This is a genomic window from Flavobacterium solisilvae (assembly GCF_012911605.1).
Lineage (GTDB): Bacteria > Bacteroidota > Bacteroidia > Flavobacteriales > Flavobacteriaceae > Flavobacterium > Flavobacterium solisilvae.
The window spans coordinates 57,672-115,342 of sequence record NZ_JAAMPT010000203.1 but is presented as its reverse complement, the minus strand read 5'-3'; the positions used below and the strand labels follow the sequence as shown (position 1 = coordinate 115,342).

Annotated in this window: 54 protein-coding genes (2 of these 54 cut by a window edge); 23 read left to right on the top strand and 31 right to left on the bottom strand. The window is 33.6% G+C overall.

The window, feature by feature from the left end:
• The 4 genes from G6042_RS05915 to G6042_RS05900 form a co-directional block, all read left to right on the top strand.
• Positions 1-528 carry the final stretch of an ammonium transporter gene (locus G6042_RS05915; RefSeq protein WP_169523379.1) on the top strand. 807 nt of this gene lie to the left of the window's left edge, so the window shows 528 of its 1,335 coding nt (coding positions 808-1,335); the start codon falls outside the window, past its left edge; it ends in the stop codon at positions 526-528.
• Positions 529-688: 160 nt separating this feature from the next.
• Positions 689-1,198 carry a nuclear transport factor 2 family protein gene (locus tag G6042_RS05910; RefSeq protein WP_169523378.1) on the top strand — a complete coding sequence of 170 codons (510 nt, stop codon included), beginning with the start codon at positions 689-691 and terminating at the stop codon, positions 1,196-1,198.
• A 69-nt stretch (positions 1,199-1,267) separates the two neighbouring features.
• Positions 1,268-1,705, top strand: a complete 438-nt coding sequence (locus G6042_RS05905) for a hypothetical protein (RefSeq protein WP_169523377.1) — start codon at positions 1,268-1,270, stop codon at positions 1,703-1,705.
• A gap of 16 nt (positions 1,706-1,721) precedes the next feature.
• A complete protein-coding gene (locus G6042_RS05900) occupies positions 1,722-2,309 on the top strand; it encodes a globin family protein (protein ID WP_169523376.1) in 588 nt (195 codons plus the stop codon).
• Between the two features lie 66 nt (positions 2,310-2,375).
• On the opposite strand, the gene G6042_RS05895 is transcribed toward G6042_RS05900, so the two are convergent.
• Positions 2,376-3,317, bottom strand: coding sequence for an L-threonine 3-dehydrogenase (locus G6042_RS05895; protein WP_169523375.1), 942 nt, complete (start codon positions 3,315-3,317; stop codon positions 2,376-2,378).
• A 137-nt stretch (positions 3,318-3,454) separates the two neighbouring features.
• On the opposite strand from G6042_RS05895, the gene G6042_RS05890 reads away from it, so the two are divergent.
• Positions 3,455-4,090: a hypothetical protein gene (locus G6042_RS05890; RefSeq protein WP_211161644.1), complete on the top strand. Its 636-nt coding sequence runs from the start codon at positions 3,455-3,457 to the stop codon at positions 4,088-4,090.
• A 1-nt stretch (position 4,091) separates the two neighbouring features.
• Positions 4,092-7,451: a transcription-repair coupling factor gene (mfd, locus tag G6042_RS05885; RefSeq protein WP_169523374.1), complete on the top strand. Its 3,360-nt coding sequence runs from the start codon at positions 4,092-4,094 to the stop codon at positions 7,449-7,451.
• An 80-nt stretch (positions 7,452-7,531) separates the two neighbouring features.
• Here mfd and G6042_RS05880 read toward each other — a convergent pair whose 3' ends face one another.
• From G6042_RS05880 to G6042_RS05870, 3 genes are all read right to left on the bottom strand, one after another.
• A complete protein-coding gene (locus G6042_RS05880) occupies positions 7,532-9,709 on the bottom strand; it encodes a M12 family metallo-peptidase (RefSeq protein ID WP_169523373.1) in 2,178 nt (725 codons plus the stop codon).
• A gap of 77 nt (positions 9,710-9,786) precedes the next feature.
• Positions 9,787-10,146, bottom strand: coding sequence for a YraN family protein (locus G6042_RS05875; protein WP_169523372.1), 360 nt, complete (start codon positions 10,144-10,146; stop codon positions 9,787-9,789).
• A 145-nt stretch (positions 10,147-10,291) separates the two neighbouring features.
• Entirely contained in the window at positions 10,292-11,584 is a 1,293-nt protein-coding gene (locus G6042_RS05870; protein ID WP_169523371.1) for an aminopeptidase P family protein, read from the bottom strand.
• 59 nt (positions 11,585-11,643) lie between these two features.
• Between G6042_RS05870 and G6042_RS05865 the strand changes: the two genes are divergently transcribed.
• The 4 genes from G6042_RS05865 to G6042_RS05850 all read left to right on the top strand — a co-directional run bounded on the left by G6042_RS05865 (position 11,644) and on the right by G6042_RS05850 (position 16,320).
• Complete coding sequence (locus tag G6042_RS05865) at positions 11,644-12,495, top strand: ChaN family lipoprotein (protein ID WP_169523370.1); 852 nt, start codon at positions 11,644-11,646, stop codon at positions 12,493-12,495.
• A 170-nt stretch (positions 12,496-12,665) separates the two neighbouring features.
• On the top strand, positions 12,666-13,523 hold the full coding sequence (locus G6042_RS05860; RefSeq protein WP_169523369.1) for a succinate dehydrogenase cytochrome b subunit: 858 nt from the start codon (positions 12,666-12,668) through the stop codon (positions 13,521-13,523).
• An 18-nt stretch (positions 13,524-13,541) separates the two neighbouring features.
• A complete protein-coding gene (locus G6042_RS05855) occupies positions 13,542-15,551 on the top strand; it encodes a fumarate reductase/succinate dehydrogenase flavoprotein subunit (protein ID WP_169523368.1) in 2,010 nt (669 codons plus the stop codon).
• A 7-nt stretch (positions 15,552-15,558) separates the two neighbouring features.
• A complete protein-coding gene (locus G6042_RS05850) occupies positions 15,559-16,320 on the top strand; it encodes a succinate dehydrogenase/fumarate reductase iron-sulfur subunit (protein ID WP_169523367.1) in 762 nt (253 codons plus the stop codon).
• Positions 16,321-16,391: 71 nt separating this feature from the next.
• On the opposite strand, the gene G6042_RS05845 is transcribed toward G6042_RS05850, so the two are convergent.
• Positions 16,392-17,672: a hypothetical protein gene (locus G6042_RS05845; RefSeq protein WP_169523366.1), complete on the bottom strand. Its 1,281-nt coding sequence runs from the start codon at positions 17,670-17,672 to the stop codon at positions 16,392-16,394.
• 116 nt (positions 17,673-17,788) lie between these two features.
• Between G6042_RS05845 and G6042_RS05840 the strand changes: the two genes are divergently transcribed.
• From G6042_RS05840 to G6042_RS05830, 3 genes are read left to right on the top strand one after another with little or no spacing between them, the layout of a single operon-like run.
• On the top strand, positions 17,789-18,616 hold the full coding sequence (locus tag G6042_RS05840; RefSeq protein ID WP_169523365.1) for an endonuclease/exonuclease/phosphatase family protein: 828 nt from the start codon (positions 17,789-17,791) through the stop codon (positions 18,614-18,616).
• Between the two features lie 34 nt (positions 18,617-18,650).
• A complete protein-coding gene (locus tag G6042_RS05835) occupies positions 18,651-21,455 on the top strand; it encodes a GH92 family glycosyl hydrolase (protein ID WP_169523364.1) in 2,805 nt (934 codons plus the stop codon).
• A 52-nt stretch (positions 21,456-21,507) separates the two neighbouring features.
• The gene (locus G6042_RS05830) at positions 21,508-22,284 is read left to right on the top strand and encodes an amidohydrolase (protein ID WP_169523363.1); all 777 of its coding nucleotides are present in this window, start codon (positions 21,508-21,510) and stop codon (positions 22,282-22,284) included.
• On the opposite strand, the gene G6042_RS05825 is transcribed toward G6042_RS05830, so the two are convergent.
• Both G6042_RS05825 and G6042_RS05820 read right to left on the bottom strand, forming a co-directional pair.
• Positions 22,285-23,889, bottom strand: coding sequence for an Ig-like domain-containing protein (locus tag G6042_RS05825; protein ID WP_317168049.1), 1,605 nt, complete (start codon positions 23,887-23,889; stop codon positions 22,285-22,287).
• A 319-nt stretch (positions 23,890-24,208) separates the two neighbouring features.
• Positions 24,209-24,892 carry a ComF family protein gene (locus G6042_RS05820; RefSeq protein ID WP_169523362.1) on the bottom strand — a complete coding sequence of 228 codons (684 nt, stop codon included), beginning with the start codon at positions 24,890-24,892 and terminating at the stop codon, positions 24,209-24,211.
• A gap of 97 nt (positions 24,893-24,989) precedes the next feature.
• On the opposite strand from G6042_RS05820, the gene G6042_RS05815 reads away from it, so the two are divergent.
• Together G6042_RS05815 and G6042_RS14265 are read left to right on the top strand one after the other, a co-directional pair.
• Positions 24,990-26,531: a glycine--tRNA ligase gene (locus G6042_RS05815; RefSeq protein WP_169523361.1), complete on the top strand. Its 1,542-nt coding sequence runs from the start codon at positions 24,990-24,992 to the stop codon at positions 26,529-26,531.
• A 238-nt stretch (positions 26,532-26,769) separates the two neighbouring features.
• A complete protein-coding gene (locus G6042_RS14265) occupies positions 26,770-27,966 on the top strand; it encodes a LytR/AlgR family response regulator transcription factor (RefSeq protein ID WP_235933209.1) in 1,197 nt (398 codons plus the stop codon).
• An 8-nt stretch (positions 27,967-27,974) separates the two neighbouring features.
• Here G6042_RS14265 and G6042_RS05800 read toward each other — a convergent pair whose 3' ends face one another.
• On the bottom strand, positions 27,975-28,547 hold the full coding sequence (locus G6042_RS05800; protein WP_169523360.1) for a DUF3109 family protein: 573 nt from the start codon (positions 28,545-28,547) through the stop codon (positions 27,975-27,977).
• Positions 28,548-28,648: 101 nt separating this feature from the next.
• Between G6042_RS05800 and G6042_RS05795 the strand changes: the two genes are divergently transcribed.
• The 3 genes from G6042_RS05795 to G6042_RS05785 are packed head-to-tail and all read left to right on the top strand — an operon-like array spanning position 28,649 to position 30,079.
• Entirely contained in the window at positions 28,649-29,224 is a 576-nt protein-coding gene (locus G6042_RS05795; protein ID WP_169523359.1) for a MarC family protein, read from the top strand.
• Positions 29,225-29,263: 39 nt separating this feature from the next.
• Positions 29,264-29,461 (top strand): hypothetical protein, encoded by a 198-nt coding sequence (locus G6042_RS05790; protein WP_169523358.1) that lies wholly within the window; start codon positions 29,264-29,266, stop codon positions 29,459-29,461.
• A gap of 9 nt (positions 29,462-29,470) precedes the next feature.
• The gene (locus G6042_RS05785; protein WP_169523357.1) at positions 29,471-30,079 is read left to right on the top strand and encodes an FAD-dependent oxidoreductase; all 609 of its coding nucleotides are present in this window, start codon (positions 29,471-29,473) and stop codon (positions 30,077-30,079) included.
• Between the two features lie 75 nt (positions 30,080-30,154).
• Here the strand turns inward: G6042_RS05785 and G6042_RS05780 are convergent, their stop codons facing one another.
• The 6 genes from G6042_RS05780 to G6042_RS05755 all read right to left on the bottom strand — a co-directional run bounded on the left by G6042_RS05780 (position 30,155) and on the right by G6042_RS05755 (position 35,399).
• Positions 30,155-30,919: a Bax inhibitor-1/YccA family protein gene (locus tag G6042_RS05780; protein ID WP_169523356.1), complete on the bottom strand. Its 765-nt coding sequence runs from the start codon at positions 30,917-30,919 to the stop codon at positions 30,155-30,157.
• Between the two features lie 35 nt (positions 30,920-30,954).
• Positions 30,955-32,385 (bottom strand): pyruvate kinase, encoded by a 1,431-nt coding sequence (pyk, locus tag G6042_RS05775; RefSeq protein ID WP_169523355.1) that lies wholly within the window; start codon positions 32,383-32,385, stop codon positions 30,955-30,957.
• Between the two features lie 3 nt (positions 32,386-32,388).
• Positions 32,389-32,877: an IPExxxVDY family protein gene (locus G6042_RS05770; protein WP_169523354.1), complete on the bottom strand. Its 489-nt coding sequence runs from the start codon at positions 32,875-32,877 to the stop codon at positions 32,389-32,391.
• A 114-nt stretch (positions 32,878-32,991) separates the two neighbouring features.
• On the bottom strand, positions 32,992-33,735 hold the full coding sequence (gene rnc / locus G6042_RS05765) for a ribonuclease III (protein ID WP_169523353.1): 744 nt from the start codon (positions 33,733-33,735) through the stop codon (positions 32,992-32,994).
• Positions 33,736-33,742: 7 nt separating this feature from the next.
• Entirely contained in the window at positions 33,743-34,996 is a 1,254-nt protein-coding gene (gene fabF / locus G6042_RS05760; protein WP_169523352.1) for a beta-ketoacyl-ACP synthase II, read from the bottom strand.
• A 166-nt stretch (positions 34,997-35,162) separates the two neighbouring features.
• The gene (locus G6042_RS05755) at positions 35,163-35,399 is read right to left on the bottom strand and encodes an acyl carrier protein (RefSeq protein WP_007137004.1); all 237 of its coding nucleotides are present in this window, start codon (positions 35,397-35,399) and stop codon (positions 35,163-35,165) included.
• Between the two features lie 175 nt (positions 35,400-35,574).
• Between G6042_RS05755 and purN the strand changes: the two genes are divergently transcribed.
• Both purN and rnhA read left to right on the top strand, forming a co-directional pair.
• Complete coding sequence (gene purN / locus G6042_RS05750; protein WP_169523351.1) at positions 35,575-36,144, top strand: phosphoribosylglycinamide formyltransferase; 570 nt, start codon at positions 35,575-35,577, stop codon at positions 36,142-36,144.
• A gap of 9 nt (positions 36,145-36,153) precedes the next feature.
• Entirely contained in the window at positions 36,154-36,633 is a 480-nt protein-coding gene (gene rnhA, locus G6042_RS05745) for a ribonuclease HI (RefSeq protein ID WP_169523350.1), read from the top strand.
• A gap of 1 nt (position 36,634) precedes the next feature.
• Here the strand turns inward: rnhA and dinB are convergent, their stop codons facing one another.
• Positions 36,635-37,717: a DNA polymerase IV gene (gene dinB / locus G6042_RS05740; RefSeq protein ID WP_169523349.1), complete on the bottom strand. Its 1,083-nt coding sequence runs from the start codon at positions 37,715-37,717 to the stop codon at positions 36,635-36,637.
• Between the two features lie 2 nt (positions 37,718-37,719).
• The gene (locus G6042_RS05735) at positions 37,720-39,747 is read right to left on the bottom strand and encodes a site-specific recombinase (RefSeq protein WP_169523348.1); all 2,028 of its coding nucleotides are present in this window, start codon (positions 39,745-39,747) and stop codon (positions 37,720-37,722) included.
• Positions 39,748-39,835: 88 nt separating this feature from the next.
• Here G6042_RS05735 and G6042_RS05730 point away from each other — a divergent pair, with 88 nt between their 5' ends.
• Positions 39,836-40,303: a CYTH domain-containing protein gene (locus G6042_RS05730; protein ID WP_169523347.1), complete on the top strand. Its 468-nt coding sequence runs from the start codon at positions 39,836-39,838 to the stop codon at positions 40,301-40,303.
• Here G6042_RS05730 and G6042_RS05725 read toward each other — a convergent pair whose 3' ends face one another.
• From G6042_RS05725 to G6042_RS05660, 14 genes are all read right to left on the bottom strand, one after another.
• Positions 40,304-40,867, bottom strand: coding sequence for a septal ring lytic transglycosylase RlpA family protein (locus G6042_RS05725; protein WP_169523346.1), 564 nt, complete (start codon positions 40,865-40,867; stop codon positions 40,304-40,306).
• Positions 40,868-40,948: 81 nt separating this feature from the next.
• Positions 40,949-41,377, bottom strand: coding sequence for a hypothetical protein (locus G6042_RS05720; RefSeq protein ID WP_169523345.1), 429 nt, complete (start codon positions 41,375-41,377; stop codon positions 40,949-40,951).
• A gap of 75 nt (positions 41,378-41,452) precedes the next feature.
• On the bottom strand, positions 41,453-43,096 hold the full coding sequence (pgi, locus tag G6042_RS05715; RefSeq protein ID WP_169523344.1) for a glucose-6-phosphate isomerase: 1,644 nt from the start codon (positions 43,094-43,096) through the stop codon (positions 41,453-41,455).
• 92 nt (positions 43,097-43,188) lie between these two features.
• The gene (locus G6042_RS05710) at positions 43,189-44,427 is read right to left on the bottom strand and encodes a M23 family metallopeptidase (protein ID WP_169523343.1); all 1,239 of its coding nucleotides are present in this window, start codon (positions 44,425-44,427) and stop codon (positions 43,189-43,191) included.
• 9 nt (positions 44,428-44,436) lie between these two features.
• Entirely contained in the window at positions 44,437-45,372 is a 936-nt protein-coding gene (locus G6042_RS05705; RefSeq protein ID WP_169523342.1) for a tryptophan 2,3-dioxygenase family protein, read from the bottom strand.
• A complete protein-coding gene (locus G6042_RS05700; protein ID WP_169523341.1) occupies positions 45,372-46,151 on the bottom strand; it encodes a DUF3108 domain-containing protein in 780 nt (259 codons plus the stop codon). The genes G6042_RS05705 and G6042_RS05700 overlap by 1 nt, the downstream gene beginning before the upstream one ends.
• A gap of 175 nt (positions 46,152-46,326) precedes the next feature.
• Positions 46,327-47,901, bottom strand: coding sequence for a T9SS type A sorting domain-containing protein (locus G6042_RS05695; RefSeq protein WP_169523340.1), 1,575 nt, complete (start codon positions 47,899-47,901; stop codon positions 46,327-46,329).
• 110 nt (positions 47,902-48,011) lie between these two features.
• Entirely contained in the window at positions 48,012-49,250 is a 1,239-nt protein-coding gene (locus tag G6042_RS05690; RefSeq protein ID WP_169523339.1) for a hypothetical protein, read from the bottom strand.
• 85 nt (positions 49,251-49,335) lie between these two features.
• Positions 49,336-49,815 carry a hypothetical protein gene (locus G6042_RS05685; protein ID WP_169523338.1) on the bottom strand — a complete coding sequence of 160 codons (480 nt, stop codon included), beginning with the start codon at positions 49,813-49,815 and terminating at the stop codon, positions 49,336-49,338.
• 3 nt (positions 49,816-49,818) lie between these two features.
• Complete coding sequence (locus G6042_RS05680; RefSeq protein WP_169523337.1) at positions 49,819-50,307, bottom strand: hypothetical protein; 489 nt, start codon at positions 50,305-50,307, stop codon at positions 49,819-49,821.
• Positions 50,308-50,318: 11 nt separating this feature from the next.
• Entirely contained in the window at positions 50,319-50,708 is a 390-nt protein-coding gene (locus tag G6042_RS05675; protein WP_169523336.1) for a hypothetical protein, read from the bottom strand.
• A gap of 2 nt (positions 50,709-50,710) precedes the next feature.
• Positions 50,711-51,427: a hypothetical protein gene (locus G6042_RS05670; RefSeq protein ID WP_169523335.1), complete on the bottom strand. Its 717-nt coding sequence runs from the start codon at positions 51,425-51,427 to the stop codon at positions 50,711-50,713.
• 10 nt (positions 51,428-51,437) lie between these two features.
• Positions 51,438-52,706: a hypothetical protein gene (locus G6042_RS05665; protein ID WP_169523334.1), complete on the bottom strand. Its 1,269-nt coding sequence runs from the start codon at positions 52,704-52,706 to the stop codon at positions 51,438-51,440.
• Positions 52,707-52,710: 4 nt separating this feature from the next.
• The gene (locus G6042_RS05660; RefSeq protein WP_169523333.1) at positions 52,711-54,009 is read right to left on the bottom strand and encodes an OmpA family protein; all 1,299 of its coding nucleotides are present in this window, start codon (positions 54,007-54,009) and stop codon (positions 52,711-52,713) included.
• A gap of 130 nt (positions 54,010-54,139) precedes the next feature.
• On the opposite strand from G6042_RS05660, the gene G6042_RS05655 reads away from it, so the two are divergent.
• A complete protein-coding gene (locus G6042_RS05655) occupies positions 54,140-54,676 on the top strand; it encodes an RNA polymerase sigma factor (RefSeq protein ID WP_169523332.1) in 537 nt (178 codons plus the stop codon).
• Positions 54,677-54,679: 3 nt separating this feature from the next.
• On the top strand, positions 54,680-55,387 hold the full coding sequence (locus tag G6042_RS05650; protein ID WP_169523331.1) for a tetratricopeptide repeat protein: 708 nt from the start codon (positions 54,680-54,682) through the stop codon (positions 55,385-55,387).
• Here G6042_RS05650 and G6042_RS05645 read toward each other — a convergent pair.
• A protein-coding gene (locus tag G6042_RS05645; RefSeq protein WP_169523330.1) for a CHAT domain-containing protein crosses the window boundary here: on the bottom strand, positions 55,379-57,671 show its 3' portion. The gene runs 767 nt beyond the window's last position; 2,293 of the gene's 3,060 nt are visible here — the last part of the coding sequence; the start codon falls outside the window, past its right edge — the gene reads right to left on this strand; the stop codon is at positions 55,379-55,381. The two genes, G6042_RS05650 and G6042_RS05645, sit on opposite strands and share 9 nt — an antisense overlap.

Here is a 57,671-nt window from a genome sequence, read left to right as displayed (position 1 = left end):
AATGCTACGGCAGCAATGGCGTTTGCCACTACTACTGTCGCTTCGGCATCGGCTATGCTAACGTGGGTTTTCTTCGATAGACTGAACGGCAGAAAGGTTTCGGCACTCGGAGCATGTATTGGTGCTGTAGTTGGACTTGTGGTGATTACTCCATCGGCTGGATTTGTGTCTATTCCGCAGAGTATGTTTTTTGGGTTTATTGGTGCCATTGTTTCTAACAAAATGGTGTATTGGAAAAAGCTAAAACAAATAGACGACACACTAGACGTGTTTGCCTGTCACGGCGTTGGTGGAATTATGGGGATGATACTAACGGCTATCTTTGCGCAAGGGGAAAACGCGAGCTTACTTCATGGTGGGATTTCGGTTTTTGGTCATCACATGATAGCGTTGGTTTTGGTTTCTATCTTCACTTTTGGGGGAAGTTATTTGTTGTTTAAGTTAACGAACCTCATCATTCCTATTAGGGTTTCAGAGGAATCGGAAAATATGGGATTGGATTTGTCTCAGCATGGGGAGAAGTTTTAAAATTGTGAGTTGCGTGTTGCGAGTTGGGAGGTTTTTTTGTTGATGTAATTTTCTGTTTTAAAAACTGGCGTTTTTGAGTTAGAAAATTACTTGAACTGACGTAAACTAGTATGGGAAAACCAATTGCTCTTTTTTATATCTTTATAAAAAATTCATCATCATGAAAAAGCTTCTTCTACTCCTTTTCATAATTACTCTAACTGCTTGTGGTTCTAAAAAAGATAAGCCATTAACGGAAACGGATAAGGTCAATCTCCTACTAAACAATTGGCACAAAGCGGCTGCCGAGGCTAACTTTAACAACTACTTTGAAGCGATGACGGAAGATGCTATCTTCATCGGCACTGACGCTACTGAAAACTGGAATAAAACGGAATTTCAAGCCTATGCCAAACCCTATTTTGACAAAGGAAAAGCGTGGAACTTTAAAGCGCTGGAACGCAATATCTACTTTAGTGATGATAAAAAAATAGTGTGGTTTGACGAACTGCTGGACACGCAAATGAAAATCTGTAGAGGTTCGGGTGTGTTACTAAAAGTAGGCAATCAATGGAAAATAAAACACTATGTTTTATCGATGACTATTCCTAACGACGATGTAAATGCAGTTGTTAAAATCAAATCCCATCTTGAGGATAAACTGATTGAGGAATTGAAGTCTAAAAAATAATTTCAAAAAAAATAAAACCAAGTTGTTTTTGTTCTCGTAAATGAGTGAAGAAACAAAAACATCTTGGTTATGAGAATTCCTAAAAAAATTAAAATTGCAGCGGTAAGCATACTAGGTATAGTAGGTTTGCTCTTTGTGGTATTGGTAGTTCATATTGCCACTGCCAAACCGGTTGTATATGATAATGCAACACTTCAAATTAGTAGAATAGACTTTGAAGAAGCTATTGACTCGGCTAAAGCCAAAGAAATTCACCGTAACTTAAAATCCATTCCTGGCGTAAAAAATGACCGCATCAATCTTGAAAAAGGTGTGGTGGTTTACTTTCATGACAACAAAGTAATCAACTCTGAAGAAGTATTTAATCAACTAATTGCCAAAGGAAACTATAAAGCTAAACGCTACGTCATATCGAATGAACTGGCTCAGAAAAAAGCTTGTCCGGTAATGAATGAAGACAGCTTCAGTTATAAATTTTCGAGAGGCGTTCAACGCATATTTAATTAATCTAAACACGAATACTATGAAAAAATTTGAAAAATTAGCTTTAGGTCTGTTTGTAGCCGTAGCGCTATTTGGACTTGCATCCTGCAGTGATGACGACAATGATTCTCCTGCACAGATGAGTTTGTATCAAAAACTGGGTGGAACTACAAAAGTGAGTGATCCAAACAACCCAGGACAAATGATTGAAAAAGGACGATTGAGTTATCGTTCAGTAGTGGATAGCACGATTGTACTTATAGTAGCCGATATTGTTGCTGGTTCAGAAGGCAATCTTGGTGCTCACTTTGCTCCTATTGTAGGCGAAGTGGTTGGAGGAAATACAACCAATGTTGCTGTATTGAGTAAAAACTTAACTGATTTTTTCTCTGCTAACACTGGTGGTGGTGCCACTAATACTTACTCTGGATTAAACATGGTAGCTGCACACGATCCTGCTCAAAACCCAAGAATGGGTGTAAAATCTACTAATGCAGATTATACTAAATTTATTGGTTATGTAGGTCAAGCGGCTGGCTTAAACGGTGTTACCGATACAGGCATCATCAATGAAGTGGTAGCGGTATTGGAATCGCTTAGAGATCCAATTGTTCAAGATCCGAATTAAAATATTAAAATAAAGGTTTGTTTATTTTGTTGTCGATAAAGCGTTACTTTTTAACAAAGTAGCGCTTTATTTTTTTAGATTCTCAAGCATTTCTACTGTCATTTTTTCTAAATCAAACTGATGTTTCCAGTTCCAGTCCTTTTGAGCAAAGGTATCATCAATACTAGCTGGCCAACTATCGGCAATCTTCTGACGGAAATCAGGTTTATAAGTAATGGTAAAATCTGGAATGTGCTTTTTGATTTCTTCGGCTATTTCTTTTGGTGTAAAACTAACTCCGCCTAAATTGTAAGAAGAACGAATAGCGATGTTCTCTTTTGGCGCTTGCATGATTTCTACCGTGGCACGAATGGCATCGTCCATATACATCATAGGCAAGGCTGTTTCTTCAGATAGAAAACACTCAAATGTTCCTTTTTCAAGTGCTTTGTGATAGATATCTACGGCATAATCGGTTGTTCCTCCACCAGGTTCAGTTGACCACGAAATTAATCCTGGATAACGAATGCTTCGAACATCTACACCATAAATGTTATGATAGTATTCACACCAACGTTCCCCTGATTGTTTTGAAATTCCATATACGGTTGATGGTTCCATAATAGTGTATTGTGGCGTATTATCGCGAGGTGTTGTAGGTCCAAAAACAGCAATGCTGGAAGGCCAGAATATCTTTTGAATTTTTCCTGCTTTGGCTAAATTCAATACGTGAAACAAGGAATTCATGTTCAAATCCCAAGCAAAGGCTGGGTTTTTTTCGGCAGTAGCCGAAAGCAAAGCCGCCATTAGATAAACATCGGTAATTTGATATTGTTCTACTAAATGCTCAATTTGATTAAAATCTAAAGCATTGACTACTTCAAAAATACCTTCGTTAACGATATCGATATTTAGTTTTCTAATGTCGGAAGCAATAACATTGTCCGTTCCATAAATGGTTCTTAGTTTTTTAGTCAACTCAGTACCTATTTGACCGCAGGCACCAATAATAAGAATTTTAGTAGTCATAATTTAGTTTGTGTTTCTTGGTGCAAAGATAACGTTTTCGTGAAGTTGTTTTGAAGAAATTAAACAAATCTTAAAATGTGTTTAATGCTAAGTTATTCGAATTACCTTTGTATTTTTGCAATGCATTTTTTCAACCTATGAAAAACAAAATTATTTTAGCGTTACTGAGTTTGTCTGTTTTTATATCCTGTAAAAAAGATGAGCAACTATTGCTTGTAGAACAACAAAAAGAGGTTAAGAAACGAGAAGCGATTTTTGCCACCATCAACAAAAGCTGGAATTTCAACGCTTTTCCTTTGAACCAAAGTACGCAATCGCTAAACCAAAACTGGGCAGAATGGCGCGTTTTTCTAAAAGAGCTTTCCGAAAAACCCAAAACAAGTATTGGTGCTTTTCAAAAAAAGGCAAAAACCTTATCTAAAAAAGCAGCTGAACTGAACAATAACATTCCTGCCACGTATAACAAACCCGAAATTAAAAGTAGAATTTCGGCTGTTACCACAAAAATAAATACGCTGAATCTTTACATCAATCTAAAAAATATTCCCGACCAAAAGATTGTAAAATTAATTCCTGAAATTAATCAAGAAGTGGAGTCGCTGCAACAACAATTTGCAGAAATAGACACTAAAAATCAAATCAAAATGGAAGATGGTGAAGAAGATATGATTAGAATGCTAGACACAACTCGTGCTATTTCTGTTGAAAATTCAAATTCAGTTCCTAATCCGTCAGTTAGTCCAAATAAAAAACCATTCTTAAGAGCTAAATAACTTGAGTCAGTCATCGCTTTTTTCCATTTACGAAAGTTCTAATAAAATCAAGCAAATTGCGGAAAGCTTAACTGTTCCACAAAATAAAATCCATTGCAGAGGACTTTCGGGTTCAGTTGTTTCTATCATCATTCAGTCGGTGTTCAAGAAAGCCGAACAACCTTTTCTGTTGGTTTTTAACGAAAAAGAAGAAGCAGCTTACTATTTGAACGATTTGGAGCAAATGTTAGGACAAAACGATGTGTTGTTTTATCCGAGTTCGTATCGAAGACCTTATCAAATAGAAGAAACCGATAACGCGAATGTTTTATTGCGTTCCGAAGTTTTAAATCGCATCAATTCCAGAAAAAAACCTTCGATAATTGTTACCTATCCTGAAGCGCTTTTTGAAAAAGTAGTCACCAAAAAAGAATTGGATAAAAACACACTAAAAGTTGCTGTTGGTGATAACATTTCTATTGATTTCATCAACGAAGTGTTGTTTGAATACGAATTCAAACGCGTGGATTTCATCACTGAACCTGGAGAGTTTTCGGTTCGTGGCGGAATTGTCGATGTGTTTTCTTTTTCCAATGACAATCCCTATCGTATCGAGTTTTTTGGCAATGAAGTCGACAGCATCCGAACCTTTGACGTAGAAACCCAACTTTCGGTTGAGAAGCAAAATAAGATTACCATTATTCCCAATCTGGAAAATAAATTCATTAAAGAAAACCGCGAAAGTTTCCTAGATTATATAAACGACAAAACCATTCTTTGGATAGAAAATACAGAAATGGTTTTGGCACAATTGGATAAACTATTCGAAAAAGCAACTGAAACTTTTGATAAACTTTCCAAAGACATCAAACACGCTTCGCCAGAACATTTATTCTTAAATCAGGAAGGATTTTTGCGTAAAGCGTTGGATTTTTCCATCGTGGAATTAACAAATAAACCGTTATTCAAAACCACGAAGACATTTGAATTTCACATACAACCGCAACCGTCGTTCAACAAGCAATTTGATTTGTTGTTGAACAATTTGAGCGACAACCATTTCAACGGAATTACTAATTATTTGTTTTGTTCCAATGAAAATCAGGCGAACCGTTTTCACGATATTTTTGAAAGTATTGATGAAGAAAATCACGAAGACATTCGCAAACAATATCATACCGTTGTACAACCTTTATACCAAGGTTTTATTGACGAAGAACATCAAGTAGCTTGTTATACTGACCATCAAATTTTTGAACGTTATCATAAGTTTTCCATCAAAAATGGATATTCTAAAAAGCAAACGATAACGTTAAAAGAGCTGAATTCGCTTTCGGTTGGTGATTATGTCACACATATCGATCACGGAATTGGAAAGTTTGGCGGATTGCAAAAAATTCAGGTGGAAGGTAAAACGCAAGAAGCCATTAAACTGGTTTATGCTGATAACGACATTGTGTATGTAAGCATTCATTCGCTGCATAAAATTTCAAAATACAACGGCAAAGACGGAACGCCACCAAAGATTTATAAGTTGGGTTCCAATGCTTGGAAAGTCTTAAAACAAAAGACAAAAGCACGCGTAAAACATATTGCTTTCAACTTAATTCAGTTGTATGCCAAGCGAAGATTGGAAAAAGGATTTCAATTTGCACCCGATAGTTATTTGCAAAAAGAATTGGAAAGTTCCTTTATTTACGAAGATACGCCAGACCAAATCACAGCAACTGCAGACGTAAAAGCCGATATGGAAAAAGATCGTCCGATGGACAGATTGGTTTGTGGCGATGTTGGTTTCGGGAAAACAGAAGTCGCTATTCGTGCAGCATTCAAAGCGGTTGACAATAGTAAGCAAGTAGCCGTTTTGGTGCCAACAACCATTTTGGCGTATCAACATTATAGAACATTTAGCGAACGATTAAAAGAAATGCCGGTAAAAATTGGTTACTTAAATCGTTTTAGAACTGCCAAACAAAAAGCACAAACACTGGAAGATTTAGAATCTGGGAAACTGGATATTCTTATCGGAACACATCAATTGGTTAACAAAAATGTAAAGTTCAAAGATTTAGGATTACTCATTGTTGATGAAGAACAAAAATTTGGCGTAAACGTAAAAGACAAATTGAAAACAATTGCTGCCAATGTTGATACGCTAACCTTAACTGCAACGCCAATTCCGAGAACATTACAGTTTTCGTTGATGGCAGCTAGAGATTTATCGGTAATCACAACGCCACCACCAAATCGTTATCCGATAGAAACACAAGTCGTTGGATTTAACGAAGAAATTATTCGTGATGCTATTTCGTATGAAATTCAGCGAAACGGACAGGTTTTTTTCATCAATAATCGTATTGAAAACATCAAAGAAATTGCCGGAATGATTCAGCGATTGGTTCCTGATGCACGCATTGGCATTGGTCATGGTCAAATGGAAGGAAGCAAACTCGAAGAAATCATGTTGAGTTTTATGAATGGTGATTTTGATGTTTTAGTAGCAACGACCATTATCGAAAGCGGTTTAGATGTGCCAAATGCTAATACGATTTTCATTAACAATGCTAACAATTTTGGACTTTCCGATTTACATCAAATGCGTGGTCGCGTTGGTCGAAGTAATAAAAAAGCATTTTGCTATTTCATTTGTCCGCCATATTCTGCTATGACGGATGATGCTCGAAAACGTATTCAAGCATTGGAACAATATAACGAACTGGGAAGCGGTTTTAATATTGCCATGAAAGATTTGGAAATTCGAGGTGCTGGTGATTTGTTAGGTGGTGAACAAAGTGGTTTTATCAATGAAATTGGCTTTGAAACCTATCAAAAAATCATGAACGAAGCCATAGAAGAACTTAAAGAAAATGAGTTCAAAGACTTATACGAAACCGATACTGATGTTGAAACCAAAGAATATGTGAAGGATTTACAAATTGACACTGACTTTGAATTGCTTTTCCCTGATGAATATATCAACAATGTTACGGAACGATTAGCGCTTTACAACGAACTTGGAAATTGTAAAACGGAAGAAGAATTAATCGCCTACGAAAATAAGCTAATTGACCGTTTTGGTCCGTTGCCAAAAGAAGCTAAATCATTGCTAAATAGTATTCGAATCAAATGGATTGCAACCAAAGTAGGTATTGAAAAAATCGTGATGAAACAAGGCAAATTAATTGGCTATTTCATCGCCGATCAACAATCGGATTATTACAGTTCAAGACGATTTACTAATGTGTTACGATTTGTGCAACAACATGGAAACATCTGTAAAATGAAAGAGAAAGAAACTAAAAACGGTTTACGATTGCTGTTGACTTTTGAGAATGTAAAATCGATTAACAAAGCGTTGGAACTAATGCAAATGTTAGAATAGAAAACACAGATTTATTTCAAAAAAACAGCCGTAAATCATTATAATTTACGGCTGTTTTTTATTCTAATTTATTTATCAAATTACATTTTCAATACTTTGAAATTGGCTTCTTTTTCACCAAATTTCAACTTGAAGAAGTAAGTTCCGGTTGCAAACTGCGAAATATCAACCGAAGTTTCTAACGTATCTAGAGTTTGATTAAACAATCGTCGTCCTTCAATATTGAAAACCGTTATTTCTGAAATAGAGGTATTTGATTTGATATTCAAATTGCCATTCGTAGGATTTGGATAATAACTAAAATCGATAAAATCGTTATTTGAAATTCCAAGTGAAGGTGTACATGAAATAGTAGCATTCCAACCAGAGTCTTCAGTTGCACCATCTGAAATAAATTTAAAGGTTAACGAACCATCTGCAGCTGTTGAAGTTATCGTTCCTGGCGAATTTACTCCTGTAAATCCAACACCTGCATTAAATTCAGGATAAGTATCATCTGGTCCATTGTAAATATATAGAAAATCATAAGTGTCTTCTAAATTAAAGGATGTAAACGTAGCTACTAATTTTTGATTAGATTCATTTGGAATCATTTTTCGTGTAAAATCTTCTCCGTTAGTATAGTTTCCAGTTAATCCACCTGAGTCAGTAAATAGCATTCCACCACAATAATCTCCATTTGTTGCAAAAACTCTTTCTCTAATTGTAGCATTTATCCCAGTACAAATTGGTCTTATTCTTATTCTGTAATAGGTATTTGGATTTAATGTTGATATTGTGAAGGTTTTGGCTGTAACGGTATTCCATGTTCCACCGACTACCGCATTAGCTGGTCTAATCATTACCTGCCAAGTTGTTGCATCTCCAACATCATCCCAAGTTGCTGTAACACCGTTATTTGTTATATTACTTGCTTGAATATTAACTATATTGTTAATACAAGTATTAACACAATCTGTGCTTAAACAAGTTTTACTATTTACATTATTTTGGATTAAAGCAGTCGGTTGCGGACCAAATCCATTAGTAAAACTAATTCCAACACCACCAACCAAATGGCAATAACTCATAATAGTGCCTTTTACAGATGAGCTAGGAATTGGACCTTGAGGACAGTTTCCTTCTGGATATCCAGCCGAAGTTCCACACCCATCGATGGAAGTATTATTTCCGTTCCATGAACATCTATGAGTATGAGGCGAACCTAATGAATGTCCAAACTCGTGAGTGATTACTTGAACTGTCCATGAAAATGATGGAACGGAACTAAAACTAAAATCTACATCAGAATAAGAATAATTATTGTTAGCACAAATAGAGTCTAAATAGGCAACACCTCCTAAACCTCCGGGATCAATACCAACTAACATAGCAACATCACCATTAAAAATTGGTCTATTTTGAGCAAAAGAACTTAAATAAATCCCTGATGAAGTTCCAATTCCTTCATAAATATCTTGACTTGTCCAAATAAACATTGATTTTAATGCGGTCGTAATTCCGTCATTATTAAACAACGTTTGAACATTATTAAAAACTGAAGTCATCCAGTTGGTTGTTGCTGTTGTATCACTTCCGTTTTGAGTAAATAGAGTAAAATCAACTTCAAAATAAAATGTTACACATTTTGCCGTATTTATTTCCCTATTAGAATTAAGAACTTCTTCAACCTTTGTATCATCGTCTTCTTTAACATGACAACTCCAATTGTTTATAATGTTCATTTTAGAATCGGAATAGACAATATAATCTAATTGATTTCCTTTTTTGTCTAATTTACCAATAACTAAATTTCCTAGCGATTCACTTGAAATAATTCCGTTGAATTCTCCATTAAAAAAGTTGAAGGACGAAACCGAATTAATATCATTTTTAATAATTCCGCGATAATAAACGCCTTTTTGGTAGGCTATGTTTTTACTTTTATCAGTATCAATTTGAAAGTCTTCAGTGAAAGGATTTACCTTATATAACAAAACTGAAATTACTTGATTTTTATATGGAATGTCTAATTCTAAAAATTCATCTTTAGTCGCAAAAATTTGGTTCAGTTTTATTACATTTAATTTTGCCAAAGTTGCATCATTCACCACTTTTTCAACATCAGATTTATTGATAGTTACATCTGGCGTTAAAACAGAAACTTTCTTAAAAGAAGTCTTTAAATCTTGTAGGGTTGTTACTTGTTCTGCTATTTTTTTTTGTCCAAAAAGACTAAACGCAAACAATGACATCAATACTAGTAGTTGTTTTTTCATAGCTTAAAATTTGGGTAAATATATTCAAATTCAATAAATTATTTGTGTTTAATTAATTTCTTTTATGAATTGTTCAATCAAAAATGATAAAAAGCATCTTCAATATGCTCGATTTTGTGATTTTTTCCTTCTTTGTAAACCGCAATAATATCAAATCGGATTTCAACATCTAAATCATTTGAAATTACATATTCATTTACGGCTTTTACCAACAATTGGATTTTTTTTGGTTTCACAAAATCTTGTGGCAATCCAAAATCAATACTTGAACGTGTTTTCACTTCAACAATGGCAAGGATATTTTCTTTTTGGGCAATAATATCAATTTCTGCTTTTTGAAAAACCCAGTTGGTTTCCAGAATGTCATAGCCTTTTTTTTGCAGAAATTCTACAGCCAATTCTTCTCCAAGTTTACCAAGTTCGTTGTGTTCTGCCATTATGAGATATTTTATTTTCTTAAAAACAAATGTATAAAAAAGGGAATCTATAATGTAGCGACAAATTTATTCCGTTTATAAAATTTAAAACATAAAAAAAAACGGCTCACTTTCGCAAACCGTTTTAACTGTCAACCCACAACTGTTAACTATTCATTATCGTTTCAATTTCGTCAACTTCAATAGGAATATTTCGCATCAAGTTGAATGCTTCGCCTTTTTCCTGAATAACCATATCGTCTTCAATACGAATACCAAAACCTTCTGCTGGAATGTAAATTCCTGGTTCAACCGTGAAAACCATATTGGCTTGCATTGGTTCGTGTAATAAACCATAATCGTGCGTATCTAATCCCATGTGGTGAGACGTTCCGTGCATGAAATATTTTTTATACGCTGGCCAATCTGGATTTTCGTTTTGAACATCGGCTTTGTCAATCAATCCTAAACCTAAAAGCTCAGAAGTCATAATTTTACCAACTTCTACATGATATTGTTTCCACAAAGTTCCTGGAACAAGCATTTTAGTAGCTTCGTTTTTTACATTCAAAACCGCATTGTAAACTTGTTTTTGTCTATCTGAAAATCGTCCCGAAACTGGAACCATTCGTGTCATATCGCTTGAATAATTCGCATATTCGGCACCAACGTCAAGCAAAATCAAATCGCCTGCTTTACATTGTTGGTTGTTTTCAATATAATGTAAAACGTTAGCATTATTTCCCGAGGCGATAATTGGCGTATAAGCAAAACCTTTGGAACGATTTCTTAGAAATTCATGCGCAAATTCGGCTTCAATTTCATATTCCATTACGTTTGGTTTTACAAAATTTAAAACTCTGCGATAACCTTTCTCGGTAATATCACACGCTTTTTGGATTAAATCAATTTCTTCACTTTCTTTTATCGAACGAAGACGTTGCAAAATAGGATTTGACTTTTCTACTTTATGTGCTGGATAATTTTCTTTCCACCATTTTACAAAACGTGCTTCACGAGTTTCGGTTTCAATCGATGCACGATAATGTTCGTTGGTATTGATGTAAATCGTTTCGGCATACGCCATAATTTCTTTTAAAGTTTTATGAAAATCTTGCAGCCAAATAACAGTTTTAACTCCAGAAACTTCAAATGCTCTTTCTTTAGTCAGCTTTTCACCTTCCCAAATGGCAATGTGTTCGTTAGTTTCTTTTAAGAATAAAATTTCTTTTAAATGGTCATACGGCGCATTTGGGAAAAGCAGCAAAATACTTTCTTCTTGATCAACTCCAGATAAATAAAAAATATCACGATGTTGTGCAAAAGGCAATGTGCTATCGGCAGAAACTGGATAAATATCGTTCGAATTAAAAACGGCAACACTATTAGGTTTCATTTGTGCTGTGAATTTTGCTCTATTTTTAATGAACAAATCACGGTCTATTTGATGGTATTTCATTTTGAAATCATTATTATTGTAAAGTTCAAAATTAAGCATTACACTTTAAAGAAATTCAAATGAAACCAATAATTTTTCTCCTAAGCTTTTTGTTGACTGTTACAGCAAATAGCCAAGATAAATCGCCGTATCAATTATTTGACAAAAACGGAAAGAAAACAACGTATGCAAAGCTTTTAAAAAGTTCTGAAAAAACCGAAGTTGTTCTATTTGGCGAATATCACAACAATTCGATTGTTCATTGGTTACAATTAGAATTGACTAAAGATTTAGCCGAAAAAAAACAGTTAGTTCTTGGTGCCGAAATGCTCGAAGCGGACAATCAAAAACAGATTGACCAATATTTAAAAGGAGAAATTAATCAAAAGCAACTGGATTCCACTGCGCGACTTTGGAGCAATCATAAAACTGATTATAAACCGCTTGTTGATTTTGCAAAAGACAATAAGTTGCCTTTTATTGCTACTAATATTCCAAGAAGATATGCTTCAACTGTTTTTAAAAAAGGAATTGAAGAACTTGAAAAATTACCCGAAGAAGAAAAAGCATGGATTGCTCCGTTGCCAATGGAATATGACGCGAATTTGCCAGGTTATGCTGGAATGATGAAAATGATGGGCGAACACACAAGTCCAAATATGCCAAAAGCACAAGCGATAAAAGATGCAACAATGGCTTATTTTATTGTCAAAAATCTTCAGCCAAATGCTGTTTTTCTGCATTATAATGGAACATATCACAGCGATAATTTTGAAGGAATATCTTGGTATTTGAAAAAATCAAAATCGGATTTAAAAATTCTAACCATTGCTACAGTCGAGCAAAAAGATATTTCAAAACTTGAAAAAGAACATCTAAATAAGGCTGATTTTATATTGGTTATTGATGAAGACGCGACAAAAACCTATTAAATTCAAAAAATTGTTTAACCTTTTTGGACAAAACAAACGATTTAACTGGTTGAAAATCAACAAAAGTTAAATGCATTTTAAAATCATTATAAATTAGCACGAAAAGGTTGTAGTTATGTTCAATTAACCCTATTTTTGTGTGTCTTTTTTAAAACAAATTATACAAAATTATGGCAAAATCTGCACTTCTAAAGTCATCAATAGCAAAGAAATATTGGATGGCTTTTACGGGTTTATTTTTATGCTTATTTCTAGCAGGACATTTAGCTGGAAACCTCCAACTTTTAGTTCCAAATAATGCGCTGAATTTCAACAAGTATGCATTATTCATGACTACAAATCCAGCAGTAAAAATTCTCTCTTATGTAACGTATCTATCAATTATTTTCCACGCTATTGATGGAATCATGTTGACAATTCAAAACAAAAAAGCAAGACCAATTGGTTATGCAAAAACAGACGGTTCATCGAGTAGTTTTGCATCAAGAAACATGGCAGTTTTAGGAACTTTGATTTTAGTTTTTATTGTAACTCACATGGTTAATTTTTGGGCAAAAATGCATTTTGATCAAAACATGCCTTTGCAAACTATTACAGTTGAAGTAATGGGGCAAAAACAAGAGTTGTACATGATGACAAACGATGGTTACATGGCAACAGCTCAAGTAGCAAAAACTAAAGAAGAAGCAACAAAAACTGGTGCTCAAGTTTACATTAAAAACAGAACTGAATTCTACAACACGCAAGCTGATGTAAAAGTTGGCGAAGGTTACAAAGATTTATACAAAATCACCGTAGCATTCTTTAAACATCCAAAATACGGTCTAATTGCTACAATACTATATGTAGTTGCAATGGGAGTTTTAGCATTCCACTTACTGCACGGTTTTCAAAGTGCTTTCCAATCGATGGGATTAAACAGTTCTTCTTGGACACCAAAAATCAAATTATTTGGAAAACTATTCGCAATCATTGTTCCTATTTTGTTTGCAATTATTCCTCTTTACATACACTTTATACTAAAATAATCAACATCAGAATATATTATGAAGTTAGATTCTAAAATACCAGAAGGACACATTTCAAAGAAATGGACTGATTATAAAGATCATTTAAAACTTGTAGCGCCAAACAACCGTCCAAAAATTGACATTATTGTGGTTGGAACAGGTTTAGCTGGAGCTTCGGCTGCTGCTTCGCTTGGCGAAATGGGTTATAATGTAAAAGCTTTTTGTTTCCAAGATTCTCCACGTCGAGCGCATTCCATTGCAGCACAAGGAGGAATCAATGCTGCAAAAAATTATCAAAATGATGGCGATAGTACGTTTAGATTATTCTACGATACTATTAAAGGTGGTGATTACAGAGCTCGTGAAGCAAACGTTCACCGTTTAGCAGAAGTATCAGGAAATATTATTGACCAATGTGTGGCACAAGGTGTTCCATTTGCACGCGATTACGGTGGATTATTGGACAACCGTTCATTTGGTGGAACGCAAGTACAACGTACTTTCTACGCTGCAGGACAAACAGGTCAACAATTATTACTTGGAGCATATTCGGCTTTATCCAGACAAATTGGACTTGGACGTGTGCAACAATTCAACCGTCACGAAATGCTAGATTTAGTAAAAGTTGACGGAAAAGCTCGTGGAATTATCGCTCGTAACTTGGTTACTGGAGAAATAGAAAGACATTCGGCACACGCAGTTATCATTGCTTCTGGAGGTTATGGAAACGTATATTTCCTTTCTACCAACGCCATGGGAAGTAACGTTACCGCTGGATGGAAAATCCACAAACAAGGTGCATTGTTTGCCAATCCTTGTTATGTGCAAATTCACCCAACGTGTATTCCGGTTCACGGAACGAATCAATCAAAATTAACGTTGATGTCAGAATCGTTGCGTAACTCAGGTAGAATTTGGGTTCCAAAGAAAAAAGAAGATGCGGAAGCAATTCGTGCTGGGAAATTAAAACCAACACAAATAGCTGAAGAAGATAGAGATTACTACTTAGAAAGAAGATATCCTGCGTTTGGTAACTTGGTTCCGCGTGATGTTGCGTCAAGAGCTGCAAAAGAGCGTTGTGATGCAGGTTACGGAATTGAAGCAAATGATACCAATGAAGGTGTTTACCTTGATTTCTCTACCGAAATTCAAAACAAAGGGAAACAAGCTGCTTATGCTGCAGGAAATCATAATCCTTCGGCAGAAGAAATTACAAAACTTGGAAAAGCTTGGTTAGAAGAAAAGTATGGTAACTTGTTTACAATGTACCAAAAAATCACCGACGAAAATCCATACGAAACACCAATGAAAATTTATCCAGCGGTTCACTATACCATGGGTGGAGTTTGGGTTGATTATAATTTACAATCTACAATTCCGGGATGTTTCGTTGCCGGAGAAGCAAATTTCTCTGACCACGGTGCAAATAGACTTGGAGCTTCGGCATTGATGCAAGGTTTAGCAGACGGCTATTTTGTTCTTCCATATACCGTTTCTGATTATTTAGCAGATGACATTCGTACTGGGAAAATTTCTACCGATTTGCCAGAATTCGTTGAAGCAGAAAACCGCGTAAAATCTACAATTGATAAATTCCTAAACAACAACGGAACAAAATCTGTTGATTATTTCCATAAAAAATTAGGTTTAATTATGTGGAATAAAGTTGGAATGGGAAGAAATGAAAAAGGATTAACCGAAGCCATTTCAGAAATTGCTGCTTTAAAAGAAGAATTCTACAAAGATGTTTATGTTCCAGGAAGTGCCGATGAATTAAATCCTGAATTAGAAAAAGCAATTCGCGTTGCCGATTTTATAGAATTAGGTCAATTAATGGCAATGGATGCTTTACAACGTAAAGAATCGTGTGGTGGACATTTCCGTGAAGAATATCAAGATGCCGAAGGAGAAACACTTCGTGATGACGAAAACTTCAAATTTGTTGGCGCATGGGAATACAAAGGCGATGACATTAGCAAAGAAGAACTTCACAAAGAAGAATTGAAATACGAGTTTATAAAAATAGCCGCAAGAAATTACAAATAAGAGAATTATGAGCGCAGCAAAAAATATCAACATAAACCTTAAAATTTGGCGTCAGAAGAATGCTAAAACTAAAGGAAAAATCGAAACATACAAATTAGATAATGTTTCAACGGCAAGTTCATTTTTGGAAATGCTTGACCAATTAAATGAACAATTAGTAAACGAACGTAAAGAACCGGTTGCTTTTGACCACGATTGTCGTGAAGGAATTTGCGGAATGTGTTCGTTGTTTATCAACGGTCGTGCTCACGGTCCAGATACAGGAATTACTACATGTCAGCTTCACATGAGAATGTTTAAAGATGGCGATACCATTTTTGTTGAACCATGGAGAAGTAAAGCTTTTCCGGTGATCAAAGATTTAGTGGTTGACAGAAGTTCTTTCGACAGAATTCAACAAGCTGGAGGTTTCGTTTCGGTAAATACTTCTGGAAGAACGATGGATGCTAATGCAATTCCAATTCCAAAACCAGATGCTGATAAATCATTTGAAGCAGCAGCTTGTATCGGTTGTGGTGCATGCGTAGCAACTTGTAAAAATGGTTCAGCGATGTTATTCGTTGGAGCAAAAGTTTCACAATATGCATTATTGCCACAAGGAAAAGTAGAAGCTACACAGCGTGTTCTAAATATGGTTCGCCAAATGGACGAAGAAGGATTTGGTAACTGTACCAATACTGGAGCTTGTGAAGTAGAATGTCCAAAAGGAATTTCTCTTGAAAACATTGCTCGAATGAACAGAGAATACTTGAAAGCGAGTTTGAAATAAGACTTTTTCAATCTTTATCAAATAAAAAAACACAACTAAAAGTTGTGTTTTTTTATTTGATTTTTATTCTTCTAAAGAAAATTATATGATACTAACAATGAAAAAGAGTTCCCACTACTATTTGATAGTGTTTTAGACACATAATAATTTAATGCGACAGAATATTTGTCTTTGAAAGTATAACCAAGACCTAATTTAACCGCTGAAGAAGTTTTTATCTCTATATCATCTGGCTCAATATTTGAAGTTCTTATTTTCTCAAAATCAATTTTTTCCACAGGTTTTTTGGCGTGAAAAATCATTCCGTATGAACCATCAACAAACCATTTAGAATTTTCATTCAAATAAAAATAACGTCTGATACCTATAGGCAATTCAATATATGAATAGCTATACTCTGTATCTAACCGAAAGTCATAAGTTGAATATACTGTAACAGGTGTTCCTCCTGATGAAGGTGAAGTAATAGTATAATAAGCTCCCATTGCATTATAATAAGTTTTTGAAGAGCTGCTTTTGTATGTTGAAAAGGTAGGAGATAAAATTATTGCCCATTTATTTTTATTAAAAGGCAGTAAAACTTCTAACTCAAGTCCTAAAGCTATAGACGATTGAGCCGAAGATTCGGGATTAAATTTTTTTTCATCCGTTCCACCACCTATTACAAAATTAACATTAGGAACAATGTTTTTATTAAAATTTATTCCTGCTAGTGCTTTTAAATTAAATTTTCCCGTCGTCTTGTGTTTGTTTAAATTTTCATAATCTGCATTTTGACATTTATTATAAGTTTCAAAAAATTTGATAAGCTCTCTTTTTTCATATTTTAAGTTAAGAGCTTTTTCAAAAGTTATATTGTCACATTTTAAATTTTCAAAAAGTTCTTTTCTAAAACTATTGTCTTCACGAACTTTTGCGTCTGTATCAACATATTTCTTATATTTTAACTGTTTTGCTTTCCCTTTTTCTATTTCATAAAATAATAAACCATCTTGAGGGTATTCTAATAAGCTTACTTTTCCTTCAAGAATGATTCTTAAAAAATAAGCTCCTTCTACAAAGTGGTCAGTAGGAACATCTGTGTTTTTGTCTATTAGAACCTTATATCTTCTGTAATAGTGATTAGTTTCATCAATTCTGAATTCATTTATATTTTCAAGTAAAATAGTATTTGATTGGGATGTGTCAGAAAGTTTATATTCAATTTCAGTTGGTGTACCAATCCAGTCCTTGTTTTTAATTAAACATTCAACTTTTTGATTTTGATTGTCAATAAAATAACCTTTTTCAAATTTTACCTGTGCAAAAAGGTTGATAGTAAATAAAAAAAGGGCGAATGACATTGCTTTCATAAGAATTGATTTTAATTAAATTTCTCAAATATAAAAATATCTGTACAAAAGGAGAGAAATAAAAAAACAATTACTATCATATTTCTTATTTTTGACAATAACAAATATCATTTCTAATGAGAAATATAATTTTTCTTTTAATTTTTGGAACAACTGTTTCCGCACAAAACCTAAAATTAATGACCTACAACATTCGTTTAGACCTCGAATCTGATGGCGAAAATAAATGGTCAAACCGAAAAGATTTTTGGGCTTCGCAAATAACTTTTTATGAACCCGATGTTTTTGGAATTCAAGAAGCATTACCACATCAAGTAACCGATATTGCTTCGGCTTTGCCTGAATATAGTTTTGTTGGAATTGGTCGCGACGGAATAGGAAAAGGCGAATCGTCTAACATTTTTTTCAAAAAAGACCGATTTAAAATGGTACAAGAAAATACGTTTTGGTTATCTGAAACACCTGAAAAAATATCCAAAGGTTGGGATGCTGCACTCAATCGAGTTTGTACTTATGTATTACTAAAAGACAACAAAACCAAAAAATCATTTTGGGTTTTTAACGCTCATTTAGATCATATTGGCGAATTAGCCAGAACAAATGCCATCCAATTAATCCTTTCAAAAATTAAAGAAGTAAACACTAAAAATTTTCCTGTTTTTCTAACGGGTGATTTCAATACTGAACCTAATGAACAACGAATTACCGATTTAAAAAAACAAATGGACGATAGTTATGATATTACCAAGCAAAAGCCTTTTGGTCCAACTGGAACTTTCAATGCGTTTCAGTATTTTGAACCAGTAACAAAACGTATCGACTATATCTTTTTATCAAAAAACAATCCGTTTAAAGTAGTAAAACATGCCGTTCTTACCGATTCGAAAGATTTAAAATTCCCTTCCGATCATTTTCCGGTTTTGGTTGAATTACAAATTAATTAAACGCTTTTAGTAACTTTGGTTTACAAACAGCACGATGAAACTACAATTCACCACTTTTTTTGCCCTGATTACATTTTCAATTTTTGGGCAAAATCTTCACAAAAATGTCAATCCGTTTATTGGAACCGATGGTCACGGACATACATATCCTGGCGCAACTGTTCCGTTTGGAATGGTACAACTTTCTCCAGACACTCGAATTGATGGAAGTTGGGATGGATGTTCGGGTTATCATTATTCTGATAAAACGATTTACGGATTTTCACATACGCATTTAAACGGAACAGGTTGCAGCGATTATGGCGATATTATGCTGATGCCAACAATGGGCGAACCATCATTTGACAACAAAATGTATTCTTCCACATTTTCGCATCAAAATGAAAAAGCTTCCGCCGGATTTTATAGCGTAAAATTAGACAAACACAATATTGACGTTCGTTTAACCACTTCAACTCGCGTTGGATTTCATGAATATACTTTTAATCAAAATGGTCAAGCTAATATTATTTTAGACCTAAATCATCGCGATAAATTATTAGAAGGCGAAGTTAGAATAATTGATCAAAAAAAAATTTGGGTAAAAAGACGAAGTGAAGCTTGGGCAAAAGACCAATATGTTTTTGCATTAATTGAATTTGACAAACCATTAGAAATTTCAAAAGTAAAATCGAATGGTGAAAAAGGAAGACGATTTACTGGAACAGAATTAGCTATTAGTTTTTCAAGACAAGTCAAAAAAGGAGAGAAAATACTCGTAAAAGTCTCGCTTTCGCCAACCAGTTATGAAGGAGCAAAACTAAATAGTTCTGAAATCAAACATTGGGATTTTGAAAAAGTTAAGGCAGCAGCCGAACAACTTTGGGACAAAGAATTATCAAAAATTCAAATTACAGAAACCAACAAAGACAAGTTGGCTATTTTCTACACGGCTTTATACCATACGATGGTTCAACCCAATATTGCGCAAGATATCGACGGAAAATATCGCGGTCGTGATAATAAAATTCACGTTGCCGAAGGATTTGATTACTATTCCGTTTTCTCGCTTTGGGATACATTTCGAGCAGCACATCCGTTGTATACTTTGATTGACAAAAAACGAACTGCCGATTTCATCAATACGTTTCTGAAACAATACGAACAAGGCGGAAGATTGCCTGTTTGGGAATTGGCTTCCAATGAAACCGATTGCATGATTGGTTATCATTCGGTTTCGGTTATGGCAGATGCAATGGCAAAAGGAATTACTGGTTTTGACTATGAAAAAGCATTTGAAGCCGCAAAACATTCGGCAATGTTGGATCATTTAGGATTGGAAGCTTACAAAAAGCAAGGTTTTATCTCGATGGATGACGAACATGAAAGTGTTTCAAAAACTCTCGAATATGCTTATGATGATTGGTGTATTGCTCAAATGGCTTCGCTTTTAAACAAAAAAGAAGGTTATGACTATTTCATGAAACGTTCTCAAAACTGGAAAAACATCTTCGATTGGAATACTGGTTTTATGCGACCAAAGAAAAACGGCGGTTGGGACAAACCATTTGATCCAAGAGAAATAAATAACAATTTTACCGAAGGAAATTCGTGGCAATATTCCTTTTTTGTGCCACAAGATATTCCCGGAATGATTGAAGCGTATGGCGGAAACGAAAAATTTGAAGCCAAGCTTGACGAAATGTTCAACTCCGAAAGCAAAACAACCGGTCGTGAACAAGTGGACGTTACCGGATTAATTGGACAATATGCCCACGGAAACGAACCAAGTCACCACATGGCATATTTGTACAACTACGTTGGAAAACCAGAAAAAACTACCGAAAAAGTTCATTACATTTTAAATAATTTCTATAAAAATTCTCCCGACGGATTAATTGGCAACGAAGACTGCGGACAAATGAGCGCTTGGTATGTGTTGAGTTCGATGGGAATTTATGCTGTAACGCCAGGAAGTGTTGAATGGACAAAAACGACACCTTATTTTGACAAAGCAACAATCAATTTTGAAAATAAAGAACAGCTTACCATTTCCAAAAAAGGATTTAGAGGTTATTTGAAAGAAGTATTAGCTAAATCTAAAAACAATAATACTGCGGAAAATATAATTCCAGTTCCAGTAATTCAAGCCGAAAGTAAATCGTTTAAAGATTCATTAGAAATAGAAATTAATCATCCGAATATAGGAGGATTTTGGTATAGAATTTTAGCTAATTCAAATGATGGTATTCCATTTAAACAACTTAAAAGAGAAAAAATAAAAATAAATGAAACCTCTAAAGTTGAAGCAAAATTTGCATCATTTAATGGCGAAATGCTCGAAATGAGCAACACAGTTTCCGCAATCTTCTTCAAAAAACCAAACAATTACACTATCGATATTAAATCAAAATACAATCCACAATATCACGCTGGCGGAAACGACGGTTTATTAGACGGAATTAATGGAACAACCAACTGGAGAAAAGGCGATTGGCAAGGTTATCAAAGTCAGGATTTTGAAGCAATCGTAGATTTGCAATCAGAGAAAAACATATCCAATTTCAGCGCAACTTTTCTACAAGACCAACGTTCTTGGATAATGATGCCAACAAAAGTTGAATATTATAGTTCATCAGATAATGTCAATTTTACATTAATCACAACTGTTGCCAATGATGTTGATCCGAAAAAAGATGAAAACACCATTAAAGATTTCAATTTCACTTCATCAAAACCTATAAACGCAAGATACATAAAAGTGAAAGCCTACAATCTTGGAAAACTTCCTGAATGGCATTTAGGTTTTCCTTTTGATGGCGATGCTTTCATCTTTATTGACGAAATCACTATTAAATAAATCTTTGTGAAACTTCGTGAAATACTTTGTGAAACTCTGTGATACAAAAACCATGAAAACAGCACTAATCCAAACTTCCTTAATCTGGGAAAACCCAACCGAAAACCGAAGCCATTTGGCACAAAAAATCACCGGATTTATGGAAGATGTTGATTTGATTGTCTTGCCCGAAATGTTTTCGACTGGTTTTACGATGAACCCAAAAGCCGTTGCAGAAACCATGAATGGCGAAACAGTTGCTTGGTTGCAACATTTGGCGAAAGCTAAAAACTGCGCCATTACAGGAAGTCTAGTCATTGAAGAAAAAGGGAAGTTCTACAACCGATTGGTTTTTGTTTTTCCAAATGGCGATATTCAGCACTATGACAAACGGCATCTGTTCACTTTAGCTGGCGAAGACAAAGTATATTCCGCAGGAAAACAAAAATTAATTGTAGAATACAAAGGTTTCAGGATTTGTCCGTTGATTTGTTATGATTTGCGTTTCCCAGTTTTTTCTCGAAATGTAGAAGATTATGATGTGTTGCTTTATGTTGCCAATTGGCCAAAAATCCGAACCAATGCTTGGGATATTTTACTCAAAGCTCGCGCTGTAGAAAACATGAGTTATGCCATTGGCGTAAACCGAATTGGAACCGACAATAATAAACACGAATACATTGGTCATTCGCAAGCCGTTGATTTTTTTGGAAATTATATACTCGAACCACAAGAAACCGATTCGGTATTCATCATCGATTTAGACAAAGAAAAATTACTAGAAACTCGAAAAAAGTTAGCTTTTCTTGATGATAAGGATAACTTTCAACTCGAAACCCGTAACACTTAACTATCGTTTAATACTCAAATCAAAATTCTGTTCCCAATCCCAATTTGGGTTTAACTTAATTTCTTCGGGAAGATAAATCACTTCTTCGGGTTGTAATTTTTGGAGAAAATTTCCTGTATCCCAAACGCCATTTTTGTTATCATCATAAATAGCTCGAATTGTATAAGTATTTGGTTCCAAGGCAAAAAACTCAACAATTGGACTGTTTTCGGTTACTGCTGAAGCTTTTACTTTTCCGTCTTTATCGGTTAATTGAATAATAATCGGAAAACGATTAGCATTTTTTAACGTGATTTTCATGTTCGCATAATCAGTAACATTTCTCGTAGTCACTTTATAACTCAACGTATCATTAACATTATCATAAAAATCGGTCATTGCGCCGGGAAAAGCTTTGATAACATATTTTTCTTGTGGTTCCAATTTGAAATCTAGAAACATTTTCTGTTCAAATTCGTCATAAGCTGTGGTAAAATCTACCGCAACCGAATCTTTGTTGATGATAGAAATTTTGCTTTTGTCAAATTTCACTAACGGAATAGAACTATTCAGTGCATAGCGTTCGCGCAAAGAAATATTTCCAGTAAATGCTGACGAAATCTTCAACGAATCTTTCTTTTGATCTTTAATTTTAGTCCAAAATTCTTTTTTGAAATTATCTTTTTCTACCGAAACCAATAGCGAATCAACTTTCATCGGTTTGTACCAAACTTGTAGCGAATCTTTCTTTGGAAACTGCGTTACAATCGACGGAATTTCGGTTTCGCCGTTTTTAACTGAAACTTTTGCGCCTTTTGGTTTTCCTTCATAGCCAACCAGAATTCTATTTCCCGAAGCTTGCGTTGGTTTTATCGCTTTAAAATCCAAAATTTCCTTAAACAATTCAACCTCAAAAATAGTATCATTCGGAATCGTAATGTAGTCTTTTTGAAACCCAATCTTGTCCGATTTTGGATTGTACTTATTATTTCCGTTGTCTTTCAGCGCAATCAAAAGATATTTTCCTGCTTTAATATTATCCAAAGTCACTATTTTCAAACTATCCAAAGTATTCGTGATATAATTTGGCGTTTCTTTATAAATCGTCGAATCGGTATATTTTTCGTTGATTTCATACAACATAACCGAAACAAAATTATCCGTTTTTTTCTCCAAAGCATCTTTCACTTTCACATTCAATTTCAGCGAATCGATATAACTTCCAGTCGAAAAAACATATTTAAACTGCGAATACGGATTTCCTTCGTTGTTATCTTCAATACTTTGCCCAAAATTCAAGCTATACGTAGTATTCGGTTGCAACGTATCTTTAATTTTAATCGTAATTTTTTTAGAAGCATTCATCGGTAGAATTTCCGGCGGATATTTCAACGGTGGCGAAACAATCAACTGCTTGTTCACGTTTTTCATCTTCACATATTCGTCAAAATTCAGCACAATCTCTTTAGCCGTAAAATTCGTAGAAAGATTTTTAGGAAAACTTGCCGTCAAAACCGGAGCAATCGTGTCTTTATCGCCACCAGTAATGTTACCGCGTTTCGCACAACTAGCAGTAATCAATAACGAAAACAAAAAAAGTAATCGAAAAATATATTTTGGCATCATTCGTTTTAATTTCAAACCACAAAATAACAATTATATTTAAAGCAAACGAAATGTTTTTAAGTAAACTTAACACTACAATCGCCCAAAAAATAGTAAAATTCATTTGGAGCGAAACTTTCTGGAATTTTCAGTAGTCCATTTTCCTGCTTTCCGTTTCAATCTGTCATTGCGAGGAACGAAGCAATCTCATCAAACTTTTGGATTTGCAATGACAGGATTTCCACTTCAATCAGGGCTAAAAAGTAAACTACTTGAATTTTTGTAAACTTTAATATAAAAACTTAAATGACCTTAAATTCCTTATATGGTTTGAAAAAAATCACTGATGCGACATCGCCATACAAACAATACTAATCTTCGCATCGGGAATTTTCAACAGCGCTTTACTACAAATCTCCAAAGTTGAACCTGTCGTAATCACATCATCAATCAAAACAAAATGTTTCCCGTGATGGTTTTCGCTAAAAACAGCTTCAAAAGTCGCTTCTTTTACTTCAGTTCTGTCCAATAAATTCTTCTTCGTTTGCGTTTTAGCATAAACATTTCGCCTAAGAATCGTTTCATCAAACGGAATTCCAAGTTTGTCCGACAATGCTTTTCCAAAACTATCCACTTGATTATAACCGCGTTCTTTCCTTCGTTTTTTGTGCAACGGAACTGGAATAATAAAATCGGCTGAGGAAATAATTTCAACATTTTTCAATTCCTCGGCATACCAATAACCAATCGCTTCGCCAATTTCTTCCTGACCTTTATATTTCAACTTGTGAATCATTTCCTGAACAATTCCTTTCTTATGAAAATAAAATAATGAAGCAGCAAACTCCAGTGGAACACGACCATAAAACTTTTTCATCACTTCATTTTCCTCAATATTATGATGATTCGTCAACGGAATATCAAATCTACATTGCGTACAAATCACCAATTCATTCGTTAACAAAAATGAAGAACAACCCGCACAACTTTTCGGAAAAAATAGATTTACTAAGTGTTGAAGCATAAAAAAGATATTTTCTTACATAAAAATAGAAAAAAATTTTAATCAAATCTGTTTTACATCAGTTTTTTAACCCTACTTTTTATATTTTTGCATCATTATGGCAAAACAAGAAGATTTATTTAAGAATGTAGTTTCGCATGCAAAAGAATACGGATTTATATTTCCGTCTAGCGAAATCTATGATGGTTTAAGCGCAGTTTACGACTACGCACAAAACGGTGTTGAACTAAAGAAAAACATCCGCGAATACTGGTGGCGCGCCATGGTGCAAATGCACGAAAACATAGTTGGGCTAGATGCTGCAATCTTGATGCATCCAACCACTTGGAAAGCTTCTGGTCACGTAGATGCGTTCAACGATCCGTTAATAGACAACAAAGACAGCAAAAAAAGATACAGAGCCGACGTTTTAATTGAGGATTATGCCGAAAAATTAAACCTGAAAGCCAAAAAAGAAATCGAAAAAGCCCGCGAACGTTTTGGAGAATCGTTTGACGAAGAACAATACAAAACCACCAATCCACGAGTGATGGAATACCTTTCAAAAGAAAGAGAAATTCTTGAACGAATGGGTAAATCATTAGGCAACGGCGATTTGGATGACGTAAAAGCACTAATCGAAGAACTAGAAATTGCTTGTCCAGAAAGCGGTTCAAGAAATTGGACAGACGTGAAGCAATTCAACCTAATGTTTGGTACAAAACTCGGAGCTTCTGCCGAAAATGCTATGGATTTATACCTTCGTCCAGAAACCGCACAGGGAATTTTCGTAAATTTCTTAAACGTGCAAAAAACAGGTAGAATGAAAATTCCGTTTGGAATTGCACAAACTGGAAAAGCATTCCGTAACGAAATAGTAGCAAGACAATTCATTTTCCGTATGCGCGAATTTGAACAAATGGAAATGCAATTTTTTGTAAAACCAGGCGAAGAAATGAAATGGTACGAATACTGGAAAACAACACGTTTAAACTGGCATTTGTCATTAGGTTTAGGCAAGCAAAACTATCGTTTCCACGACCACGAAAAATTAGCCCATTATGCTAACGCAGCAGCTGATATTGAGTTCAATTTTCCATTTGGTTTCAAAGAATTAGAAGGAATCCACTCCAGAACCGATTTCGATTTAAAAGCTCACGAACAATATTCAGGTAAAAAACTACAATATTTTGACAACGAAACCAATTCTAATTACGTTCCTTATGTAGTGGAAACTTCGGTTGGATTGGATAGAATGTTCTTGGCGGTTTTTGCAACATCACTAAAAGAAGATACCTTAGAAGATGGTTCAACAAGAACAGTTTTAGCTTTGCCATCGGTTTTAGCACCAACCAAAGCGGCCGTTTTACCATTGGTTAAAAAAGATGGTTTACCAGAAGTGGCTCAAAGCATTATCGATGATTTAAAATGGGATTTCAATGTTGCTTATGACGAAAAAGACGCTGTTGGAAGACGTTACCGTCGTCAAGATGCGCTTGGAACACCTTTCTGCATCACGGTTGATCACCAAACACTTGAAGATAAAACAGTAACCATTCGTCATAGAGATTCTATGAAACAAGATAGAGTTGCTATTTCAGAATTAAGAAATATCATTAACGAAGAAGTTTCGGTTAGAAACTGGTTGATGAAAATGTAATTCATGTATTAATTTCTTACGAAAAAGCTTCTCAAATTGGGAAGCTTTTTTTGTTTTGCCACAATTTGGAAAACGCTTTTTTTAACGTTTTTTAACAGTTAAATAACTTAAACGACAATTTATGTTAATCATCGTTTTTATTTTAAACAAAGAGATTTATCATTCATCTTTACAATCCGTTTAGAATTAACCCGCTAAACTTTGGTCCCCAAAACCTACCCAAAACCTAAAACTATTAATGTTTTCTAAAATCAAATTTGGAAAAACATTAATGAAGCATAAATACATAATTGTTGACGACAACCACGAAAGCATCTTAAAGACGCAGGCAAACGCTATGCGATTTGAGAATTTAGCTTTTGTTGGCTATGCAAATAATTATGACGATGCGCTAAACTTAATTTTAGAACAACAACCAAGTTTAGTTTTCCTAGAAATCAATCCTGAGAAAAAAGAAAGCAACCTTTCCTTAGCGTTAATTAACGAATTGTATCGCTATTTAAACGTAGTTCCAAAAATTATTGTGACAACCAGTTCACAAGAAATGATTTTTAAAGCAATGGAATTTGGCGTTGCCGATTATTTGATAAAACCACTAAACATCAATGATTTTAGAAAATCAATTCTAAAATTTGAGAAGTCAATAATTGCTCATAACGTAGTTATTCCAAGTCAGAATGTGGTTTCGGTTGGACAAAATGTAATGGAAACCGTTTTGGCAAATGAACCTCAAGTCGAAATTCCTTCAGAAGATAAACCAGTAGAAGAAATAGAAACAACTATTGAAGAAGAAATTGCAGAACATTTTGTAGCCGATGATGAAACTATTTTTGAAGAAAATCTTGTAATTGAAGAGGAAGAAATTCAAACAGAAACCGAAGAAACTTTAGAAGAAATCACAACCGATAGTACTGAAGAAGTTCTTGAAGAAAATGCTGAAGCTATTGAAATTGAAGAAAACAATCAAGAAACTGAAACTGTAGAAGAAGTTGTAACAGTTGAAGAAAATAAACAAGACGAAGAGCAACAAGACGAAGAAGTTCAGATTTTAGAAACTAAAAAAATAATCGTTCAACAAGAACAACCTTTAATTATTTGCGTTAAATCTTATGGTGATTATCGTTACATCGATTCGAGAGATATTCTTTATTTTGAAGCGGATAATAATTCAACCGATATACATTTAAAAGATGGTGAAATGGTTACGGCGTTTAAAACATTAAAACATTTTGAAAACGTTTTACCAACTAATCAGTTTTTAAGAATTCACAACAGTTACATCATTGGTATAAATCATGTAGCTAGAATTCATACAGGAAATGCAGTTTGTTTTATAAAAAATTCTACTATTAAACTTCCATTCTCTAAATCTTACAGAGATAATGTAGAATTAATCATTCACCGAATTGCTTCTGGAAACTACTTAGAAATATAAAAACAGAATTATTTTTCGTTTTTCAATTCTTCGGCTACTTTTTCTAAATCGGAATACCATTCGGCACCAAATTTTCTAATCAAAGCTTCTTTAACGAATTTATAAACAGGAACTTGCAATTCTTTTCCCAAAGTACAAGCATCGTTACAAATATCCCAACGATCATAATTCACGGCAGCAAAAGTTGAAAAATCTTTTACTCTAATGGGATATAAATGACAAGAAACCGGTTTTTTCCAATCTACAATTCCTTGATTGTAAGCTTGTTCAATGCCGCAAAGTGCTGTTTTCCCATCAAAAATCACATAAGCGCAATCTTTATTGTCAATCAAAGGCGTTTCTAAATCTTGATCGGTTCCAACAACCCAAGTTCCTAATCTTTCGATAGCTTTGATGCCTTCTTTGCGAAGAAATGGCTTTACTTTTGGATAAATTTCTTCTAAAATTTTAGTTTCTTCTTTACTCAAAGGTGCGCCAGCATCGCCATCAACACAACATGCACCATGACAAGCCGAAAGGTTACACACAAAGTCTTTTTCTAAAATATCTTCTGAAACGATTGTTTTTCCTAGTTGGAACATTTTTCTTGAATTAGAATGCAAAGGTACGATTTGCCGTTAAAATATTTGTAAAAACCTCGTTTATCCTTTTGAAATAGAATAATTTTGCAAAAAATTTTACCATGAATATTGATTTTAGAGAAATAGTAACAGCAACAATGGTTCTTTTTGCAGTAATAGATATTGTTGGAAGTATTCCAATTATCATCGATTTAAGAGCAAGATTTGGTCATATTCAATCAGAGAAAGCATCAATTGTTTCGGCAGTAATCATGATTTCGTTTCTATTTGTTGGAGAAGAAATTTTAAAATTGATTGGAATTGATGTCAATTCGTTTGCCGTTGCTGGTTCGTTTGTTTTGTTCTTTCTAGCTTTAGAAATGATTTTAGGCATTCGATTGTATCGCGATGAAGAAGCTAATTCGGCATCGATTGTTCCTATTGCTTTTCCGTTAATTGCTGGCGCTGGAACGATGACAACATTACTTTCGCTTCGAGCAGAGTTTCATTCGATAAATATAATTGTAGCTATTTTGTTGAATATTATTTTGGTTTATGCCGTATTAAAATCGTCTTCCAAAATTGAAAAAATGTTGAGTAAAAATGGTTTAAGCATTATTAGAAAGGTTTTTGGTGTAGTACTTTTGGCAATAGCTGTTAAATTATTTGCTGCTAATGTTAAAGGACTGTTTGTTTAAGGCTCAAATTTGTACTTTTGTATCATAAAGTTTTACTTAATGAAAATTTTTACTACCATATTAATAGTTATCGCTTTTGCATTAATCGTTTTTAATGTAACGCTTTTGGATTTTGAAAACCCGCTTGAAGGTGATAGTTTAGTTGCTCTGATTGGAATTGCTGCGGCATTGTGTGCGGTTTTTATTCTTTTGATTTTCAGAATGTCAAAAAAAATCGAAGACAAGTTAAAAAACTAATTTCTACCTATGTTTGATGTTTTAATAATTGGCGGTGGCGTTTCTGGAATGTCTTGCGCTTTGGTTTTGGGTTCAGCTTATAAAAAACCATTTGTAATCGATAAAAAAATTGGCATTATTACACATCAAAAAGCATCGTCACTTCAAGATGCGCTTTTCAATAATGCTTATGGAATTCCGGCTGGAAAATTGGGTTCAGAACTTTTAACAGAAAGCATTGAGCATTTGCAAAATCAATATCCGCATATTGACCAAATTGAAGGTGAAAAAGTTTTAAAAATCGAAGGTGAAGCAGGCAATTTTACTGTTGTTACCAATAAAAACAGTTATTCATCCAAAATAGTTGTCATTAGTATTGGTGCTGGAAATCCGTTTACCATTGAAGGGTTGGACGAATATGTTATTCCACATCAAAAAACTATTCCTGAGAAAAACAGAATACAGTTAAGAAACACAGATCATAAAGTAACGGAAGGTGTTTATGTTACCGGAACTTTGGCAGGTTGGAGAAGTCAACTTTCTATTGCTTCTGGAAGTGGCGCAGCTGTTGCGACCGATATTTTAACGCTTTGGAACAATGGAGTTCATGTACAATCTCACGATAGTATTCGAAAATAATTGTTTTACAAATGTTTTATAAAAAGGAAAGCCGACTAAATTTAGTCGGCTTTCCTTTTTTATATGAGTAAGAAATTAATCTCTACTTGATAATTTTGATAATAATCTAAGGAATTCGATATACAACCAAACTAGTGTAATCATTAATCCCATGGCGCCAAACCATTCCATGTATTTTGGCATTTTTTCTTGTACACCTTTTTCGATTTGATCAAAATCTAAGAATAAGTTCAAAGCTGCAACCACGATTACAAAAACGCTAATTCCAATACTAATCATTGAATTTCCATGATGAACAGGAACAAAACTTGTAAACATGGATAACAACCATGAAATTAAATAATAGGTTGCAATGGCTAAAGTTGCCGCAACAACTACCGAACGAAAACGCTCGTTTACTTTTACAACGCCATATTTATACAAACCAAAGCAAACCATAAATGTTACAAAGGTGCAACTCACGGCTTGTATCACAATTCCTGGATACATAACTTCAAAAATAGCAGAAATTCCACCAATGAATAATCCTTCAAAAACGGCATAACCTGGCGCTAAATAAGGCGAATATTGTGGTTTAAAAACCGAAATCAATACTAGTATAAACCCAACAATTGCTCCACCGATAGTCAAAACAATTGGATTGTATCCATTAAATGTCATTGACCAAGTTACTGCAGCACTAGCAACTAAAAGCAATAACATGATAAAACTTTTGTTGATAGTTCCAGATACTGTCATCGTATCATTGTAATCAATTACTTTTGCTTCATGAACGGCTTCATCAGCACGAGAAGTGTTTGTAAATGCTTTACTCTTAAAAAATGGATTGTTTGAATTCATAGTTTTATATTTTAGTATTTCAAAAATAGCTTTTTTTATTCAATTTCCGAAATTCTCAACGTATTTACCATTCCTTTGTCAACTACTGGCATTGCTGCAAGGTTAATAAGCATATCGCCTTTTTGAACAAATCCTTTTTCTTTGGCAATTTGGTTGATATCTTCAACTGTATCGTCAGTACTCACAAATTTATCGTAGTAAAAAGCATTTACACCCCAAAGTAAATTCAATTGTGTTAAAATTCGCTTGTTAGAAGTATAAACCAAAACATGAGCTTGTGGTCGCCAAGCCGAAATTTGGAATGCTGTATAACCGCTATTGGTTAAAGTTGAAATTGCTTTTGCCTTAATTTCATTAGCCATTAATGCTGCATGATAACAGATTGATTTAGTGATAAATCGTTTCGTTCTAACGTTTGGTGGCGTTTGTGGTACTTGAATAAGCGGTGAATCTTCAACAGCTTCAATAATTTGCGACATCTTCTCAATAACCTGAACTGGATAATTTCCAACTGATGTTTCTCCCGAAAGCATCACAGCATCAGCACCATCCATAACCGAGTTAGCAACGTCGTTTACTTCAGCACGCGTTGGCGTTAAGCTAGTAATCATCGTTTCCATCATTTGTGTGGCAACAATTACAGGAATTCTAGCTGTTTTAGCTCTGTGGATTAATTTCTTTTGAATTAATGGAACTTCATGTGCTGGAATTTCAACACCAAGATCACCACGAGCAACCATCAATCCATCACAAAACGCAACAATTTTATCAATGTTTTCAACGGCTTCTGGTTTTTCGATTTTGGCTACAATTGGAATTTTATGCTCCGAATGTTTTGCGATTAAATCTTGAAGTTCTTCTAAATCTTTTGGAGTTCTAACGAAAGAAAGCGCAATCCAATCAACTTGATTTTCAATAGCAAAAAGCGCATCTTTAATATCTTTTTTAGTCAAAGCTGGAAGTGAAACTTTAGTTTGAGGTAAGTTTACACCTTTTTTAGATTTTAATGGTCCGCCTTGAATTACTTTACAAACTACTTCGGTTGAACCATTGGTTTCTATTGCTTCAAAAATAAGTTTCCCATCGTCTAATAAAATTCGTTCTCCCGGATTTACATCTTTTGGAAACGACAAATAGTTCATGTAAACACGTTCTTTAGTTCCCGGAACATCTTCAGCAGTTTGGAATGTTATGATATCGCCGGGATTAACAACTACATCTTCTTTCATTACACCAACACGAAGTTTTGGACCTTGTAAATCGGCTAATATTGCTGTGGTATATCCAAATTCATCATTCAATTCTCTGATGATATCTATTCTTTCTTTAACATCGGTATAATCGGCATGTGAAAAATTAATACGAAACACATTTACTCCTGCGTCAATCATGTCTTTAATGACTTCTTTTGAACTACAAGCCGGACCAAGTGTGGCTACTATTTTTGTTTTTTTTCTAGTCGGCATTTTTTAAAAAATTAAATTATCTTTTGATTTTATATTGTCAACAGAAACGGTATAAACCGTACTGATTTTGTTTATTTTTTTTAAGACTGAAATCGTATTTTCAATTTCAGAAGTAGATAAATTATTTTCAATTTTCAGAAAATAATCTACTTTTTTATATTCGGGAATGAGATAAATTTTGGTTGAAATTTTAGTTTTGCTATCGGTAAATAAACCAGTATTTATGGCAAAATCTTCCTGAGAATAGTCGTTTTTATTTTGAACTAAGTTCCAAGTAACATCTTTGTTTTCATCTTCATATACAAACCTTGAAAATTGTGTTTCAATAGCATTGCTTTTTATACTTACATCGTTTTTGCTTTTAGAAAACAAAACGGGTAAATTTTTATTGATAAAATAGGCCAATCGATAGTCTTCTAAAGTAGTATGAATAGCTATCAATTGATAATCTATTTCATCATATTCTTCGCTAAGCAATTTATAAACGGCCATTTTAGTCTCGAATAAGTTGTAAATATACTATTTCTGAAGATAGGTTTTGCCACTAAAACTGATGATTAACGTATTTTTATGAACGAAAACGATATAGTTTTTAAAGAATTCTGATTATTTTGTGTTAATTTTTTCTTGAAATGCAAAATAAGCTCGTTTTGATGCTATTTCTTCGGCTTTTTTCTTAGATGTTGCTCTAGCTTTTGCCACAACTTTGTCATCAATTGATAATTTTACACCAAAAAATCGCTGTCCGTCATTTCCGTTATCGTCAAAAACTTCGTAGTGAAATGTTCGTTTTTCTTTTTGACACCATTCTATCAAAAGACTTTTGTAGCTGATGACTTTGCCTTCTAGTTTTGCAATGTCAACATAAGGAATAATCACTTTTTTGTTGATGAATTTCTCGCAAAAAGCATAACCTTTGTCCAAGAAAATAGCACCAACTAGGGCTTCAAAAATATTTCCGTGTATGTTTTCTCCAAAATTGCTTATCGGCACTTTGCTATCAACCATTGCCACTAAATTCAAATCTCTTCCGAGTTCGTTTAGATGTTCCCGACTAACTATTTTGGAACGCATTTTGGTTAAATAACCTTCATCGCCTGTTGGCACTTTGTTGTATAAATGTGCCGCGATTACTGAGCTTAACATAGCATCGCCAAGAAATTCTAACCGTTCATAATTTAATGGATTTCCGTTATCATCTGTTCGATTGGCAGAACGATGCGTAAATGCTTTTTGATAAAAAAGTAAGGTTACAGGTTTAAAACCTATGATTTTTTCAATTTTTCCAAAAAAAATCCCGTCCTCATTTGAACGGGATTTCGGAAATATTTTTTTGATAATTCTTTTCATCTGAAAATTAGTCTTCCAATTTTTTGAAAAGTACACAAGCGTTGTGTCCGCCAAAACCAAAAGTATTGCTCATGGCAACTTTTACGTCTCTTTTTTGTGCTTTATTCAAAGTCAAATTCAAACTTGGATCAATATTTTCGTCAACCACTTCGTGATTTATCGTTGGAGGAACAATTCCATGTTTCATGGCTAGAATAGAAGCAATCGCTTCAATCGCACCAGCTGCACCGAGTAAATGTCCTGTCATTGATTTAGTTGAATTGATGTTTAATGTTTTGGCATGTTCGCCAAAAACAGCACTAATTGCTTTTAATTCAGCAACATCGCCAAGTGGAGTTGAAGTTCCGTGAGTATTGATATGATCAACATCTTCTGGCTTCATTCCTGCATCGCGAAGCGTATTTTGCATAACAGCAATTACGCCAATTCCTTCTGGATGTGGCGCTGTTAAATGATAGGCATCAGATGACATTCCGCCACCGCCAATTTCACAATATATTTTTGCTCCACGCGCTTTTGCGTGTTCATATTCTTCAAGAACTAATGCGCCAGCACCTTCGCCAAGAACAAATCCATCACGAGTAGCATCAAATGGTCTTGAAGCAGTTTCTGGACTTTCGTTTCTTGTTGATAAGGCTTGCATTGAGTTAAATCCGCCCATTCCAGCAATCGTTACGGCAGCTTCTGAACCACCAGAAATGATAACATCACACATTCCTAAACGAATGTAGTTGAAAGCATCAATCAAAGCATTAGCAGAAGATGCACATGCTGAAACGGTTGTATAATTTGGTCCCATAAATCCATTTCTCATCGAGATGTGAGCTGGAGCAATATCGGCAATCATTTTTGGAATAAAGAAAGGGTTGAAACGCGGTGTTCCGTCGCCTTTAGAATAGCTCATTACTTCTTCTTGAAAAGTTTCCAATCCACCAATTCCTGCACCCCAAATAACACCAACACGCTGTTTGTTGACATTGGTTTCGGTAATTCCAGCGTCTTTGATAGCTTCTTCACTGGCTGCAATTGCATACTGTGCAAACTTGTCCATTCGGCGAGCTTCTTTACGATCAATGTAATCTTCAATATTGAAGTTTTTAACTTCGCAAGCAAACTTTGTTTTATGTTTTTCAGTATCGTAATAAGTTATTGGTGCAGCACCACTTCTTCCATTTACTAGTCCATCCCAATATTCTTCAACGGAATTTCCTATTGGTGTTAATGCACCTAAACCTGTGACAACAACTCGCTTTAATGCCATATTCTTTTTTTTAGTAATCTTTTTTTACAAACAAACCCATGAATTCTTCAAATTTAAGCATTAAAGAGACATGGGTTTTATATTTTTTAGATTGAAATCAATCTTTCTTTGATTTTTTAAAAATAATAAATACCCGCAAATTAAATTTACGGGTATTGTAGAATTATTATTTTTTTGCTTCTTCGATGTAAGAAATAGCTTGACCTACTGTAGCAATGTTTTCAGCTTGATCGTCTGGAATTTGAATATCAAATTCTTTTTCGAACTCCATGATAAGCTCAACAGTGTCTAATGAATCTGCTCCTAAATCGTTTGTGAAGCTTGCTTCTGTTACAACTTCGTTTTCGTCAACGCCTAATTTGTCTACGATAATCGCTTTAACTCTTGATGCAATGTCTGACATAATTTCTAAATTTTTAATTTTAATTGTTGGCAAAAATAAAAAACTTTATTTGATGACAACCTTTTTGTTATTAAATATGACTACGAAAGTAAAAAATTAATTTTAAAATCTTACACTATTATGATTTAAAATCTATTAAATATTCTTTTTTTTGTGCTGTTAAAACAATGAACAAATGAAAAAAATAGTTCTATTTGCCTCTGGAAACGGTTCCAATGTAGAGAATATCATTCAGTATTTCAAAAACAACGATACTATAAGTGTAGTCGGTGTTTTTACTAACAATCCACATGCCAAAGTTATAGAAAGAGCCAAAAATCATGGAATTACTTCATTTATTTTTGATAAAAATCAGTTGCAAGATGGTCAAGTTCTTGAAAAAATCAACGATTTACAACCTGATTTAATTGTTTTAGCCGGTTTTTTATTGAAATTTCCCGAATCTATTATTGCTCATTATCCAAATAAAATTATTAATATTCATCCAGCTTTATTACCTAATTATGGCGGAAAAGGAATGTATGGCATGAATGTTCACCGCGCTGTTTTGGAAAATAAAGAAAAAGAAACCGGAATTACCATTCATTATGTAAACGAACATTATGATGAAGGCGAATTCATTGTACAACACAAAGTAAATATTGAAAACTGTACAACAGCTGAGGAAATAGCCGATAAAATTCATATTTTAGAGCAGCAACATTTTCCAATTGTTATTTCTGAAATTCTAAATTTTAAATTCTAAATTTATATTTTGTCACATCAAGTTCACATTTATACAGATGGCGCAGCCAAAGGAAATCCCGGAAACGGTGGTTATGGCGTGGTTATGGAAATGGTTGGGACGAATTATAAAAAAGAATTCTATGAAGGTTTTCGGCACACGACTAATAATAGAATGGAACTGTTAGCAGTTATTGTTGGTTTGGAAAAACTTAAACAACCCAACATGAAAGTTTTGGTTATTTCCGATTCTAAGTATGTAGTTGATGCTGTTGAGAAAAAATGGGTTTTTGGTTGGGAAAAGAAAAATTTTGCAGGTAAAAAAAACCCTGATTTATGGATGCGATTTCTTAAAATTTACCGCAAACATCAAGTTGATTTTAAATGGATAAAAGGACATAATAATCATCCGCAAAACGAACGCTGCGATCAATTGGCAGTTATGGCTTCGGGATTACCCAATTTATCTGTGGATGCTTTTTATGAAAATGAAGAGCAGAAGTTGTTGTAACTCAAAACTCAAACTTCAACTGTACAACAACTGTTTTCTTTTCTTCGGTGTTCAAGTTGTTTAATGAAATTCCTAATAATCGTACTGATTCTTTCATTTTTTCTTGATACAATAATTCTTTTGCGGTTTCAAATAGTAAACCTTTGTCGGCAATGAAATAGGGAAGTGTTTTACTTCGGGTTTGTAGTGTAAAATCGCTGTATTTTATTTTTAAAGTTACTGTCTTTCCAGATATGTTGTATCGTTTCAATCGTTTTTCGAGTTCAGATGATATGCGTTGTAGTTTTTCTTCCATGAAAATCTCCGAAGTTAAATTTTCATTAAATGTATGTTCCGCTGCGACTGATTTGGCTGTGCGATTGGGTTTTACAGTACTATTGTGAATGCCACGAACAATATTGTAGTAATGTAAACCGCTTTTGCTGAAATGTTCTTCGAGATATTCTTTTGATTTTGATTTTAAATCTTTTCCGGTAAAAATACCCAACTGATACATTCGTTCGGCTGTAACTTTTCCAACGCCATAGAATTTTTTGATATCAAGATTTTCAAGAAAAGCTTCTACTTCTTCGGGATTTACTGTTTTTTGTCCGTTGGGTTTATTATAATCGCTGGCAATTTTAGCCACAAATTTATTCACCGAAATTCCCGCCGAAGCCGTTAAACCTACTTCTTCAAAAATCCGTTTTCTAATTTCTTGTGCAATTAAAGTCGCACTTGGATTTCCTTTTTTGTTCTGAGTAACATCAAGATACGCTTCGTCTAGCGAAAGCGGTTCGACCAAATCTGTATAATCGTGAAATATCTTCCTGATTTTTTTCGAAATTTCTTTATAACGGTCAAATCGTGGACGAACGAAAATTAAATCGGGACAATTTCGCTTGGCTTGAATGCCACTCATAGCGGAACGAACGCCAAATTTTCTCGCTTCATAACTCGCTGCTGAAACCACACCACGAATTTCACTTCCGCCAACAGCCAACGGTTTTCCTTTCAATTCTGGATTGTCCATTTGTTCTACAGAAGCATAAAAAGCATCCATATCGACGTGAATTATCTTTCTTAGAACAACTTCGGTTTCCATAATTATTTGTCTTTCACTGGGAAAAAGAATGCCGATGGACGCGTTTTAAAATAAGCCCAAGTCGATTTACGTAGTAATCCCAATTCCGAAAGTGGAATGTTTCTAGAGCGAAAAGCCAATCCTAGCGATAGTAAAAAACTAACGATAAAATTCATAAATCCAATTACACCAATACCAATAATACTCCAAAAAATCGTCCAAAAATCAACAAAGAAATTGGCTCCATATAATCCAAGCGCAAAGTTTCCACTGGCAAAAGTAATGTGTCGGATATCAAGATTTAGTCCTAAGAAAATTCCAATCGATGCTGTACTTCCTAAAAACACACCAAACCAACCATTGGAAACAAATCCTGCCCAATTATTTTCAAACCAATTCGCAATTTTTTCGGTTTTCTTTTTACCAAAATTTTGCTTCAAAAGCGGATGTTCTTTGATACGAAAATACACTTGATTGTGTTTGTTTTTATTGGAAACATTCCCCGAAATAATTCCTGAAAGGAAAAGAAAAACGCCCGCAATTGCCGCGTGAAAAACAGCTGCCGAACTTATTGGCGACAAATCATTGAGCAATTTTGCCGATTTTTCAAACGCAATATTATAATCGAAAATGTAATCTATAAGCCAAATACCAAGTAACGAAACAGGGAATGCCATGAAAACATTGCCTACAAAAGCAATGAATTGCGAACGAAATAATCGAGCAAAAAGTTGAGCAAACGAGCTGTGTTTGTTTTCGTTTTTACTTTGTTTTTTCATGCCACTTTCCAAGGCTTTAATCAGCGTTGCCGCAGTCATTGCGGGTTGTTTTGTTGCTAAAGTATAACCTAGTAAATAAATCGTTATAAAACCTATCGAATAGTTTAAACTGTAATAAAATGCATGACCAAAAGCACTGGTATCAATTTTTGAAAGCAATGTTTTAATAATACAAAGCAGTCCAACAATAAAACCGCCACCAACGGCAGCTTTCAACATCAAAAAATATTCTGATTTGCTTTCCGTGATGTAGTGTTCGCCTGTTTTTGCAGTATGTTGCGTGATTTCATAGGAAATCAGTTGCGTACTTTCGTTAATTAATTGACGAACATTATTTTTATGACAATTGTATTTAATTAGTCGCAAAGCCAGATGAATGGTGTTGTTTTTTTTGTCAATTTCTGAGTTAATTACTAGTGAAGAAAGTAAGACTTTAATTCGGTGTAATTGTTGTCTAATGCGAAGTAAACTTTGATTTACTTTTAACGAAATTCCAAATTTTGAGCTATTTCCAAAAGCTTTATCGACATATTCTTCACATTGTTTGTGCAGAATTAACAGTTGCTTATAATTCAAATCATCCGAAGTTACAAAATGATTTTCGCCATCTTTAATTTTCTTTTTGACGCTATGAAATTCGTTTTCAAAAGCTACAAATGGACTTTCTAAATCATCATATTCGGGAACCATTTTGATGACATCGTTTTCCATTGCACGACCACTCATTCGCTGCGAAATTAAACTCATAGCATTCATCACTTCTGATAAAACCGATTTCTCAGAAACAGTGTTGTATATCGTTTCAAATTCAACAACGTCAAAGAATTGTTGCAGTTCTTCAAAAGGAATTTTGGTTATCCAAATAGGATCAGAGCTTTTAAAAAAAACCTGATTGAGTACAAATTCTAGCGTATCTTTTTCGGGTTGAAACGGCAGTAATTTATCTGAAATTCGTTTTTTTACTTCATACATAAAATCGGAATCTCTCAAAATTCCTGTATCCGAAAGCATTCGGCTGAACTTTCTTTTTTGCAATACATCTGAAAGATAATTTTTTAAAACTTCTTTGTGATTTTCATTTTCAGTTAAATAACGCAGTAAAGATTCAATAGAGACAGTGGTTTTTTCCTTTGGATTTTTTGGTCGAAAAAAATCAACCAAAACAATCAAAAAAAGTAATTGGTCGCTAGATTGATACCCATTTTCAGTAAAAAAATGTTGGAATAAAGCTTCTATTGAGGAAAACTTTTTTTTATGATTGCGTATATTCATGTAGAAGTTTTTGCTGATGTGATTGTTGTAAAAATACAATTTTTCAAAATATATTTTCTTAACTTGCCCCTAATTATCAAAAAAAATTATGGTAGAAATTGAACGTAAGTTTTTAGTAATTTCTGAATCATTTATTGGTGAATCTTTTGCCCAAAAAAGAATTGTTCAAGCCTATTTGAGTTCGGTTCCCGAAAGAACAGTTCGCATTAGAATTAAAGGAGACAAAGGTTTTATTACTATCAAAGGAAAAAGTAATAATAGCGGAACAACACGACTAGAATGGGAAAAAGAAATTAGTTTACAAGAAGCCGAATCGCTTTTGTCCATTTGCGAAAGCGGAATTATTGATAAAATTCGTTACGAAGTAAAGGTTGGAAACCACGTTTTTGAAGTTGATGTTTTTTCGGGAGAAAACGAAGGTTTAATCATAGCCGAAATTGAACTTCAATCAGAACATGAAATCTTTGAAAAACCGCTTTGGCTTGGTAAAGAAGTAACTAACGATGAACGATTTTATAATTCGTTTTTGAGTAAAAAACCGTTTAAAACTTGGTAACTATTTTTTTTCTTCAACAACTTCTAAGGTAACAAAAACAACTCCCGATTTTTTATTATCGGCAATTTCCATAAAAGCTCTTCGTGTTAAATCAATCTCACGAGCTTTTGAAAATGGTCCTCGATCGGTAATTTCAACAATAACAAATTTTCCGTTAATTTCGTTAGTTACTTTTACTTTGGTGCCAAATGGCAGTTTTTTGTGCGCTGCTGTATATGCGTTGTTGTCAAATTTTTTGCCGCTTGCCGTTCTTCTTCCGTGAAATTTATGATGGTAATACGAAGCGTGTGCTTTTTTCTTTAGTAACTTAAAATTAGCATCAAGTAAAATATTGCTTGTGGTGTCTATTTCTTGAACAATGTTTTTTATTTTAATTTTTGAAGTATCAACTTTGGTAGAAGCAACAACTTTTACTTGGTCTTTATTTTCTTTGTTCTCTTTGACATCAGTGGTTTTTGTTGTTTTTTCTTTTGACTTTTCCTTTTGTTGTGCTTTCTTTTCCTGTCCCGAAATTGTCAAAACAGAAAGACAAGAAAGCAGTACTATTAAAATTTTCTGTGTCATAAATCATTTTTTAAAGTGAAAAGATACTTTGCAAAAACTGTACCTTAGATAAAAAAAGTCCTTTTCAGGACTTAAAAAAAATTAGTTATTTAACCACATTTTCCATGGTATTCGACTTAAAATCAAGAGTAAACCAATGCCATAAAAAATTGCAATTGATTTGAATTTTGCGGTGCTATTTTCTGCCTTTTTATGTTTTGACCAACCAATTGTAATTAAAGCAATAGCAATAATATTGATTAACGGATGTTCTAACGAAGTTAGTCTTAAAGCTGCATCTTTCATTTGTCCAAAAGAATCTAAACCTAGTGGTGAAATGAAGTATAAAATAAAACCAACCAAAAGTTGAATATGTGTTCCAATTAACCCAAAAAGAGCAATTTTTCTATCTTTTCCTGTAAATTCTTTTTTAGAATTCATTCCTAAGAATGAATTAATTACTGCAAAAACTAATAATAATAGTGCTAAATATGCCCAACCTGAATGAAATTTTTGAACGAATGTGTACATAAATTATTTTTTAAGAATAACAAATGTAACGAAAATGAATAAAAAAACGGCAAACTAAGTTGCCGTTTTTAGGATTTATGATTTTTTTAAAAAGTGTTTGAGTAAAAATTCTGTGGAAGAATCGTGCTGATTTACTGATTTTGAATTGATTTCGTCCAAAATAGAATTTGCTAATTGCTTTCCTAATTCGACTCCCCATTGATCATAACTAAAAATGTTCCAAATAACGCCTTGAACAAAGATTTTATGCTCATATAAAGCAACTAACGAACCCAATGATTTGGGTGTTAGTTTGTCGATTAGAAAAGTATTCGTAGGTTTATTTCCGCTGAAAACTTTGAAAGGTAAAAGGAAATCCGCTTTTTCGCCAGTAACGTTTTGTTTTTCAAATTCGGCTTTTACTTGCGCTTCGGTTTTTCCGTTTAGTAACGCTTCGGTTTGTGCAAAAAAATTAGACATCAATTTGTCATGATGGTCTTTATTGCCATATAATGGTTTTACAAATCCGATGAAATCCGTTGGAATTAGTTTTGTTCCTTGATGAATTAATTGGAAAAAGGCGTGTTGTGAATTGGTTCCTGGTTCGCCCCAAATAATTGTTCCCGTTTGATAATTTACAGGTTTTCCGTCGCGACCAATACTTTTTCCGTTGCTTTCCATAATTCCTTGTTGAAGATATGGTGCCAATTTTTGTAAATATTGAGTATATGGAATTAATGCTTCGCTTTCAGCTCCAAAAAAGTTGTTGTACCAAATGCTTAACAAGGCTAAAACAACTGGAATGTTTTTTTCAAATTCGGCAGTTTGAAAATGATTGTCCATTTCGTTTGCGCCTTTCAATAATTCATCAAAATTATCAAAACCAACGGCTAATGCAATGGATAAACCAACAGCACTCCAAAGTGAAAATCGTCCGCCAACCCAATCCCACATTGGGAAAACATTCGCTGGATTAATGCCAAACTCGGTTACTTTTTGAATATTCGTAGAAACAGCAACGAAATGTTTGGCAACATCTTCCTGAGAAGCCGATTGTAAAAACCAGGCACGAATAGTTTCAGCATTGGAAAGTGTTTCTTGTGTAGTAAAAGTTTTGGAAGCAACTACAAAAAGCGTTGTTTCTGGATTTAGTTTTTTGATGATTTCGTTTACGTGATCGCCATCAACATTGGAAACAAAATGAACGTTCAAATGGTTTTTGTAAAACTGTAATGCTTCAACAACCATTGCCGGACCAAGATCGGAACCGCCAATTCCAATATTAACAACATCGGTAAATGTTTTTCCAGTAAAACCTTTTCTTTCGCCTGAAATAACTTCGTTAGTGAATTTTTTGATGTTATTTTTTACTTCAAAAACATCTGGAATTACATTTTTTCCATCCACTAAAACAGTTGCTGTTTCTGGCGAACGCAAAGCCGTATGAAGCACTGCTCTGTTTTCGGTTTGATTGATTGCCTCGCCGTCAAAATAGCTCGAAATAGCTTGTTTTAGATTTACTTCTTTAGCTAATTGTTGTAATAATTCCATCGTTTCATAAGAAATTCTGTTTTTGGAATAATCGATTAAAAAATCATTCCATTGAATGTGGAATTTTTCGGTTCTTGATGAATCGTTACTAAACATTTCCTTCATGGAAACATTTTTTAGTTGCGCGTAATGTTGATTTAGTTTTTCCCAAACAGCTGTTGTAGTTGGGTTGATATTTGGTAATGCCATTTTTTCACAATTTGAATGCCAAATTTACAAATATCATTGGGATAAAACGATAGACAATTTTTACGCTAACGTTGTAGTTGAGAAAAATTACGTTATTTTTTTGAGTTGGCTGTGGCAACGCTATCCAACTCACGTTTTAAAGGCGTCATGTATTCCATGTATTTTTGCTTGTAGCGAGAATCCATAGGAGTAGAATTGGGCAATTTTAATTTTAAAGCATCAACTTGAACACCATTTTTCCAAAAACGATAACAAACGTGTGGTCCAGTGGCTAAACCAGTACTTCCCACTTTTCCAATGACTTGACCTTGAGTAACTCTTTGTCCGCGTTTTACCAAGATTTTTGACATGTGTAAATATTGCGTTGAATAGGTTTTATCGTGTTTTACTTTAACAAAATTTCCGTTTCCAGTAGTAAAACCAGCTTGTTCTACAATTCCAGCTGCGGTTGACATAATTGGTGTTCCAGTTGGCGCAGCATAATCGGTTCCGTTATGTGCTTTCCATCTTTTTTGCACCGGATGAAAGCGATTTTTTGTATATCTCGAAGTGATGTTGATGAATTTTAATGGTGCTTTTAGGAAAAAGTTCTTTAGTGTTTTTCCTTCTTCATCATAGTATTCTTGTTTTTGAGCATTTTCATCAGGTTTGAATGGAAACGCATAGATTTTTTTGCCTTTGTATTCAAAAAAGGAAGCTTTTAAACTGTCAACACCATCATAAACAGTATCATTGATGTATCTTTCGGTAAATTTTAGTGCAAATTCATCTCCTTTCTGAAGTTTGAAAAAGTCGATTGACCAGGCATATATTTTAGCAATTCTTGGTGCTAATGATGGGTCAACTTTTAAACTTTGTAGCGTTTCTGATAATGAACCGTTCAGTTTTCCTGCAATGGTTTTGGTCTTGAAAGTAACAGGTCTTATTTTTTTATGAGCTTGAATAGAATCTCTGAAATCAATGATGTAATAGCTCAATTTATCGGGTTGATAAATGAAATATTGAATTTTATGTTTTCTGTCTTTGGTTCTAAGAATGGTGTAAGGTTTTCCTTTTCTGATAGAACGAACGTCAAAGGTATCTTTAACTTTTGCCACTACATCATAAACCTGATTGCCGTTAAGATTTTGTTTATCAATAATACTACCAAAAGTATCACCCGATTTTATGGTGTCGTTTACTATGTTGAATTCGTTGAGGTTGAAACCAAAATCAATAACTTTAGGTTTTGGATTTTCAATAACGTATTCTTCTTCTTTTGTTTTTTCGCAAGAAATTACAAAAAAGAGTAGTGGTACAAGCAGTATTATTTTTTGAAAAAATTTTGACATTCTTTGATTTTATAGTCCTTCGCCCCAATTTTTTAATTCGTCTTCACTCCAAAGTTCTGGGAAGAATATTCTTCTTTGGTATTTTGGATGCATGTATTTTTTCCAATCGCTTCCGCCAGTTGCTTCGCCTGAACCTTGACCGCTTTCGATGTATTTTTTGGCTGCATTCAAATGTCCCATAACCCAAGTTACATTTACAGTGTAGTCATAATGACGCATTGCTTTTACTAATTCACTGTTTTGCTGATCTTCAACAGGAAGTTGTTTGAATTTTTGCCAAATGTTTATGGTGTTGTATTCTTCCATGTGGCGAATAAATTCTTGGCGGTATTTTTTTTCAAAATTTACTAATAAAGTACTTTTTTCTCCTGTGTGGTAATCTTTTCCTGCGGCTTGCCAATAAAGGTGTTCAAAAGCGTGAGAATAAGGTGTGTTTCTATCAATTGTAGCTCTAAATCTGTAGTCGATAAGGTTAATTAAATCGGTTGAAGAAAATTCAATTAATCGATATTGTGCGCTTTGAAAACCACTCGCTGGAGTTAAAGTATTTCTAAATTTCATGTATTGTTCCACTTCCATTCCGTCGCCCATAATGTCAAATGAAGTAGTCAACATATCAAAATAACGGCTTATTCTTCGTAGTTTTTCGGTGAAAAAATCGGTTTTTGGTTTGTCTGTATGGCAAAGTTGGTCAATTTCCCAAAGTATCATTTTGAATAACAATTCGTTGACTTGATGATACATAATAAAAACCATTTCGTCGGGCAAAACGGTTCTTTGGGTTTGAAGATTTAGTAACGCATCGGTTTGTATATAATCCCAGTAGGTAATTGGTTTTGACCAAAGTAATCCTTCGAGATGGGTTTCGGTTTTTTGGTTTATAGCTTCAAATTTTTGTTCTAAAGCTTCTAAAATAGTGTCGTGATTGTTGGTTAGGTTGTTCATTATTTTTTTACTTTTACTACAAACGGATTTTTTAATCCTTTGAAACCATCAATATCGGCTTTCAAAGAACCAACAGCCAAACTGGCTTTAATCCTTAATGGTAATTTGTTGTCGTCGTCTGAAATCCAAACAGTTAAACTTTCTTCTTCTTTGAAAACACGTCCTGATTGTACCAATGGTCTAAATATCATTGACGGAACAGTTCCAAATTTAGTCTTTAAATCTTCTTTTCCTATATATTTTAACTTAAATTTGAATACTTCGTCATCAAAAAACATATCCACAATTACTGATTCGCCTACTTTTAGTTTATCAATATTGGGATGATTTCTCAGGAAATAAAAAGTAGAAAGAATATCCTGAACATTCTCGGTAACAGGAAATGTGTTTTCTTTTTTCTTTTTATAATCTTTTACCAAAACAGTATTATTGTCTTGATTAAAAAATCCTTCTTGGTTTTTTGTATAACCACCTTCGTCAATTTTTCTGACGAACTGATATGGTTTGTTTGTTATTTTGTCAAAGTAACTTTCATAGTTATCGTCTACTTTAAAAAAGAAACGTGACATACCAACAGTGTAGCCTTTTCCAACGGCATGATATACTTTTTTATTGTTTTTTACAGCTTCTTTTACTTCTAGCGTTGCATATCCAGCATTGATAAAACCATAGTGAATGCGGAATTTAAACCATTCGCCTACATCATAAGCTTCGGGTTTTTGGGTAGAATTAAAACTTACCGTTGAAAGAAACAGGAGCAGAAATACTAACTTTTTCATTTTAAATATTTATTTTTTCTTGGGTAAGTACAATTATTGTTCCAAATGTAAAAAAACAAAGAAACGTATCAAAAGATTGAACACTTTTTTGTTGATAAAGTAATTGGAATAAATTTTTATAAATGAAAAAACCGTCACAAAATGAGACGGTTTTAGTTTGAATTAAAAGTGAAAATTAGTATTTGATTAATTTTTTTATTGAGACTGTATTTTGAGTTGTATTGAAAATTTTTAAAAAGTAAATTCCTGACGCATGGTTTGAAATGTCTATTGAATCTCCATTTTGAGAATAGTTTATTTTTTTTCCGGTTTGGTCATAGATGGTATATTCTAATTGATTTTTATTTGTGTTTTCAATGTGAAAAATTCCATTTGCTGGGTTTGGATAAACTGAAATTGCATTGTTTTTTGAAATGGTTGTTTCTAAAGTTTGTGAATTCAGTCTAAAGATTTTTCGCCCAGTTACATTTCCATTCGTTGAAGCCATGAAATATAAATATCCATTAAATTCAATGAAGTCACTTGGATCTGAACCATCACTTCCAAGAGCAATATCTTGAACTAACGTTGCGTTATCATTTGTGTCGAGCATCCATAATTCGATACCATTTGTTGCATTGTATGCACTGTAGAATAGCAAATTTTCATATATAAAAAATTGGTTTCCATAAAATGTGGTTTGCGGATTGGAAGTTACCATGATAGTTCCTTCTTCGGTTCCATCAGATTTCCAGATTTGAGTTCCATTTATTTCATCATTTTTAGAAAAATAGAGTTGATTATTAAATTCAATAAATGAACCTGGTGCCCAACTATTTGTATTATTTCCTGGAGTAATATCTTTTATCATCTCGGTTCCAGCAGCAGTTCCATTGGTTTTCCATAGTTCTAAACCGTTGGTATTGTCTTTTGCTGTAAAGTAAATAATGTTGCCAGCTTTATAAAAATTAGTTGCTCCAGAAGTGTCAAAATAATTGTTGCTAACAAATATGTCTTTAAGTAAATTAGTTCCTGGCGTTGTACCGTTTGTGGTAAATGGTTCGTATCCGTTTTCTATAGTAAAACCTGAAAAATAGATGGTATCGTCAATTTTTTTTACGCTGCTCATTTGCACTCTGTCTGAAACATTGGTTGGGTTTAAGTCTTTTACAAGTTCACTAACCAAACCATTTGTTCTCCAAATTGACCAACCATGTGCTGAAGTTCTAGCATTAATAAGTAAATTATTATCATCAAGATTATAGAAACCTCTATCTACATTTTGAAAAGATAAGTTAGTTGCTTGCAATACTTCTACAGCAGAATTAGGAGTATTTTGCATTCTCCAAATATTTCGTGTACCATTGGAACCTGTTGTTCCTTCATAAAAAAATATGAAATTGTTGGCTTTAATAAATCCGCCAACATTTGTTATGTTTGGATTGTTTACCATGATATAAGTTCCGCCAGTCGTTCCATCGGTTCGCCATATTTGGTTATCGTTAACCGTAAAATAAATTACATTATCAATTGCTGTTAGATTGTATGGATTGCTACTTGCATTTCCTGGTATGATGTCCATTAAAATTGTGGTTCCAGCTTCGGTTCCATCGCTTACCCAAAGTTCTGTTCCAAAAGTTGGTTCTGTTCTTACAAAAACAATTTTGTTGTTTACTTTGGTTGGAAAAGCCCAAGCATAGTTTAGAATTTGTTCTGCCTGAGAAAATACAGTCGATGAAATAAATAGAATAAGTAAAGTAATTTTTTTCATGGTAAATGTGTTTAGTTTACCATTAGTGAATTATTTTCAAAAAGGTAAACATCAAAAAAACCGCTTCAAAAAAAATTGAAACGGCTTTCTCAAAAAACTAAACTACTTACTTAACAATTACAAGGTTTTGGTTGACCTTGTGTTTCCATTAATTGATTTATTTTTTCATCACGTTTTTCATCATCGTTTTTATATTGATTTATAATTTTGATGTGTTCTGTTTTTACTTTTTCTAATCTGGTTTTTTTATTTTTTGTGCATGTAATCAAGCAGTTATATCGTTTCGTTGCTTTTGTGTCATTGTTTTTTTGTGCTTCTTTTAAACCTGATTGATGTTCAGCAATCGATTGATTTAATGCGTTAATCATAATGTCGTAATAATTGGCAGTAGCATCGGCATTATTAATTTGATTAACAAATGGTAAATCTTGAATGTCGCTGGTTTGAGAAAAAGCACCAGCATTTCCTCCAGTCATTTCTCCCATCGGTTTATATCCTTTTCCGGAAAAGCTAACGGTAGCATTTTCGATATAATTCATAAAAATGGAAGCACCATCGCCAACAATTCCTGTAATCATATAAGTTGTTCCCGATGGACTTGCAATAAAACCCAAACCCCAATAGCCAGAAAGACTGTGAGTAAATTTAGTGTCAAGCAAAACATCCTGAGGATTAGACAACCAAATGGACATTTTTTTGCCTTCAAATGTTCCAGAATATTCAACTCTCGGATATTTATTTCCACCAACTTTTCCAACTTTATTACCTGTTTTTTTGAAGGTTTTAAAGAATTCTTTGCTCAACATTTTGGTTTGAATATCATGTACAACCATGGATTGTTTGCTTCCTGCTTTCATTACAAAGTTGCCTTCTGAACTTTTCATGTACTGATAAAAATCGTTATTGGCGTTTTTAATTTGTGTCATTTCGCCTTCCGGATTTTCGCTAAGCATAGCTTTGATGCCTTTCCAATCTAACATGGAATACCCATTTTTGGTATTCAAATAGAAATAGGAAACTATATTGCCTTCGGGTGCATTTACTGAAAAGCCAATTTTTTTATTGAAAGTAAAGTCGCCATTCAAACCAATTTCATTGTAAATCTGTTGACCAGCATTTGGTGTTTTTGGCTTTGGAACAGATAAAGAAATATCCAATAAATCATTAGGATTGGGTTCGTTACTTTTTACTTCCAGTAAGTCATCGGCATCTGTTAGTATCGGAACAGTTGTCTTTGGTTTGTCTTTAATTAATGGAATGTTGGTTTTTGGTTTTGCTTTGGTTTTGGATTTTTGCTGGGCAAAACCCGAAAAACTCAAACATAAAATTAACAACAAAATTTTTTTCATAACTTTTAAGGGATAAGGTTTGGTTTCTAATCAATAATTCATGTTTCTTGATTGTTAAAAGAACATGTAGATGAGATGTTAAATATTACTGACGTTCATATGTTTCTATATAAAAAGCAGTATCTTCGGGGTTGTTCTCGTTTTGTAATTCAATGAATTTTAAAATCATTTTGTTTCCTTCAAAAGTTGCTTCCACAGCAATTAGAGTTTCGGAATCATGATTTGGATTGCTAGAAATGGTTTGGAAAACATATTGATTAGTATTGCTTTTTGCCCAAATTTTTTCTCCAGTAAAACTTGAGGTTTGTAATGTGCAACTACCAAACTCAGGATTTGGACTGTATCTAATTTTGTCAAATGTGCCGTCTTTTTTGATGATGAAACGGTTTTGTATATCGCAACTGCTTTCAAATAATTGATCGTATTGTTGACTGTTGTTTTGAATATAAGTGGATTTTGTATGACGCCAAGTGCCAATTATCTTATCACTGGAATTGTTCTCAGAATCGTTATTTGAACAAGAAAAAGTAAATAAAACGGAAAGAATAAATACTATTTTTTTCATGATTTAGTTGATTTTTAAAAATAAAGTTGATGAAGCTATTTGACCTTTTACACCAATTGGTTTTGCTTCCAAAATGATTTCATAATTGCCTTTTGGAATTTCTGAAACAGTTTCTGGTGTATTGGTTTGAATGTTAGATAAAACAGAAATTACATCAAATGTTTCGATTGGCATCAACATATCACCAGGAAAAAATGGCATTGGACTGCGTTTGATAGTTCCAATAGTTTTTCCATCTTTTTTTATGGTAGTTGAAAATACAAATTGAACAACTTCTTTTTTGTCGCTGTTTAGCGGAACATCTGTTGCAGTGAACGCAAAATGAATTGGATATTTGTTTTCTCTAAAATCGGCAAAGAGATTTACCGCTTTGTTTGATTTTGCGGTAAGTTCAATTTTTGATTGTTCTTTAATATTAATTTCGCCTTGAACCAATTGAGCAAAGCCGTTAAACGCTACAAATAGCATTAATGAGGATATAATTTTTTTCATAATTTAAAAGGTTAAGGATTTTTTACTGTTTCAAAATTTTCTTCAAAAATTTTAGTTGGTCTTTTGTCGTGATAGACATAGGTTGCTTTGATGTAACCCAAGTAAGAATTGGTTTGTCTGTAATGCGTATAACTAATTTCAAATTTGCGTTTGGCTACATTATCCGTGCTTTCAACAGTCATTTGGTATTTTGTTCGAGCATCGCCGTTGAAGGTTTGAACGGCTGTTTTGTTGAAGACATACATGGGTTTGGTTTCTTTTCCAACTTTAGTATGTATCGTGGTTTTTTTACCCCATTCTACTTCAAAAAGTGGCATGTTGGATGTTGGATTGGTATTCCAAAACTTTATTTGAGCTTGCGTTTGAAAGCAAATTAGCAATAATAAAACTAACTTTTTCATTGTTATTTTAATTTTTGATTAATAATTTTTTTTGCTGTTTCGATGCTTTTTTGCTTGTTTACTTTTTCATCATCCGAAAGTTCGGCTGTGATTTGAAATTCTAATCCTTTGTAGAAAACTTTCAATTCTTTGTATTTGTTGTTCCAAACGGCATAATCGCCAACGCCTTTAATTTCGTCAAATGAAAGTCCTTTTGCCATTTCGCTTGCCATTCCTTTTGCCATTTCGGCTTGTGAAGCATCGGCTTTTCCTTGCTGTTGCATTTCGTTTACTTTTTCATTCATCGCTTTGTCAGCATTAGTAAGTTCTTCGGCAGTTGGTGTATGATAATTGAATTTGAATTCTTTTAATGAGGTGTTTTTTACCCAAGAAAGTTGAATAAAATCATCTGCTGGAACATCCATCATTTTACCATTGATAGGATTTTTAATTTGCTGGTTTCTTCCTTTTCCCCATCGATATGAAACCGAATGCGTAGCAGGATTTTTCAACACTTGATTGTAGTCTTTTTGAGCTTCAGATGCAGCATAACCTGAAATTTCGGAAGCCATTTCTAAGGTTAATAATTGATCTAATTTTCCGTTAAACTCGTCGGCAGTATTGACTACAACTTCATCAATTGCTTGGTTAGCTTGGCTTTCAAGGTTTTCTTTTTTATCGCCAGTACAAGTAAATGCAAAAAGAAAGATGCTGAGTAAGGATAGGAGTGCTGTTTTCATTATCAATTAATTAATCTATTTTTTTTACTTGTACTGTTATGTACGATTGATCTCTGTTTTTAATTTTACCAAGTTCACAGCTTGAGCCAATAAATATTCTATCCATACCATTACTACTCATTGCTGAAATAATTTGTTCCATTGTAAGCGTTTGTCTTGTTTTGCCATAATCTGCATTTATTCCTGGTCTTTTACCTTTTAAATGATGCCAAAATTCAACTTCAATATCTACAGTATTGTTGTTAATGTCGCTACTTAAAAATTCAAAATCTCTGTAGTTAGCAGGTGTTTCAGGCAAACTAACACTTTCTCTGTTTTCTGGAAATGCATTATCTTCCGTTCTATCAAAAAAAGTATGACTTTTATTGCCAAAACTTTTTACTTCTTCTCGTCCGCTAGCTGTAACTCTGTAAACTCTTATCCCAGAAAACCCATATAGATTTAAAAGAGGATTGGATATTGTTGCTATTAAAGGTGCATTTAACTTTGCCAAATGAAATCTGTATTTAACTTTTTGATTATTCTGTGATTGATTTGAGTTTGCAGATGTTGAGGAATTAGACGAAGTACTTGTCGTTGCAATAGCTTTATTATTCTTTACATGTTTGTCTCCATTCCAAGCGCCATCTGTCATCGCAGTTGTCCAACCCCATTTTCCTTTAAAACTGTTTCCTTCAAAATCAAATTCAAAATGACCTGTTTTTTTGGTAGTGTTGTTATAGAAAGTTCCTTTTAACTTTCTGGTTTGTGGATTGTAAACGCCATCAACTGTGCCAACATTTTTGTATGTTCCGGTTACTTTATTCCCCGTTTGCAGTAAGATTAAACTACCATCGGTGGTATTCCATTTGCCACTCCAAACGTTGGTGACATTTTTGATAGCATCTTTTCCTGCAGTTTTACTTGTTGCTTTCCAAATATGATCTGGATTTGTGGAATATTTATTGTCTGTTCCATAACCCCAATTTCCATTAAAAGAAGTAATTCCGCTATCAAAAAAGTGCTGTTTTCCTGTTGGAGAAAAGAAAATAAATTTTCCTTCGGCTGCACCGTTGTGAAAACTTCCCACAATTTCTTTTCCTACGTTGGTCGTTGAACCTGTAATAGTTCCAATTCCTTTGTAATCGCCATAAACAATGCCGCCATTTGGGTATTCAAAACCTTGTTCAAAAGTTAGATTTATAGTTCCAAAATTAGTGCTGTAAACACCATCTGAAAAGGATTGTGCAAAGGTTTGTGTTCCAATTGCCCATAAAAGTAATGTGATAATTTTTTTCATAATGTTATAGTTTTATAAATTCAACGCGTCTGTTTTGAGCTTTTTCGGTTGGAGTTGTGTTTTTGTTAAGCGGTTGGCTTTCACCTTTTCCGTCGGTTTCCATGCGGTTGGCATCTATTCCATAAAAACTAGACAAAGCGGTTTTTACTGCTGCAGCTCTTTTTTGAGACAAAGCTAAGTTGGCTGCATCGGCACCATCACTATCGGTATGACCAATGATTTTTACTCTAACCGTTGGATTTTCTTGCAGTGTTGTTGCCATTTCTTTTAGCACAGTTCCGCTTTCGGGTTTAATGTTGTCGCTGTTCACGTCAAATAAAATCCCGTTGGTAACAAATCGACCTTCTGTGATGAGTTTGTTTCGAGTATCGGCACCAGCAACGGCGTAACGAACATTAGTTAAGTATATTTCACAATCACCGAAGAAGCTTCTGAAAAAAGCAAAATCGTAGTTAGTACTTTCAGTAAAAAATCGAGGAACATCTACTATTTTGTCTTCATTAACATACACTCTAAGTCGACCTTTTTGTCTCCAAACCGAAACTTTAGCAAAATTGTTGTTCGTATTAACATCCCATTGAGGCATTTTTATTCTGTTTTCGATTTCGCTTCCGTTAGTTGGAATTATTTGTAACGATGTTTCTCCAGCTCCAGGATGCAAATACACGATTGAAGTTCCTTTTGAGAAAAACATTTCTTTCATTAAATCTTCACTTTGTGTAGTAAAGTTTAATCCAAATCCGGCATAATTATTAGTAGGTTCGCCATAAATTCCAACTTCAAATTCAAGTGTAAAATTTTCTGGTAATTTTTTGATATTATCTGGAACAAATGCTCCGTTTTTAGTCATAGAAAGCCATTTTCCAGACTGTCCATCGATGTTTACAATTTCTCCACTCGCATTGGTATTGAATTCTGCTGGAAAGTCGCCGACAGCTAATCGGTCAAAATTGTCGAAATACAATTCTTTTTCACCGGCAACAAAATCAAATTTAGAATTTCCTTTTACTGCCGTTTTTGAAGTATTACTTTTTTTGTTTTCGGTGTTTTCAGTTGATTGTTCCTGATTTTCTTCACTTGGCTGAGGTTCTTCTTTTTTCTTTTTGTCTTTCTTTTTGAAGATGTTTTTTATTTTTTCTTCAGCTTTGTTCAGAACAGTTTCAACTCCTTCATCGCCTTTTTGTTCACCACGTTGATAGGTTTTGTCTTTGGCATTTTTTAAAACTTTTCCGCCAACAGTTTCTTGCGCAGTAATGCATTGGATACCTAATAAAATCAGTAATGCAGTTAATAGATTTTTCATTTTTTTATTTTTTGGTTAAACAAATGGTTATTTCGTTTTAGCATTAGTGAAATGGAAATCAAAAGGTAAACATCGGTTTGAAAAAATATTTTTGATTAGCTTTGTTTACTTTCTAGAAATTCATCCACTAATGGAAAACGCCCCAAAGTTGACAGAGCTTTTAAAAGCAGGAAATGAGAAAGCCATTCGCACTGTTTATGAAGAACATCGCAATGGATTTTTATTGTTTGCCAAACGATATTCGTTGGGTGACGATGAAGTTTTGGATGTTTATCAAGATGCCATCATCGCTTTGTGCGAAAATGCCCGAAAAGGAAAACTGGATGATTTACAAAGTTCTATTTCGACTTATTTGTTCAGTATTGGCAAGTTTATGATTTATCATCGGCTGAAAAAACTAGGAAAACAAGTCACTGTAAACGATTTTGAGCAAGTTGAAATGGAATATGAATTGTATGACGAAGAAGAGCAAAATTCAAAATTAACCTTGGTTAGAAACTATTTTTCCCAGCTTGGTGAACAATGCAAAAAGGTATTGACGCTTTTTTATTATGAAGAAAAAAAGTTGGATGAAATTCAGAAATTATTGGGTTATACTAACAAAGATGTATTAAAAAGTCAGAAATCGAGATGCTTAAAACAGCTGAAAGATTTGATAAATAAATAGAATATGAATCACGAAGAATTAATAGAAAAATATTTTGCCAAAAGCTTAAACAACGATGAAAAATCATTGTTTGATCAATTGATGCAAACCAACGAGACTTTTCGTGAACAAGTGGTTTATGAAGAAGAAGTTCAAAGAGCCATCACGTTAAACGAACGCCAAGCATTGAAGAAGAAACTTCAATCGTTTGAAATAAAAAAGCCAAAGCGCAATTATACTATATGGTATGCAGCGGCATCGTTTGCCGTTATGTTGGGAATTGGCTATTGGACATTTTCGAATGACGTTGACACCAATGCGGTTTATGAAGAATATTACCAATCGTATCCCAATGTTGTTGCGCCAACGGTTAGAGGTGAAAATTCAACTGATATAAAATCGGAAGCATTTTATTCTTATGATAGTGGCGATTATGCGAAAGCTTTGACGCTTTTTTCTAAATTATACGACACTGAAAAGGAAGATTATTCTTTGTTTTACAAATCGTTGTCGCTAATGGAATTGAAGCGTTTTGATGAAGCTTTGTCTTCGTTTGAACAATTTGATTTGCAGAAGAATAACGGATTTACACCTTATGTCAAATGGTACAAAGCGTTGACTTTAATCAAATTGGAACAAAAAGAAAAAGCTGTAGTTTTGCTCAAGGAATTAGCAAATTCGACTAATCCGATGCAAAAAATGGCAAAAGAATTGGTGACCGAATTAGAATAATTTTTTCCGGAAAACAAATCCAAGAATAACAATTAATATTCCACCAGCAAGTGCAAACCAAATCCAATTACTTGTTGGACTTGCTATTGGTGAAACATCGCCATTTACTACAAATCCTGCCCAATAAAACGGATGTTGCTTCATAGGGTTTTTAGCCAAAAATTCTTTTTTAGCGTTTGTCAAAGCTTCGTCTTTTGGTTGTCCTTTTTTTAGATTTTCATAGAATGAAATCATGATTTCCGAAGTTTCTTTGTCGGGAACTTGCCAAAGACTATAAACTGACGATTTTACTCCAGAATAGGTTAATGCTCGAGATAAGCTCATCATTCCTTCGCCACTTTCCATAGTTCCTATGCCAGTATTACAAGCACTAAGAACAACTAAATCTGATGGAAAGTTTAATTGATAAAGTTCGTCAAAATACACTTTTTGTCCTCCTGAAAAAACTAAAGATGATTTTGAATAATCATTCTCAAGAAGAGAATGCATCGCTAGATGATGGAGTGAAAATGAAGTGGTAGCATCAATAAAGTTTTTGCGATTAGCATTTTCGTTCATGTAAAGTTTACCGCTGAATAATTCACTGATTTTTTGAGCTTCTATTTTTGCTTCTTTTAAGTCATATAAATCAGCTCTTCTTAAGCCTCTATTTTGATTTTCTGTTGGTATTTTTGAATAGTTTGGAGCAAATGAAACAAATCGATTATTATTAACTGTGATATTATTTTTTTGTAAAATATCCCATAATTTAATGGAATAGGAATAACTAGTGTGATAATTTTGCACAAGCATTTTATCATTTTTATCAATAAGACTTTCAAAAGAAACCGCAATTAAAAAGTCTTCGGGAATGAAAATAATGTCATCTATCGATTGGTTTTTTAGTATTGGTTGAACAATTTTTTCATGTAGTAGTTTACTTGTTTTGGTGTAATTTTGATTGATGGAATTAATATGTTTTAGATATTGATTTACTAAATTTTTTATAGGTCCAGTTTCACCAATTTCTAGCAATTCCACAGATGAATTCTTGATTGCAAATGCATAAACGGTTTTATCTGTTACTACATATTTAATCATCAATTGATTATTAGATGTTTTTTTCTGAATGTCTTCAATTGAAAAATTGCCTGATTTAAAGGTTTCGTAGGATTTGTCTTTTTGATTGATTTGCGATTTTATTTCATTAATTTTTTTATTTAATTCAGCCAATTTGAGGTTCAAATCATTTACTTCTTTGGCAGACTCTATTTGTGTTTCAATAGCATTTTTCTCAAAGACCAATTCATTTAAATTTCTCATCAAAGCTGCTGGGACTTTAAGGTTTTGACTATTTTTTATTTCAAAAATGTTCCACAAATGTTGTGAAGAATTATTTTCTATTCGATTTAGAATAGTTTTAATTTTTAGTTTGTCATTTGGGTTTATTAATAGTTGAGTTTCTAAAAGCCCAGATGCAATTTCTTGATTAAATGTCTTTAATGATTCATTGTATTTTCCTTTCTGATAAAATTCTGCAAACATTTCAGAAGCAATGAAAAATAAATTATTTGAGATTAAAATGTCTTCTTTGTTCTTGCTTTTTTCATAGATTAGTAAATAGATTGTTGCAGAATTTAGTATGTTTCTTAAAAATGTACTACTATTAAAATTATTGAATTTTTTATATTTTATATTTTTCAATGATTTTGCTTTAATCTTTTCCTTTAATAGATTCTCAAAAGAACCCACGAGAACTTGTTTTGCTTTTTGTGGTTGATTTATAGAATTTAATATTGTTGCTTCAAGTACTTGAATTGAAAAACGAGACGCATTAAAGAAAGATTCATTTATTTTTTTTGAATCATTTATTACAGCTAAAGCTTCATTATATTTTTTATGACGATTGTAAACTATGGCAAGCTTTAAGTAGGCAACTAATTCATCATGTTTTGATTTGCTGAATTTTGCAATTTCAAGTGTTTTTTTTGCAAAATTTATATGTTCATTGATTTTAGTTTTATCATTTCTTGTTAGAAAAGAGTATAAATTATCAAACTCATACCTAGCTAAAAGCAAAGTGTTGTCGATTTTTTTTCTTTCATCAGGATACGATTTAAAAACCATTGAAATAGAGTCGAGATATTGTTTGGCTACTGTTTCATTTTTTTCGAGAGATTTTAAACGTAGGTTTGATAAATAAAGCAAAGCCTTAAAATGCAAATTATAATTTTTAAATCCACCGGCATCAGTTGTTGCAAACGTTTTATGACGATACCATTTATAAAAATTTATGTTTAACTCG

Coding starts and splice junctions, on each gene's coding strand:
- G6042_RS05910 (WP_169523378.1), top strand. CDS start 689: ATGAAAAAGCTTCTTCTACTCCTTTTCATAATTACTCTAACTGCTTGT.
- G6042_RS05905 (WP_169523377.1), top strand. CDS start 1,268: ATGAGAATTCCTAAAAAAATTAAAATTGCAGCGGTAAGCATACTAGGT.
- G6042_RS05900 (WP_169523376.1), top strand. CDS start 1,722: ATGAAAAAATTTGAAAAATTAGCTTTAGGTCTGTTTGTAGCCGTAGCG.
- G6042_RS05895 (WP_169523375.1), bottom strand. CDS start 3,317: ATGACTACTAAAATTCTTATTATTGGTGCCTGCGGTCAAATAGGTACT.
- G6042_RS05890 (WP_211161644.1), top strand. CDS start 3,455: ATGAAAAACAAAATTATTTTAGCGTTACTGAGTTTGTCTGTTTTTATA.
- G6042_RS05880 (WP_169523373.1), bottom strand. CDS start 9,709: ATGAAAAAACAACTACTAGTATTGATGTCATTGTTTGCGTTTAGTCTT.
- G6042_RS05875 (WP_169523372.1), bottom strand. CDS start 10,146: ATGGCAGAACACAACGAACTTGGTAAACTTGGAGAAGAATTGGCTGTA.
- G6042_RS05870 (WP_169523371.1), bottom strand. CDS start 11,584: ATGAAATACCATCAAATAGACCGTGATTTGTTCATTAAAAATAGAGCA.
- G6042_RS05865 (WP_169523370.1), top strand. CDS start 11,644: ATGAAACCAATAATTTTTCTCCTAAGCTTTTTGTTGACTGTTACAGCA.
- G6042_RS05860 (WP_169523369.1), top strand. CDS start 12,666: ATGGCAAAATCTGCACTTCTAAAGTCATCAATAGCAAAGAAATATTGG.
- G6042_RS05855 (WP_169523368.1), top strand. CDS start 13,542: ATGAAGTTAGATTCTAAAATACCAGAAGGACACATTTCAAAGAAATGG.
- G6042_RS05850 (WP_169523367.1), top strand. CDS start 15,559: ATGAGCGCAGCAAAAAATATCAACATAAACCTTAAAATTTGGCGTCAG.
- G6042_RS05845 (WP_169523366.1), bottom strand. CDS start 17,672: ATGAAAGCAATGTCATTCGCCCTTTTTTTATTTACTATCAACCTTTTT.
- G6042_RS05840 (WP_169523365.1), top strand. CDS start 17,789: ATGAGAAATATAATTTTTCTTTTAATTTTTGGAACAACTGTTTCCGCA.
- G6042_RS05835 (WP_169523364.1), top strand. CDS start 18,651: ATGAAACTACAATTCACCACTTTTTTTGCCCTGATTACATTTTCAATT.
- G6042_RS05830 (WP_169523363.1), top strand. CDS start 21,508: ATGAAAACAGCACTAATCCAAACTTCCTTAATCTGGGAAAACCCAACC.
- G6042_RS05825 (WP_317168049.1), bottom strand. CDS start 23,889: ATGATGCCAAAATATATTTTTCGATTACTTTTTTTGTTTTCGTTATTG.
- G6042_RS05820 (WP_169523362.1), bottom strand. CDS start 24,892: ATGCTTCAACACTTAGTAAATCTATTTTTTCCGAAAAGTTGTGCGGGT.
- G6042_RS05815 (WP_169523361.1), top strand. CDS start 24,990: ATGGCAAAACAAGAAGATTTATTTAAGAATGTAGTTTCGCATGCAAAA.
- G6042_RS14265 (WP_235933209.1), top strand. CDS start 26,770: ATGTTTTCTAAAATCAAATTTGGAAAAACATTAATGAAGCATAAATAC.
- G6042_RS05800 (WP_169523360.1), bottom strand. CDS start 28,547: ATGTTCCAACTAGGAAAAACAATCGTTTCAGAAGATATTTTAGAAAAA.
- G6042_RS05795 (WP_169523359.1), top strand. CDS start 28,649: ATGAATATTGATTTTAGAGAAATAGTAACAGCAACAATGGTTCTTTTT.
- G6042_RS05790 (WP_169523358.1), top strand. CDS start 29,264: ATGAAAATTTTTACTACCATATTAATAGTTATCGCTTTTGCATTAATC.
- G6042_RS05785 (WP_169523357.1), top strand. CDS start 29,471: ATGTTTGATGTTTTAATAATTGGCGGTGGCGTTTCTGGAATGTCTTGC.
- G6042_RS05780 (WP_169523356.1), bottom strand. CDS start 30,919: ATGAATTCAAACAATCCATTTTTTAAGAGTAAAGCATTTACAAACACT.
- pyk (WP_169523355.1), bottom strand. CDS start 32,385: ATGCCGACTAGAAAAAAAACAAAAATAGTAGCCACACTTGGTCCGGCT.
- G6042_RS05770 (WP_169523354.1), bottom strand. CDS start 32,877: ATGGCCGTTTATAAATTGCTTAGCGAAGAATATGATGAAATAGATTAT.
- rnc (WP_169523353.1), bottom strand. CDS start 33,735: ATGAAAAGAATTATCAAAAAAATATTTCCGAAATCCCGTTCAAATGAG.
- fabF (WP_169523352.1), bottom strand. CDS start 34,996: ATGGCATTAAAGCGAGTTGTTGTCACAGGTTTAGGTGCATTAACACCA.
- G6042_RS05755 (WP_007137004.1), bottom strand. CDS start 35,399: ATGTCAGACATTGCATCAAGAGTTAAAGCGATTATCGTAGACAAATTA.
- purN (WP_169523351.1), top strand. CDS start 35,575: ATGAAAAAAATAGTTCTATTTGCCTCTGGAAACGGTTCCAATGTAGAG.
- dinB (WP_169523349.1), bottom strand. CDS start 37,717: ATGGAAACCGAAGTTGTTCTAAGAAAGATAATTCACGTCGATATGGAT.
- G6042_RS05735 (WP_169523348.1), bottom strand. CDS start 39,747: ATGAATATACGCAATCATAAAAAAAAGTTTTCCTCAATAGAAGCTTTA.
- G6042_RS05730 (WP_169523347.1), top strand. CDS start 39,836: ATGGTAGAAATTGAACGTAAGTTTTTAGTAATTTCTGAATCATTTATT.
- G6042_RS05725 (WP_169523346.1), bottom strand. CDS start 40,867: ATGACACAGAAAATTTTAATAGTACTGCTTTCTTGTCTTTCTGTTTTG.
- G6042_RS05720 (WP_169523345.1), bottom strand. CDS start 41,377: ATGTACACATTCGTTCAAAAATTTCATTCAGGTTGGGCATATTTAGCA.
- pgi (WP_169523344.1), bottom strand. CDS start 43,096: ATGGCATTACCAAATATCAACCCAACTACAACAGCTGTTTGGGAAAAA.
- G6042_RS05710 (WP_169523343.1), bottom strand. CDS start 44,427: ATGTCAAAATTTTTTCAAAAAATAATACTGCTTGTACCACTACTCTTT.
- G6042_RS05705 (WP_169523342.1), bottom strand. CDS start 45,372: ATGAACAACCTAACCAACAATCACGACACTATTTTAGAAGCTTTAGAA.
- G6042_RS05700 (WP_169523341.1), bottom strand. CDS start 46,151: ATGAAAAAGTTAGTATTTCTGCTCCTGTTTCTTTCAACGGTAAGTTTT.
- G6042_RS05695 (WP_169523340.1), bottom strand. CDS start 47,901: ATGAAAAAAATTACTTTACTTATTCTATTTATTTCATCGACTGTATTT.
- G6042_RS05690 (WP_169523339.1), bottom strand. CDS start 49,250: ATGAAAAAAATTTTGTTGTTAATTTTATGTTTGAGTTTTTCGGGTTTT.
- G6042_RS05685 (WP_169523338.1), bottom strand. CDS start 49,815: ATGAAAAAAATAGTATTTATTCTTTCCGTTTTATTTACTTTTTCTTGT.
- G6042_RS05680 (WP_169523337.1), bottom strand. CDS start 50,307: ATGAAAAAAATTATATCCTCATTAATGCTATTTGTAGCGTTTAACGGC.
- G6042_RS05675 (WP_169523336.1), bottom strand. CDS start 50,708: ATGAAAAAGTTAGTTTTATTATTGCTAATTTGCTTTCAAACGCAAGCT.
- G6042_RS05670 (WP_169523335.1), bottom strand. CDS start 51,427: ATGAAAACAGCACTCCTATCCTTACTCAGCATCTTTCTTTTTGCATTT.
- G6042_RS05665 (WP_169523334.1), bottom strand. CDS start 52,706: ATGAAAAAAATTATCACATTACTTTTATGGGCAATTGGAACACAAACC.
- G6042_RS05660 (WP_169523333.1), bottom strand. CDS start 54,009: ATGAAAAATCTATTAACTGCATTACTGATTTTATTAGGTATCCAATGC.
- G6042_RS05655 (WP_169523332.1), top strand. CDS start 54,140: ATGGAAAACGCCCCAAAGTTGACAGAGCTTTTAAAAGCAGGAAATGAG.
- G6042_RS05650 (WP_169523331.1), top strand. CDS start 54,680: ATGAATCACGAAGAATTAATAGAAAAATATTTTGCCAAAAGCTTAAAC.